The sequence below is a fragment of the Haemophilus sp. HMSC066D02 genome, from assembly GCF_001810545.1.
In the GTDB taxonomy this organism is placed as follows: Bacteria; Pseudomonadota; Gammaproteobacteria; order Enterobacterales; family Pasteurellaceae; genus Haemophilus_D.
Genome location: NZ_KV801808.1, coordinates 413 through 58,083, shown reverse-complemented (window position 1 = coordinate 58,083; position 57,671 = coordinate 413). Strand labels below are relative to the sequence as shown.

The following is a 57,671-nucleotide window of genomic DNA, read 5'->3' as shown; positions in this document are numbered from 1 at the left end:
ATCTTTACTCTTAAAATAAAGATAAATCGTACCTGCTGCAATGCCTGCTTCCTTGGCTAACTTATGCATAGAAAGATGATGTAATCCTTCTTTTGCCATAAGCCGATCTGTTGCATCAAAGATCTGCTCACTGACATCAAGCTTCGTTTTAGAGGCTTTTACTTGTCGCATAATAAAAAATTAAATTCTTAGGGTTATATATAAGAAAGGTCATTTAAGATGAATATCAAAAATGAATGAACGTTCATTTTATTGATTTTTCGTTTTTTGGCAAGGGGTAAATATAAAAAAAGTGCGGTTATTTTTAACCGCACTTTTAAATTCTGAATTACATTCCAATCACAACGCAACTCGCCACTGATTTTGCTTTATCTTGTGCTGCTGTTGCGGCATCTCGACTACCAAATGGTCCCACGCGTACACGGTTCCATTCTTCACTAGTTGCAATTTGAGCATTCACACCAGCCATCGCAAGACGACCTTGTAAGCTTTCTGCTTGTGCGCGATTTTTAAATGCACCACATTGTAAACCAAATTTTTTACCACCAGCCTGTACTTGTTGTTCAGCTAGTTTTGGTTCTGCTTTTTTTGGTTGCTCGGTTTTAGCCGGCTCTGTTTTTACAGGTTCTGCTTTCACCACTTCTGCTTTTTTCGGTGGTTCAGGCTTTTTAACTGGCTCAGGCTTTTTCGCTTCTGGTTTTGCTGTTTGCTGAGCTGGCTGGGTTTGAGCTGTCTGTGCTGGTTGAGTTTGCTGTGCTTGAGCCGCGACTTTTTCTGCATTCGCTGCTTCTTGCTCTTTACGTTGAGCTTCTAATTTTTTCGCTTCTTCTGCTGCCTTTTGATCTTTTTCCATTTGAATAAGCACTTGACGCTGTTCTTCCGTCAAACGCATATTTTTTTCAACAGAAGAAGGATTATTATCCACCGGCACCGTACGAGTTTCTAATTCTTTAATATAGTGCCACACTTCTTCTGGGCGATTTGGTAGTACACTTTTTGGTTGCGGTTTTTCCGGTTGAACCGTTGTTGTCACGACAGGTTCAGGCGTTTTACTTTTTAAGAAGTAAAGCCCTAAACCAAAACCTAATACCGCCACCAACGCAAGACCAATTAAGGTATTACGATTAAAACGTTTCTTTGCTTTCTTTTTATTATTTTTTGAGCCGCTTCGACCGGCAAAATCTCGATGAGCCACGATAAAATCCTAAAATATTCGATAAATTAAACTTAGAGTATAAAAAACGCTTAATTCTACTGAAAAACTGTGCATTTTTCTAGGGAATTTTTGCTAACTCAAATCCAATGGATCCACGTCTAAAATTAACCGCACTTGAGAAGACTTTATCAGCTCTGGCGAATATCGACTTAATGCCGCCTGTAATTGTTTCCGAGAAGCGTGCTGTAATAGCAACTGCCAACGATATTGCCCCGCTTTTTTGCTGAACGGTGCAGGAATCGGCCCCAACACTTGCAACCCTTCTATTTTTTGTTCATAGAAGAAAGAGGCTAATTGCGACAATGCATTTTCCGCCTCTTCAGAATGACGACATTGTGCTTTAAACAACGCTTGGAAACTAAACGGAGGCAAGCCCATATTATGGCGTAGCTTCAAGGTTTCTTCTGCAAAGGCTTGATAGCCCTTTTCAAGCAAGGTAGTTAATAAAGGATGATCCGGATAATGTGTCTGCAAAACCACTTCACCCTGTTTTTCGGCTCTGCCTGAGCGCCCTGCAACTTGTACATAAAGCTGCGCTAAACGTTCTTCGGCTCTGAAATCAAGGGAAAATAAGGCATTATCTACATTCACTAAAGCAACCAAAGTGACATTAGGAAAATGGTGTCCTTTGGCTAACATTTGGGTGCCAATTAAAATCTGACTTTTACCTTGCTGAATATCCTCTAAATAACCTTCAAGCTTGCCTTTTCGTGCTGTGCTATCACGATCGATTCGAGCAATATTATATTGCGGGAAACGTGCTTTTAGGGTTTCCTCCAGTTGTTCAGTGCCTAACCCCGTTGTGACTAAATGCGTTGAACCACAATGACCACATTGCATCGGCACTGTTTTTTGTGCGCCACAATGATGGCAGCGTAAAACACACTGATGTTGGTGATAAGTATAAGGTTTTTCGCAATGATGACATTCATCAATCCAGCCACATTCATGACATAACAACACAGGCGCAAATCCACGTCGATTAAGGAATAACAATACTTGGTTGCCTTTTTCTAAGTGTTCTTGCATACGTTTCAATAGCGGCTCGGATAAGCCGTTTTGAATTCGTTGATGTTTTAAATCAATCACAAACTGGCGAAGTGCGGTCGCATTTCCAGCCCTTTTTGATAGCACCAAATGATGATATTTACCATTTTGTACGTTATTTACACTTTCTAAACTTGGTGTGGCAGAACCTAATAAGATAGGAATATTGAGTTTTTGCGCTAAAACAATACCTAAATCTCTCGCATGATAACGCCAACCATCTTGCTGTTTAAACGAGCCGTCATGTTCCTCATCTAAAATGATTAAGCCAAGATCTGAAAACTGGGTGAAAAGCGCCGATCTCGTGCCAATTACGATTGCACTCTGTCCTGTTCTTGCTCGCTCCCAAACATTTAAGCGCTGTGTATCATTCAAGTTGGAATGCAATACATCAATTTCTACATTGAAGCGAGCTTCGAACCGTCTCACGGTCTGAGGGGTAAGCCCAATTTCAGGAACAAGCACTAAAACCTGTTTGCCTTTCTTTAAGACTTCTTCAATGTATTGTAGGTAAATTTCAGTTTTACCTGAACCAGTCACGCCCTCTAACAACCACACATTAAAGCCTTCTTGGAAAAGCAACTGGCTAAATGCAAGGGCTTGTTGCTTGTTTAAGGTCAATCGATTATCAAGATTAACTAAAGAATTATCCCCTAAAGCTTGCTGCCAACTTTTTTGTTCAGTAGGCACAATAATCTCTTCCACATAATCTTTGCCTTTAAGGGCTGACCAAATTGCGGAACTGATCTCATTATTACCTTTTTCTAGATCTTGCGTTAGCAATAAATTTAAGGCTTCAATTTGTTTTTTGGCACGTTTTAATTCGCCTGATTCAAACGCTTGTTTTCCAAGCTCTGTTATATGCCAAAAAGTGCGGTCATTTTTAACCGCACTTTCTCCATTACGAAGTTTTACTGGCAACGCTTGAAACAACACATCGCCTAATGCTGCACGATAATAATTAGCCGACCAAGCTAACCAATCCCAAGTTGTGGAATTAAAAAGTGATTCAGCATCAAGCACATCAATAATCGGTTTTAACTTTTCTTTTGCTACATCCGAAGAAGCGGGCAAATCCACCACGATCCCTACTCGTTTTTGCGAACCAAAAGGTACCAACACTCGTCCACCAACGATTGGTGTCAAGTCAGGTGAATAGAGATAATCAAAAAATCGGGGGAGCGGTACGGCTAATGAAACTCGGACAATATTCATAACAAAAAACAATTAAAAATTTTCGCTATTATACGGGAATTAGGTGGAAAAATCCCACAACCTTGCCTTTTAGTGTATAATCGCCGCCAATTTTAATTGAGCGAATAAAAACCATGACAGAAGAGCAAAAAACCTTTGCTGATCAAAAACGTAAAACCGTTGAAACGGCTGAATTTACAGAAGATGGTCGTTATAAACGTAAAGTTCGTAGCTTTGTGTTGCGAACAGGTCGCTTAAGTGATTTTCAAAAAAATATGATGAACGATCACTGGGCTGATCTTGGATTAGATTATCAAAACGCCCCTTTTGATTTTACCGCGATTTATGGCAATACGAATCCCATTATATTAGAAATTGGCTTCGGGATGGGGAAATCTTTAGTGGATATGGCTAAAGCGAATCCTGATAAAAATTATCTCGGTATTGAAGTGCACACACCTGGTGTGGGTGCCTGTATTGCTTATGCGGTAGAAAAAGGCGTGAAAAACCTTCGCGTGATTTGTCATGATGCCACTGAAATTTTACGTGATTGTGTGAAAGACGGTGAATTGGGCGGTTTACAGCTTTTCTTCCCAGACCCTTGGCACAAAGCGAAACATCATAAACGCCGCATTGTTCAACCGCACTTTGTGGAGCAAGTCGTCAAAAAATTACAACCCAATGGCTTTATTCATATGGCAACGGACTGGGAAAACTATGCGGAACAAATGCTCGAAGTGCTTTCAGCCAATGAAAATTTAGTCAATACTGCCGAACAAGATTATATTCCACGTCCTGATTTCCGCCCTCTTACAAAATTTGAGGCGCGCGGTCATCGCTTAGGTCACGGCGTGTGGGATTTATACTTTAAGAAAAAATAATCATCGAGATGATGACTATACCCATTACCTTAACATAGGAGAACATTGAAAATGAAAACTCGTAATCAACGTCAACGTAAAAAACTTCACTTAGCTGAATTCCAAGAATTAGGCTTTTTAGTGAATTGGCAATTTGCTGAAGGAACCAGCATCGAAACTATCGATGAAACCGTTGATCGTTTTATTGCTGAAGTGATTCAACCAAACGGCTTAGCTTATGAAGGTAGCGGCTATTTACATTGGGAAGGCTTAGTTTGCTTAGAAAAAATTGGCAAATGTGATGAAAGCCATCGCCAATTAGTACAAAAATGGTTAGAAGAGAATAAATTGCAACAAATCGAAATCAGTGAATTATTCGATATTTGGTGGGATTACCCAACAAAAAACGCATAATATTTTAAGCATACTTCAGGGCGGATTATCCGCCCTATTTAATAATCATTTTCACTTATATTTTAACAATTTATTTACATCCCTAATTTCCTTTCAAAATATCCTTGATCTACCTCAAGAAAAGTGTATATTTCTTAAAAATTACTCCTTTTAGGTAGTTACTATTTTGTTATCGGAGCTAGATAATGCTCCCCTTGAAAATACCGAACTTTAAAGAAAAATATGGCGATTGAGAACCCTTCTCGCAGACAGTTATTACGTGGGCAGTTTTTGCAATCGTTACATTCTGAAAGCGCTAAAATTCAAGGTATTAATGCTATACGTCCACCTTGGTCAATTAACGAAGCAGACTTTACGGATAAATGTACCCGCTGTGGTGATTGCATACTGGTATGTGAAACCCAAATTATTGTAAAAGGTGATGGTGGCTTTCCTGAAATACAATTTGACAAGGGCGAATGCACGTTCTGCCAAAAATGTGTTTTAGTCTGTGAACAACCGATTTTTCGTTCATTAGAAGAAGAACCTTGGACACATAAAGTTGAGATTACAACGCAATGTCTAACAGAAAATCGGGTGGAATGTCGAAGTTGCCAAGACAGTTGTCCGATGAACGCCATCCGTTTTCGATTACAACTTGGTGGTGTAGCAAAACCAATGTTAGATTTAGCAAGCTGTAATGGGTGTGGCGCTTGTTTAAGTGTTTGCCCGACAAAAGCAATAAAAATTATTAATTTTGAAACAAATACAGATGAATCAATTTAGCGAAAATGAAAACTGGTATGTATGCAGTATTGTTGTGCAAGCCAGACCAGAAAAACTTAACCAAGTCAAAGAAGCCATTTTAGCGATTCCAACGGCTGAAATTCATGGCGAGAAGTCTGATGAAGGCAAATTGGTGGTCACTCTTGAAAGTAATCGTCAATTAGCGTTAGCAGATCTTATGGATGAAATTAAAGATATCCCAGGAGTAATTGTCGTTTCTTTAATTTCGAATTACTTAGATGAAAAATAAATAATTTAGGTATACATGCCATTTTGTATATTCTAAAAAATTCAACAACGAGTGGGGAAAACTATGGAACTTAATCGTAGAGATTTTATGAAAGCCAATGCTGCGCTTGCAGCAGCAGCGGCTGCCGGTATGACCATCCCTGTTAAACAGGTTGATGCGGCAGAAGATATGGGCATCAAATGGGATAAAGCGCCATGTCGTTTCTGTGGTACAGGATGTAGCGTATTGGTAGGAACCAAAGATGGTCGAGTTGTCGCAACTCAAGGTGACCCAGATGCAGAGGTAAACCGTGGTTTAAACTGTATCAAAGGTTACTTCCTTTCTAAAATCATGTACGGTGCAGACCGTGTACAAACTCCGTTATTACGTATGAAAGATGGTAAATTCCATAAAGAAGGTGACTTTACACCTGTTTCTTGGGATCAAGCTTTCACTATCATGGCGGAAAAAATCAAAGACATCTTGAAGAAAAAAGAACCAAATGCTGTTGGGATGTTCTCTTCCGGTCAAACAACCATCTACGAAGGTTACGCAAAAGTAAAACTTTGGAAAGCTGGTTTCCGTTCTAATACTATCGACCCGAATGCTCGTCACTGTATGGCGTCTGCAGCGGTTGCGTTTATGCGTACATTCGGTATGGATGAACCAATGGGTTGCTATAACGATATCGAGAAAACCGATGCATTTGTGCTTTGGGGTTCAAACATGGCGGAAATGCACCCAATTTTATGGTCTCGTATTTCTGACCGTCGTCTTTCTTCTGATAATGTGAAAGTGGTGGTTATGTCAACATTCGAACACCGTTCGTTTGAATTAGCTGATGTGCCTATCGTGTTTAATCCACATTCAGACCTTGCAATCCTTAACTACATCGCAAACTACATTATCCAAAACGATAAAGTAAACTGGGACTTCGTTAATAAACACACTAAATTCAAACGTGGTGAAACCGATATTGGTTATGGTTTACGCCCAGAACACCCACTTGAAGTTGCAGCGAAAAACCGTAAAACCGCAGGTAAAATGCACGATTCTGACTTCGAAGAATTCAAGAAAATCGTTGCACCTTATACATTAGATGAAGCACACCGTATTTCTGGTGTACCAAAAGATCAGCTTGAAACCCTCGCGAAAATGTACGCGGATCCAGAACAGAACTTAGTTTCTTACTGGACAATGGGCTCTAACCAACACACTCGTGGTGTATGGGTTAACCACATGACCTATAACGTACACTTATTAACCGGTAAAATTTCTAAACCAGGTTGTGGTCCGTTCTCATTAACTGGTCAACCTTCAGCTTGTGGTACCGCACGTGAAGTAGGTACTTTCGTTCACCGTTTACCAGCAGACATGGTGGTAACCAATCCGAAACACGTTGAAATTACAGAGAAAAAATGGAAATTACCAAAAGGTACCATTCCAACTGTACCTGGATACGCAGCTGTACAACAAAGCCGTGCATTAAAAGATGGTAAATTAAACTTCTTATGGCAACTTTGTACCAACAACATGCAAGGTGGTCCAAACATTAACGACGAAATTTTCCCTGGTTGGCGTAACCCTGAAAACTTCATCGTTGTTTCAGACCCTTACCCATCCGTTTCTGCAGTTGCAGCAGACCTAATTCTCCCTACTTGTATGTGGGTAGAAAAAGAAGGGGGCTATGGTAACGCAGAACGTCGTACCCAATTATGGCGTCAACAAGTGAAAGGTCCTGGTGAGTCTCGTTCTGACTTATGGCAAATTGTGGAATTCTCTAAATACTTCAAAACAGATGAAGTATGGGGCGAAGAATTATTAGCTCAAATGCCAGAATATCGTGGTAAGACTTTATATGAAGTACTTTACGAGAATGGTGAAGTAAACAAATATAAAGTACCAACGGATGTTCCAGGATACATCAATGATGAAGCAGATCACTTTGGTTACTACCTACAAAAAGGCTTATTCGAAGAATACGCAAGCTTTGGTCGTGGTCATGGCCATGACTTAGCACCATTTGATACTTACCACCAAGTACGTGGTTTACGTTGGCCGGTTGTTGACGGTAAAGAAACCTTATGGCGTTACCGTGAAGGCTTTGACCCGTACGTTAAAGCAGGCGAAGATGTTGCGTTCTACGGTTATCCGGATAAAAAAGCAATTATCTTAGGTGTGCCTTATGAAGACCCGGCAGAATCACCAGATGAAGAATATCCATTATGGTTATGTACTGGTCGTGTACTTGAACACTGGCATACCGGTACCATGACTCGTCGTGTACCTGAACTACACCGTGCGTTCCCGAATAACTTAGTTTGGATGCACCCAGCGGATGCGAAAAAATATGGCTTACGTCATGGGGATAAAGTGAAATTAATTACACGTCGTGGTGAAATGGTTTCTTACTTAGATACCCGTGGTCGTAACAAATGTCCTCAGGGCTTAATTTACACCACCTTCTTTGATGCTGGTCAGCTTGCTAACAAATTAACATTGGATGCAACCGATCCAATTTCAGGCGAAACCGACTTCAAAAAATGTGCGGTTAAAGTGGAAAAAGCGTAGGATTTTCCTTTCGTTTCTAGTCGCTCCTCTCTTTAATGAGAAGGGAATTTAAAATAAGAGCGGTCAAATTTTGCAGCATTTTTACAAAATCGGGCCGCTTATAAAAGGAAACGCAGATGAGACTTGATCCTAACCGTCGTCAGTTTTTAAAAAATGTGACAAGAACGGCTGCCGGAGTATGTGGGGTTGGTATTATTCTTGGCTTACAGCAACAACAAGCTAAAGCTAAAGAAGGAATCGCCTTGCGTCCACCTGGCGCTTTACCGGAAAAGGATTTCTTGGCAGCTTGTACCCGTTGCGGACAATGCGTCCAAGCCTGTCCATATGATATGTTGCATTTAGCTTCGCTGATTTCACCAATGGAGGCTGGCACACCTTATTTTATCGCTCGGGATAAACCTTGCGAAATGTGTCCGGATATTCCATGCATGAATGCTTGTCCAAGTGGTGCATTAAGTAAAGAACTCAAAGATATCAATGATGCGAGAATGGGGTTAGCAGTATTGCTAGACCATGAAACTTGTCTTAACTGGCAGGGGTTGCGTTGTGATGTGTGTTACCGCGTTTGTCCATTAGTAGATAAAGCGATTACACTTGAACGTATCCACAATGATCGTACGGGAATTCATGCAAAGCTTATTCCAACTGTTCACTCTGATGCTTGCACCGGATGCGGTAAATGCGAACAAGCTTGTGTATTAGAAGAAGCGGCAATTAAAGTCTTGCCGATGGATATCGCCAAAGGACTACTCGGTCGCCACTATCGCTTAGGCTGGAAAGAAAAACAAAACGCCGGAAAATCCTTAATTGAGGAGCAACATCCAGATGGCTTACGTCCAGCAATGGATGCTCGTATGCCGGAAGGCTCACATGAGCCGGTTTATCAGCCAATGCAAGTTCAACCGAACCAAAAAGTTGCAACACCAAACCGTGCAACAATGGATTATGTACCAAATCCAACAACAGTTCCGGAAGCAGAGCAATTCCCAAATCTGGACTTAAACATTAAGGGGGTTAAATAATGGCTGAAAAATATACCCCGAATAAGCCTAAAGATGCAGGCTTAGAAGCTCGCCAAAAACTCGGTTGGTGGCATGCTTATCGCTTTTTAATTCTACGTCGAATCAGTCAATTAAGTATTATTTTAATGTTCTTAAGCGGTCCGATTTGGCAAGTTTGGATTCTAAAAGGCAATTACAGCTCAAGCATGCTTTTGGATACTGTGCCATTGACAGATCCATTGATTACCGCTGAAAGTTTAGCGACAGGTTATTTACCTGAAATTACAACGATTATTGGCGCCTTGGTTATTGTTATATTCTACGCTATCGTTGCGAGTAAAGCCTTTTGTAGTTGGGTTTGTCCAATGAACATTGTGACTGATGCAGCTGCTTGGTTACGTAGAAAATTAGGTATTCGACAATCATTAAAAATTTCACGTCAACTTCGCTATGTGATTTTAGCCGTGATTTTAGTTGGTAGTGCAATAACGGGGACGCTTTTATGGGAGTGGATAAACCCTGTTGCGGCACTTGGACGTATCTTTGTCTTTGGAACAGGTGCAACCCTTTGGTTGGTCACAGTCATCTTTTTATTTGACTTACTTGTTGCTGAGCATGGCTGGTGTGGTCACCTTTGTCCAATTGGTGCGATATATGGAGTCATTGGTGCTAAAAGCCTGATTAAAATTAATGTAGTCGATCGCGATCGCTGTGACCGTTGTATGGACTGTTATAATGTTTGCCCAGAACCGCAAGTATTAAGACTTCCTTTACACGGTGGACCGGAAGATAGCCAAATTATATTGGCAAAAGATTGTATTACTTGTGGACGCTGTATTGATGTCTGCGCAGAAAATGTATTTACATTTGGCTCTCGCTTTGAGAAACAAATAAAAATTAAAAATATTTAATTATTTAATGGAGTGGATTTCATGAAAAAATCATTTATTTTCATGCTAGCTTTATGTAGTGGATTGGCATTTGCCGATGCGCCGCAAGTTGCAAACAGCATTGATAAAACAGCAGAAAGTGTTGCACCAGCATTTACGAATCCTTATAAAGATGTTGGTAATATTCCTGTAACTTTCCCTAACCAACCACCACTTGTTCCACACAGCATTCGTGGTTTACAAGTGACGAAAAATGTTAACCAATGTTTAGGCTGTCACTCTCCAGAGGTTGCCCCAACAACGGGTGCACCTCGCGTACCTGAAAGCCATTTCTTAACACGTGACGGACAAAAAACAGAAGGCACTTCGCCACGTCGTTATTTCTGTTTACAATGCCACGTTCAACAAACTGACGTGAATCCAATTATTCAAAATAAATTTGAAACCATTCGTCAAATGCAAGGTAAATAAGGAGCTAAACCATGATTAAATCAAGCATTCAGAAAGTTTGCCGTTGGTTACGCTCTCCGAGCAAAATGGCAATTGGTGGAGTTATTTTATTAACTATCATTGGTACTATCGTTGGAACTAACCTGTTTAACGCAGGAATGGCGACAACCAATACAGAGCAATTCTGTTCAGACTGTCACACTAATGACGTTGTACCTGAGTACCAAGATTCAGTTCACTTTAGCAACCGTTCAGGTGTGAAAGCAATTTGTTCAGACTGTCACGTTCCACATGAATTCATTCCAAAAATGGTTCGTAAAATGCAGGCATCGACTGAAGTTTATGCATACTTTACAGGTAAAGTAGATACTAAAGAAAAATTCGAAAAACATCGTTTAGAAATGGCAGAACGCGAATGGGCGCGTATGAAAGCGAATAACTCACAAGAGTGCCGTAACTGCCATAACTTCAATGATATGGACTTTACTCAACAAAAAACTGTGGCACAACAAATGCACGCACTTGCACAGGAACAAAACAAAACCTGTATCGATTGTCACAAAGGTATTGCGCATAACCTTCCACACATGGAAAAAGTACAACAAAGCTTTATTCCAGCGGATATGTTAAAAGCAAATGAAAAACCAGCTGATAACAAAGATGCTAAATAATTTTGCAGCGAAATAATAAATCGGCACTCATTTTGAGTGCCGATTTTGTTTTTATTTCTTAAGGAAATCTTTATCAGATAATACCCTTAACGGTTGCATATCGCTATTTCCCATAATGACCAAACTCGGGTCTGAGCGTAAGCAGCTACCACCATAATGCCCCCCTACAGTGAAAGTACAGACCTGAACATATTGGTCTTCTACTTTTGGTAAACACCAAAGCTGCTGATAAATACTTTCCTGCTTATCAAAACGACCATCTGTGCTATCGAGTACAGATTTACACTCACCAATGAGCTTCACATTATCACCTCGACGGCCTGCAATTGGTTTTTGTGCATAACCATTTTTAACCAACTCTGGTGTCAGTTCAAATCCTGCTTCAAGTAAATACCGATGATTCGGGAATAATGACCATAATACAGGTAAGATCGCTTTATTACTTGGAATAGCAGTCCAAAGTGGCTCGTAAACTAAGACTTCCGGACGAAGTAACACGTCAATTAACCGCACTTTATCTTCTGGGTAGCCTGTACGAATTGGTGGTGCCACTTCCATGCCTGTCGCATCTTCACGAAGCTGCTCCAACATGGTTTCCCAGGCCCACGTTTTCCATACGGTTTTTACTTGGTTATCTTCATCATCAATTAAACGACCACGACTATCCCAATGTAATCCCTCTGTGCCATGAATGATTTTGGCTTTAAATCCGGCTTGGACCAATGCGTTACGCATAAACAATGAGTGGTAATCTTCTTCATCGTCATGATCTTGCATAATATGAACAAGCGGCGTCGCTTCACTATGTTTCCAGCAATCTGCTAACGCATTACGTAAGCCATCAGCAGGATTTTCACCAATATTCAATCCGCCTTGAATCGCCCATCGATTCATAAACTCACCGGCTTCCGCATGACAAGAGGCTGAATCTGCGTTGTATTCATACACTTTCAATCCACGACTATCCATACAGAAATCTAAACGCCCTGTAATGGTTTGATAACGGCGATTTTGCCAAGATAAACGTAAGCGAGGCCATAATAATTTTGGAATATTAAAATATTCTAATAACTTATCGTCTTTTAAGACTTTATCTGTGGCATGCAAATACATTAAATGCAATTCATTGGTTGCACGAATTAACTCATGTTGTGCTGTTTCAGATATCGTAAAATAGCGATATTGATCCGAATGGCTGACTTTATGCCCACCCATTGCTTTCACATATGCCGCTTCAAATTCGTTTTGCTCATTCAGCCATTTATGCTCAAACTGACCATTGTTTTCTATATGTTCAGCATGAATCTCAAGTTTCTCTTTTTCTGGTGTTGGCCGCGGCAGACTGTATTCGGTATCTTCTGTTTGGATCATCCAACCTAAAATTTCTGTATCATCAAAGGTATCATGCAGAAAATAACCACTTTCGGAAACCGTCATCGGTAATTCACGCGTCCATTGCTGCCCACTTGGTAAGCGAGAGTGAATCACGTTTTGCTCGGCAATGCGAATTTTATCTTCTAATACCTCGGTAATGATCGCCACATGCCCCGTATGCTTAAATTCACCGCCCTCCTGCCAAATTAACAATGCACCTGCTTCAGGCTTACGTTTACAACCATTTGCAAAGGCTTGTAAAGGTAATAAGGCATCATTCACCACTTGACGTAAAAATCGTAAAGAAAAGATCTCGTAAGCCATTCCTACATCAGTAAATACCATGCCATGGTTGAGATAGAGATAGCGACGTGCAAACTCCACACACTGCCATTTGTAGCCCATGTACTCTCTTCCTAAATAACTGCGAAAGGCAGCATCATCCGGATACTCTTTCTCATCGGCTGTATGATAATCTGATGAATAAATCGCAATCCCACCCGGTGCATAACCTAATAAACTTCCGAAAGGATCATGTGTACTAATATTGGCTGAACGTTCAGGCATAAAAACTCCCTGTTAAATAACTACTCGGAATAGTATAGATCTTTTGTCCAACTTTCCCCAAAAACTTTATGAAAGAAAGATGAAAAATTGAGTAAGTCATCATTAAAAAAGAAAAAGGCTGACATCTGCCAGCCTTAAAAATAAGTGTAAAAATGACCGCACTTTAGGTTATTTCACATACCAATGTGCTAGTAAAATCCCAGTATTTACCGCAATATTTAATCCTGCTTTTAATGGATTACTTAAAGAAAGACGCACATTCACATCTTGTTTATCACGAATATCATCCGTACTACCTTCACTCAATACTAACGCAACTTTCTCTGCAAACTTGAGTTGTTCCAACGCAATCCCTTGTTTATTGGTTGATACATGAATAATCTGATAGCCAGCCTTGCGTAAAGCCTCTAACGCAATTTCCGTACTTTCTGTTTCTAAAATACGAATATGTTCCATCCCGCCTTCAGCTACACGCATCGCAGCAGGCGCATAAAGCTGTTCAACTTGATTTGTCACCACATTTTTAATACCGTAGAAGGCGCAAGTACGCACAACGCCACCTAGGTTTTGCGCATTATTGACTTGATCTAGCACCACTAAGCAGTCTTCTTGACGCGGTACATCTAAATAACCTTGCAAAGAAAAAGTACGTTGTTTCTTCACTAACATACAAATGCCACCATGATGCTCGGTACCACTGACTAAACTTAGCTCATCGTTGTCCACCACGTGATACACTTTTTTATTTGCGGCTAAATAACTGAAAATCTCACCAATTCGATGCGCCATTTGCACCGTTGCCCATACGCGAATAATGCTCTCTGGACGTTCAGCAAACAATTCTAAGCACGCATTTTCACCATACACTTTCATTTCTTCAGCACGGTTCTTTTTAATTTTCTCCGGTGCTCGTGGTGATAATGCGCCTGTTTTCTTTTCTTTCGGTTTATAACTCACGCCCGTACTTTTCACCATTACTTTTACCGAGCCACTTTCACCATTGGCTTTATTTAATGAAAGTTCAGCAATTTTTGGTTCTCTCACTTCTTGCTGTTGGAAGTCTCGAGAAGGTTTACGATCATCCTTTTTTTTATCAAAGTGCGGTCGATTTCCCTCACGTTTTTCATTATTACGACGATCATCAAAGCGACGTTCTTTTTCATTAAATGCACGTTTTGGGCTACGCTCTTGAAAAGATTTGGTGGAATTTGTTTGGAATGATGGTTTGCGTGAATTGCTCATAATTTACTTCTCGAAGGAAAAATTGGATAATAATTCGCCAAAAAATGCGAAAATTTGTGAGCATTATAACGAAAAAAAACCTTTTTTCTATCAATCCACAAAGGAAATATTGTAAACTAGAGCATTAATTTTTAGTGTAGAGATCGATTATGTTAATCAATAAAGCTAAACGAGCAGAACAAAATTTAAAAAATTTGCCTTTTCTTCCTTTACAGGCTGAACAGGTTGAGTTTCTGTTTAGTCCGCTTGAATTCAAAGCACAAATTATAGAATTAATTCGCCAAGCTAAAAAACGTATTTACGTGACCGCACTTTATTGGCAAAAAGATGAAGCGGGACAAGAAATTCTCAATGAAATTTATCGCGTAAAACAAGATCATCCAGAATTGGATGTGAAAATTTTAGTGGATTGGCATCGTGGACAACGCAATTTACTCGGTGCAGAAAAATCTGCTACTAACGCTGATTGGTATTGTGAACAACGCCAAACCTATCAACTTCCCGATGAACCGAATATGTTCTTCGGTGTGCCCATTAATACCCGTGAAGTCTTCGGCGTGTTGCATATTAAAGGCTTTGTCTTTGACGATACCGTGCTTTATAGCGGCGCAAGCATCAATAACGTGTATTTACAACAACAAGATAAATACCGTTACGACCGCTATCAAAAAATCCATAATGCTGCATTGGCAGACTCTATGGTTAATTTCATCAATGATTATTTATTGGATTTCAGTGCGGTACATCCATTAGATGTGGCTAATCGCCCGCGCACCAAAGAAATTCGCAGTGCAATAAAAGCTTATCGTAAAAACTTATCTGCCCATGCGGAATATCAATTGGAAAGTGCGGTTGGTTTTTCAGATGTTTTAAGCATTTCACCACTTTTTGGTTTAGGTGCATCGGGCAATGAATTAAATCAAGTTATCGAAGATTTATTCTTGCAAGTGCAGGAAAAACTGGTGATTTGTACGCCTTATTTCAACTTCCCTCGCACGTTAAGAAGTAAGCTAGCACGCTTATTAGAACAAGGAAAACGTGTCGAAATTATTGTGGGTGATAAAGTCGCGAACGATTTCTATATTTCACCAGAGCAGCCATTTAAAATGGCAGGTGCATTGCCTTATTTATATGAAAGCAATCTTCGTCGTTTCTGCGAAAAATTTGATACTTACATTAAAAACGGCCATTTAACGGTGCGTTTATGGAAAGATGGCGATAACACTTATCACCTCAAAGGTGTTTGGGTGGACAACCAGTATATTCTTTTAACGGGGAACAACTTAAACCCGCGCGCATGGCGTTTAGATGCGGAAAATGGATTATTAATCCACGATCCAAAACAAGAACTTCTGTCTCAAGTGGAACAAGAATTGTCGCACATCCGCCAACATACCAAAGTATTGCAAGATTATTCTGAATTAGAAGAATTGACGCAATATCCTGAACCGGTGCAAAAACTGTTGAAGAAATTTGCTCGGATTCAAGCAGACAAATTAGTCAAAATGATTTTATAAACATAAAAAGAAGCCGACAAATGTCGGCTTCTTGCTTTGATCTTACGCAAAAACATCGGCTAACATTGCACAAGTGAAATAAGTTGTTATAATCGCCCAACTTTTTAATCTTATCGGAGAAATCAATGAACCCAATTTCTTATTGGCAACGCCTAAAAGTTGCATTTCAATATGTGATGCCACAAATCTATATGACACAAGCAGCAGGTTGGTTAGCTAAACAAAAATGGGGCGCAGTGACACATTTTGTGATTAAAGCGTTTGCAAAAAAATACAACATTGATATGAGCATTGCTGAAAAAGAAAAATTCAGTGATTACGCCAGTTTTAATGAATTCTTTATCCGTCCATTAAAAGAAAATGCACGACCAATTAACCAAAATCTAACCGCACTTTGTTGCCCTGCGGATGGCCGTGTAAGTGAATGTGGACACATTGATGATGATCGCCTATTACAAGCAAAAGGTCACTTCTTCAGCTTAAACGATTTATTAGCGGAAGATAAAGATTTAACCGAGACCTTTAAAAATGGGGAATTCGTCACCACTTATTTATCACCACGTGATTATCACCGTGTGCATATGCCATGTGATGGTACACTTCGCAAAATGATTTACGTACCGGGTGATTTATTCTCCGTCAATCCATTTTTAGCGAAACATGTGCCGAATCTCTTCGCACGTAATGAGCGTGTGATTTGTGTCTTCGATACTGAATTCGGTAGCATGGTACAAATCTTAGTAGGTGCAACAATCACTGCGAGTATCGGTACCGTTTGGGCTGGTGTCATTAACCCACCACGTCATAACGAAGTAAAAGTCTGGACTTATGAAGGTGAAAGTGCGGTTAAATTAAGCAAAGGTCAAGAAATGGGTTGGTTCCAACTTGGTTCTACCGTAATTAATTTATTCCAAGCTGGTCAAGTACAAATTGCCGATCATTTAAGTGTTGATGAACCTGTTCGCATGGGTGAAATCTTGGCATTGAAAAAATAGTTTTACAACAAAGGAAAAAACAATGACAGCTCAAATTTTTGAACAAGTAAAATTAGAAAGTATTTCTGAAAAAGGCAGCTACGGTATCGGTTTACAAATCGGTCAACAATTAGCAGATAGCCAAATGGATATTTCTGTTGAAGCGGTAGCAAAAGGCATTTTCGATGCATTAAACCGCAATCAACCCGCATTAGAAATTAATGATTTAATGCACTCTGTTCAAGCGCTTCAACAACAAGCGACTGAAGCACAACAAGCGCAATTTAAAGCGATTGAAGAAGAAGGTAAAAAATTCTTAGAAGAAAACGCGAAAAAAGCGGGCGTAAAAGTTACTAACAGCGGTTTACAATACGAAATTTTAACTGAAGGTAACGGTAACAAACCAGCTGCGACGGACAAGGTACGAGTTCACTACACGGGTACATTACCAGATGGTACCGTATTCGACAGCTCTGTTGCACGCGGTACGCCAGCTGAATTCCCTGTAAATGGCGTAATTCGTGGTTGGGTTGAAGCATTACAAATGATGCCTGTTGGTTCTAAATGGAAACTCACTATTCCACACGAATTGGCTTATGGTGAGCGCGGTGCAGGCGCATCTATCCCTCCATTCTCACCCTTAGTGTTTGAAGTCGAATTACTCGATATCCTTTAAAACAAAAAGTGCGGTTAAAACTAACCGCACTTTTTTATTCTTCGTCGTCTTCGCTATAACGATCATCATCGTCATAATCATAGGTTAAGATCGCATCCTCATCGTACCCCTCTATATCAACCTGAACGCCGTTTGAGCCAGCATCAAATCCATTAAACCATGCGGTTCTCAGCTCTTCAGGTACGCGTCGGCCACAAAAGTTAATTCGTTTATTCAGTTGAGATTGACTTTGTGCTTGGAAATCTTTCCCGACACGATAACCATCTAAATACCAGTCATCTTTATCGTGACAAGCCGTCGTATTTAAACGTTTTACGTGCTTACTCACTGAAATGGGGCTACGATGCTTTACATAATAGCCCTGCGTACAAGCACTTAATAGCCCAACAGCTAAAACGGTTGCTATTAATCTCATGTTGTCTCCTTTTACTACTTAATATCGGGCTATTGCCCTTTTTATGGTTTTATAGACCGACAAAATAAAAGGAAGGTTCAGAAAATATGAGAGATCCGATTTCTATTGCAGGCTATAGCACAATCATATCATCACGATGTAGCGCAACTGCACCGTACTCATAACCAAGAATTTGCTCAATATCTTGAGATTTTTTCCCTTTGATTAATTCTAAGGCATCGCTGTTATAACGAGGCATACCGAGTGCAATCACTTTACCTGAGGTATTCTTAATTTTGACGACTTCACCGCGTGAAAAACGCCCTTCCACAGCCGTAATCCCTGCAGGCAGCAACGATTTATTCTGTACTAACATAGCATTTTCAGCACCTTCATCAATCGTCAGCATTCCTGCTGATGGTGCGGCAAATAACCACTGCTTACGGCTTTCTAGACGATCTGAATGATGCGCAATAAATTTGGTGCCAATTGGTTTATCGTAGGCTAAATCCACAATCACATCAGGTCGGCTACCTGGCGCAATAATTGTTTCTATACCTGAACGCGTTGCCACATCTGCCGCAATTATTTTTGTACTCATCCCGCCAGTACCAAGATTTGTACCGCTACCGCCTGCAATCGAACGAATATGATCGGTAATTTGCTCAACCACAGGAATTAATTTCGCATCTGGATTTTTACGAGGATCGCTTTCGTATAAACCTTGTTGATCTGTTAATAAATAAAGTTGTTCCGCTTGCACTAAAATCGCGACTAGCGCCGATAAATTATCGTTATCCCCTACTTTAATCTCAGCCGTTGCCACCGCATCATTCTCGTTAATCACTGGAATAATGTGATTGTCCAACAGCGCATGTAATGTATCGCGCGCATTTAAAAAACGTTCACGATCTTCAATATCGGCACGAGTTAATAAAATTTGTCCAATATGAATATCATAAATTGCAAATAATTTTTCCCAGGCTTGAATCAGTTGACTCTGCCCTACTGCAGCTAAAAGCTGCTTTGACGCAATGGTTGGAGGAAGTTGAGGATGATTTAAATAATGTCGTCCAGCAGCAATCGCCCCTGATGTCACAATCACGACACGAAAACCCGCTTGATGAAGTTGTGCAATCTGGCGAACAATATCGACCATGTGAGGAGCATTCAATTTTGGGGAACCATGTGTTAATGTGCTAGTACCAAATTTTACGACGATTGTTTTGCGATTTGCCGACATAGTTTATCCTCAGTGAAAAAATAGAAAAGTGCGGTTAAATTAGCACTAAAATTAATAAAAATCACGAAAAATCCAACCTCATATACAGATTTTGTGAATAGCTATGATATAATGCAAAAAAATAAAAATAGGATAGAAAATATGATATTAAGTTTGATCGTTGCGACAACAAAAAATAACGTCATCGGAAAAGATAATCAAATGCCTTGGCACTTACCTGCCGATTTAGCCTGGTTTCGTAAAAATACCACGGGCAAACCGGTAATTATGGGACGTAAAACCTTTGAAAGCATTGGTCGCCCACTGCCGAAACGTACCAATATTGTCCTTTCACGTACCCCTTACGAACATGAAGGTGTCATCTGGAAAGAGAATTTTGAAAGTGCGGTCGATTTTGTCAAAAAATTTGATGAAATTATGTTAATTGGCGGCGAGTTATATAAACAATATTTACCTAAAGCAGATAAACTATACCTCACGCAAATTCAAGCTGACATTGATGGCGATACGTTCTTTCCTGAAATTAATTGGGCAGAATGGAACATCGAGTTTGAAGAATATCGTCAAGCAGATGCAGATAATCCTTATGATTGTCGTTTTTTAATTTTGCAACGTAAGAAAAATAAACTAAAAGCCTAATCTAAGCATATAAAAATCGGGCTAAAACAATGATTGTTTTAGCCCGATTTCTTTTGTTTTAAATAACCTTTAAAAGATTATTCTAAGCGTTTAGCCATTTCTAACCAATCTGCTTTAAATTCACGACGCATATTGTTGATTGCATCAATAATATCATGGTGAACTAATTTTTCATTTTGAATACCCACACAGTAGCCACCTTTACCCTGTAGCAATATATCTACCGCATATACGCCCATACGTGAGCCTAAAATACGGTCGAAGGCACAAGGTGAACCACCACGTTGAATATGGCCTAATACGGTTGCACGGGTTTCATGACCTACACGAGCTTCAATTTCACGAGCGAGAGAATGCACGTCAGTGATTAACTCTGTAATCGCAATAATCGCATGACGTTTTCCGCGAATAATACTACGCTCAATTTGGCGGATTAATTCTTCACGATTAAATTCCATTTCAGATGCCACAATATATTCACAACCACCGGCAATACCTGCAGAAATAGTCAAGTCACTACAGTGACGACCCATGATTTCCACGATAGAAATACGTTGGTGAGAACTTGAAGTGTCACGCAAACGGTCAATCGCATCCACCGCTGTTTGTAGTGCGGTTTCATAACCGATTGTGTAATCTGTTCCAGCCACATCGTTATCAATTGTGCCAGGGATACCTACGCAAGGGAAACCATGTTCTTCAGTAAGCAATTTTGCCCCCATGTAAGAACCGTCACCACCGATAACAACTAAAGCATCGATACCGTGAGAACGTAAAATTTCTGCACATTTTTCACGTACTGCAGGATCTTTAAATTCAGGGAAACGCGCTGAGCCTAAGAATGTACCGCCACGGTTAATAATATCGGACACACTATAACGGTTTAACTGTTTGATTTTATTGTTATATAGACCTTGATAACCGTCATAAATTCCAAATACTTCAAGCCCTTCTGCAAGAGCTGCACGAACAACGCCACGGATGGCAGCATTCATACCTGGTGCATCACCACCACTGGTTAATACAGCAATTTTTTTAATCATATTTACCTACTTTGAACTCTAAGAATAATTGGCGTCAAGATTACACCATCCATTATTTCTGCTCTAGAAAAATTTTTAAAATTTACGTGGAATTTGATCTAGTATAAGTTTTAGTGATGGAAAGCACTTTCACATTTCCAAGAAAGATCGGCTTTTTGTAATGTTTTGCTTTCCTTCGCCACCAAATACTTTTGTAAGTTTTTCACAATCTTTACTGTGTTTAAACGCTGAAATTTCTTACCTTGTTCCACTTTTTGGGAATATTGATATTGCACAAAACCACAACGTGGCACATTTTTGCCCTTAGCAATATCCACTTGCCAAGATGGATTTTGTTCTGTCGGAGCATAAATGACATAACCATTTAACTCAGTAGCGGGCTTTTTTGGATTCGTTGAATTCGCAAGAATTTTGAAATCTGTCACGCCTAAATTACGATATACCTTCTCACGCAATGCCACACGTTGCTCAATAGAACGGGATAAATCACGATCAAGCAACACTTCAATTTGAGATTGCCAATTTTCTAAGGTATCTGGCTCGGCAAGATAAACATAGCGCGCAATCGTATCCAAATCTTGGCTTGCAGTAAGTTTATAAGTTTTGCCGTTGTACTCAATTTTTTCAGGAGTTTGAAGCTGACTCACTTTTGCCGCACAACCTGAGAGTAAAAGTGCGGTCAATATAACCAGGATTTTATTCATTGATATCTCGCTTAAATACAAATTCTTTTTCAGTTGAGGATGTCGCATCAAACCAATAACCACCAAGGTCAAACTCTTTCAGTTGTTCAACACGTTCCAAACGATTTTGAATGATAAAACGACACATTAAACCACGGGCTTTTTTCGCATAAAAGCTGACCACTTTGTATTTACCATTCTTATTATCTAAGAAAACAGGCTTCACAATCTGTGCCTCTAATTGGCTTTCTTTCACTGATTTATAGTATTCATCGGAGGCTAAATTGATCAAAATACGATCACCTTGCTCATCAAGCGCTTGTTGCACGGATTGAGTGATGATGTTGCCCCAAAAAGCATAAAGATCTTTCCCTTTGGGATTCGCTAATTTCGTACCCATTTCTAAGCGGTAAGGTTGCATTAAATCAAGAGGTTTTAATAAGCCATATAAACCAGAAAGCATACGTAAATGGCGTTGAGCGAATAGCACATCTTCATCAGATAAGCTATCCGCATCCAAACCGGTGTAAACATCACCTTTGAATGCCCAAATGGCTGCGCGTGAATTTTTTTCGTTGTGAGATTTTGTCCATTCTGCAAAACGAGCCACATTTAAACCTGCAAGCTTGTCGCTGATAGACATTAAGGAAGAAAGATCTTGGGGAGATAATTGACGACAGATTTCAATCAGTTGCTCACTATAATCCGTCAAGTGCGGTTGAGAAACAGGAAGATTTCTGACCGCACTTTCAAAATCTAAGGTTTTTGCCGGGGAAATAATGGCTAACATAGGTTCTCCTTTCTAAAACTGAACCGTATCTTAGCACAGGATAGCCTCCTTACTCTACCCCGTTTATGCTATCCGCTTATAGAGTCCATTCTCATTGACGATTAAGTCTTGTAACTCCAAATCTAATAACTGTACTAAAAGGAAATCCACCGGTAAATTCAATGCAACCGATAAATCATCAAGACTTATGGGTGTATAACTGATATGCTGATAAAGTTCAGGATGACTTGGTTCCACGGCTAGTGTTTTTGCTGTGAGTGGTTGAGCTATCGGCTTATTAATTTGCGTATTATGTACTGGAGGCTGAAAAACAACGCTGTGATTGAGGCTATCTAAAATATCTTTGACATTTTCCACCAACATCGCCCCTTGCTTAATCAGTTTATGGCAGCCTTGACTGTATTCACTTTGAATATTCCCTGGTAAGGCAAAAATATCGCGATTTTGTTCTAAAGCATAGCGTGCTGTAATCAATGAACCGCTTTTCTCTGTGGCTTCAATGACTAATGTTCCTAATGAAAGCCCGCTAATAATGCGATTACGACGAGGAAAATTTTCAGCAATCGGTGCTTGCGTAGGGATAAATTCAGAAACTAATGCCCCGTTATTTTCGATAATTTGCTCGGCTAATCGGCGATGTTTAGCGGGGTAAATGTGATCTAATCCGCTGCCCAATACGGCAATGGTCTGCCCTTGAATATCCACCACCGCCTGATGGCTAAATCCATCGATACCTACAGCCAACCCACTCGTCACCGTTAATCCTGCGAGAGAAAGCTCTGTCGCAAAATATTTTGCCCAATATTCCCCATAAGCGGAGCAATAACGACTTCCAACCATGGCGATTTGCTGTGCTGAAAGTGCGATCAGATTACCTTTCACAAATAATAAGGGCGGAAAGCCACTAATTTGTTTGAGTAAAAAAGGATAGTCATCTGAAAAACAGTGTATTAAATGATGGCCTTCTTTTTCTGCCCAGCTCAAAGCAGGTTCAATAAATTTCATTTCTGGCTGAAACCAACGACGAATCTGCAAAGCCTCCCAACCCATTTGTTGAAATGCCACTTCATCATAATTTAACAATTCTTCTATATTCACATGGGCTAGAATTTGTTGAATTCGCACACTGCCTAATTTGGGTATTTGTGACAACCGCAATAAAATCGACGCAAAATCGCTCATTTATTCTCTCCTTTAAAAAGAGAATTATGACGAGATTAGTGTCAAAAAATGAAAATTTTGTCTTAATTCTGCGATTCAGATCGCAAAAAGCGAAAAAATTTTAGAAAAAATCTGCATACCAGAAACAAGGAATAAAACAGAACAAAAATGGCTTCTTAAAAGCCATTTTTAGAGATAAATTTCGAACAATGGTTTATATTTAGAGAAATAAACTTTTAAGATTATGGTGAGATATTCATTTTAGATATAAATCACTGATAAATGATTTGACAGCAAAATTTTTATCCGTAATATGGTCAGCGTTTTACAGAATTTTTTACAGGATTATCTTTTTATGTACCAAGCTGTGTCTTTATCTCTCAATCTCCTGCTCTCACATTCTTTGTGCGGCTAAGTTGTGGATAAAAAACACCTTTATGTAAAAAATCTATTATCAACCCGCACTTTTAAAATTGCGGGTTTTTTCGTTTTAAAATCACGGTAAAAATGACCGCACTTTGAGTGATAAAAGAAGGAAAATACTATGACAGATCGCGTTATTATTTTTGATACCACCTTGCGTGATGGCGAACAAGCGTTAAAAGCAAGCTTAACCGTTAAAGAGAAATTACAGATTGCTTTAGCCCTTGAACGTCTAGGCGTGGATGTGATGGAAGTCGGTTTCCCGGTTTCCTCTCAAGGTGATTTTGAATCCGTTCAAACCATTGCACGCCATATCAAAAATAGTCGTGTTGCGGCACTTTCCCGTGCGGTAATTAAAGATATTGATGCGGCAGCTGAAGCCTTAAAAGTGGCAGAAGCGTTTCGTATCCATACATTTATTGCAGTTTCAGCATTACACGTTGAAGCCAAATTAAAACGTACCTTTGACGATGTCGTTGAAATGGCTGTGGCAGCAGTAAAACATGCACGTAACTATACTGACGATGTAGAATTTTCTTGCGAAGATGCAGGACGTACCGGTATCGACAATATTTGTCGTATTGTTGAAGCGGCAATTAATGCAGGTGCAACAACTGTGAATATTCCTGACACTGTTGGTTTCTGCTTACCTAATCAATTCGGCAATATTATTGCTGAAGTACGTAACCGCGTACCAAATATCGATAAAGCTGTGATTTCCGTACATTGCCACAATGACTTGGGTATGGCAACGGCTAACTCCTTAACCGCTGTACAAAATGGTGCACGCCAAATTGAATGTACTATCAACGGCATTGGTGAACGTGCGGGTAACACTTCACTTGAAGAAGTGGTGATGGCAATGAAAGTGCGTCAAGAATTCATGGGCGTGGATACACGTATCAACACACAAGAAATCCACCGTGTTAGCCAAATGGTGAGTCAACTTTGTAATATGCCAATCCAACCGAATAAAGCGATTGTAGGTTCAAATGCTTTCGCACATTCATCCGGTATTCACCAAGATGGTATGTTAAAAAACCAAAATACCTACGAAATCATGTCACCAGAAACTATCGGCTTGAAGAAAGAGAAATTAAACTTAACCGCACGTTCTGGTCGCGCAGCAGTAAAAGGCCACATGGCAGATATGGGCTACACCGAACAAGATTACGATTTAGATAAATTGTATGAAGCTTTCTTAAAATTGGCAGACAAAAAAGGCCAAGTGTTCGATTATGACTTGGAAGCGTTAGCGTTTATCGACATGCAACAAGGTGATGAAGATCGTTTAGTATTAGATAAACTTTCTGCACACTCCACTAAAGAATATCCAGCAACTGCATTTGTTCAAGTGGAATTGGATGGCAATAAATTAAGTACCTCTTCTATCGGTGGTAATGGTCCGGTTGATGCGGTTTACAATGCTATCTTGAATTTAACCGGCTTAGATATCAAAATGTCCCACTATAACTTAACCGCAAAAGGCGAAGGTGCTGAAGCGTTAGGTCAGGTGGATATCGTGGTTGAACACGAAGGTCGTAAATTCCATGGTGTTGGTTTAGCAACAGACATCGTTGAGTCTTCTGCACTTGCTTTAGTTCATGCAATTAATGCCATTTATCGTGCGCATAAAGTTGCCGATATTAAAAGCCACAAACATCATTAATCTATCCAATCTCCCTTTTACTTAAAAGGGGAGAAAATGTGAAAAAAATTAACCGCACTTTGGTGTGACTGAAATAGGAAAAACAATATGCAATCATATAACATCGCTGTTCTACCGGGAGACGGTATTGGTCCAGAAGTGATGGCTGAAGCCATTAAAGTATTAAACAAAGTCCAAGAAAAATTCGGGTTCAAACTTAACTTCAATGAATTTTATGTGGGTGGTGCCGCAATTGATAATTGTGGTTGCCCATTACCAGCCGAAACCTTAAAAGGTTGTGATGAGGCTGATGCGATTTTGTTTGGCTCTGTAGGTGGCCCAAAATGGACAAATTTACCACCGGATCAACAACCTGAACGCGGTGCATTATTACCATTGCGTAAACATTTCAAATTATTCTGTAATCTTCGCCCTGCTACCCTTTATAAAGGACTCGAAAAATTCTGTCCATTACGTGCTGATATTGCAGCAAAAGGGTTTGATATGGTGGTTGTACGTGAATTAACTGGCGGGATTTATTTCGGTCAGCCTAAAGGCCGTGAAGGTGAAGGTGCACAAACCAAAGCATTCGATACTGAAGTTTATTACAAATATGAAATCGAACGCATTGCACGTGCGGCTTTTGATGCGGCAATGAAACGTCGTAAACATGTGACTTCTGTGGATAAAGCGAACGTATTACAAGCTTCAATCTTATGGCGTGAAACTGTGACTGAAGTGGCGAAAGATTACCCTGAAGTCACCTTAGATCATATTTATATCGACAATGCGACCATGCAGTTAATCAAAGCGCCTGAATCTTTCGATGTACTCCTCTGCTCTAACATTTTCGGTGATATTATTTCTGATGAAGCCGCGATGATCACCGGCTCTATGGGCATGTTACCATCTGCTAGCTTAAATGAAGAAGGTTTCGGCTTATATGAACCAGCAGGTGGTTCTGCACCAGATATCGCAGGCAAAGGCATTGCTAACCCAATCGCACAAATTCTTTCTGCCGCGATGATGTTGCGTTACAGCTTCAACTTAAATGATGCTGCAGATGCCATTGAAAATGCCGTGCAAAAAGTCTTAGCAAGTGGTCACCGTACGGGTGATTTAGCCGATGACTCTGCCCCTGTTTCAACGGCGGAAATGGGTACATTAATCGCTAACGCAATCTAATAAAAAACAATTAAAGTGCGGTTTAAAAACACCCTAAAATTTGACCGCACTTGCTACTCTAACGAATTGAGAAAAATTATGGCAAAAACTCTTTACGAAAAATTATTCGATGCCCACGTGGTATACGAAGCTGAAGGCGAAACGCCGATTTTGTATATTAACCGTCATTTAATCCATGAAGTGACCAGTCCACAAGCCTTTGATGGTCTACGTGTGGCAGGCCGCCAAGTGCGTCAAGTCAGTAAAACTTTCGGCACTATGGATCACAGTATTTCTACTCAAGTACGCGACGTGAACAAACTTGAAGGCCAAGCGAAAATTCAAGTATTGGAACTTGAAAAAAACACGAAAGCGACTGGTATTCAATTATTCGACATGACCACCAAAGAACAAGGTATCGTGCATGTCATGGGACCTGAACAAGGCTTAACCTTACCGGGCATGACTATCGTTTGTGGTGACTCCCATACCGCCACTCATGGTGCATTCGGTGCTTTGGCATTTGGTATTGGTACATCCGAAGTAGAACACGTATTAGCCACCCAAACCTTAAAGCAAGCCCGCGCAAAAAATATGAAAATTGAAGTGCGTGGCAAAGTAGCGCCAGGCATTACCGCAAAAGACATTATTCTTGCCATCATCGGTAAAACAACCATGGCTGGCGGTACAGGCCATGTGGTGGAATTTTGCGGCGAAGCGATTCGTGATCTTTCTATGGAAGGCCGTATGACCGTTTGTAATATGGCGATTGAAATGGGCGCGAAAGCCGGCTTAATCGCACCAGATGAAACCACTTTCGAATACTTAAAAGGTCGTCCACATGCACCAAAAGGTAAAGATTGGGATGATGCCGTTGCTTATTGGAAAACCTTAAAATCCGATGATGATGCAAAATTTGACACAGTCATCACGTTAGAAGCCAAAGACATTGCACCACAGGTAACTTGGGGAACAAACCCAGGCCAAGTAATCGGTATCGATCAGCCAGTGCCAAATCCAGCAGAAATGACCGATCCCGTAACTCGTGCTTCAGCAGAAAAAGCGTTGAATTATATCGGTTTAGAACCGAATACTGATTTAAAAGATATCCCTGTAGATCAAGTGTTTATCGGTTCTTGTACTAATGCTCGTATCGAAGATTTACGTGCCGCAGCAGCTGTCATGAAAGGCCGTAAAAAAGCCAACAATGTAAAACGTATTTTAGTGGTACCAGGTTCTGGTTTAGTGAAAGAACAAGCAGAAAAAGAAGGCTTGGATAAAATCTTTATCGAAGCGGGCGCTGAATGGCGTAATCCAGGCTGTTCAATGTGTTTAGGGATGAACGATGACCGTTTAGGTGAATGGGAACGCTGTGCTTCTACATCAAACCGTAACTTTGAAGGTCGCCAAGGCCGTAATGGGCGTACCCATTTAGTAAGTCCTGCGATGGCAGCGGCAGCGGGAATGTTCGGTAAATTCGTTGATATTCGTGATGTCACATTAAACTAAGGAGCAGAAAATGGCAGGATTTAAACAACTTTCAGGCTTAGTAGTGCCATTGGATGCAGCAAACGTGGATACGGATGCGATTATTCCAAAACAATTTTTACAAGCCATTACCCGCGTAGGTTTCGGCAAACACTTATTCCATGAATGGCGTTATTTGGATGTAGAAGGCACCAAGCCAAATCCAGATTTCGTATTGAATTATCCACAATATCAAGGTGCGACCATTTTATTAGCACGTAAAAACCTTGGTTGCGGTTCTTCTCGTGAACACGCGCCTTGGGCATTAGCCGATTACGGTTTCAAAGTGATGATCGCACCAAGTTTTGCGGATATTTTCTACAACAACAGCTTAAATAACCACATGTTACCGATTCGTTTAAGCGAAGAAGAAGTGGAAGAAATTTTCCAATGGGTGTGGGCAAATGAAGGCAAACAAATCCATGTGGATTTGGAAGCGATGACGGTCACTGTAGGTGACAAAGTCTATCACTTTGAACTGGATGAATTCCGCCGTCATTGTTTGTTAAACGGCTTGGATAACATCGGTTTGACGTTACAACATGAAGATGCCATCAGTGAATACGAAAAAAATATTCCGGCATTTTTACGTTAATCTGTTTTTTTACTCGGACAGCAAATATTGCTAACCATTCGGCGGACAAATTGTCCGCCTTTCTTTTTGAAAACATTCCATTTTTTTACCGCACTTTCTCCCCTTTTATTTGACAGTATCCATGCTTATCCCTATTATTCCGACCAATATTGATTGATTTTAAAAAGAGCTGTCTATGTCACATAATCAAACCGAATTACTGAAAAAATCCCTCGCTGAACGCATCCTTATTTTAGATGGTGCAATGGGGACGATGATCCAAAAATATAAACTCACCGAGGCTGATTTTAGAGGCGAGCGTTTTAAAGAAAGTGCGGTGGATTTACGTGGCAATAATGACTTGCTCACCTTAACCCAACCGCTGCTAATTTCTGCGATTCATGAGAAATACTTACAAGCGGGCGCCGATATTATTGAAACCAATACTTTCAGTTCTACCACCATTGCGCAAGCGGATTATGATTTACAGTCTATTGCCTACGAACTGAATTTTGCAGGCGCAAAGCTAGCGCGTTTGGCCGCTGATAAATACAGCACGCCAGAAAAACCTCGCTTTGTCGCGGGTGTGTTGGGGCCAACCAACCGTACAGCCTCTATTTCTCCAGATGTAAATGACCCGGGGTTCCGTAATGTCACTTTTATGGAACTGGTCGATGCCTATGCTGAAGCAACCAAAGGCTTAATTGAAGGTGGCGCTGATTTAATCATGATCGAAACCATTTTCGACACGTTAAACGCAAAAGCCGCCATTTTTGCGATTGAAACGGTATTTGAAGAATTAAGCGTGGAATTGCCGATTATGATTTCCGGCACCATTACCGATGCGTCTGGCCGTACCCTTTCAGGGCAAACCACCGAAGCGTTCTACAACTCGCTTCGTCACGCTAAACCACTAACGTTCGGTTTGAACTGTGCGCTAGGCCCGAAAGAACTTCGCCAGTATGTTGAACAACTATCTAAAATCAGCGAAACCTATGTTTCCGTCCACCCAAATGCAGGCTTACCAAATGCCTTTGGTGGCTATGATCTAGGTGCTGAAGAGATGGCTGCACACCTTAAAGAATGGGCTGAAAGTGGCTTTTTGAACATTGTCGGTGGTTGTTGTGGTACGACGCCAGAGCATATCAAAGCCTTTGCCGATGCAATGCAAGGTATTGCACCACGTAAATTGCCTGAAATTAAAACCGCAATGCGTTTATCCGGCTTAGAGCCACTCAATATTGATGATGAAAGCCTATTCGTGAACGTGGGTGAACGTAATAACGTGACAGGTTCGGCGAAATTCAAACGCTTAATTAAAGAAGACAAATTTGCTGAAGCCATTGAAATTGCTATTGACCAAGTGGAAAACGGGGCACAAGTGATCGATGTGAACATGGACGAAGCCTTGCTCGACGGCAAAAAATGCATGACCCGTTTCCTCAATATTATGGCGACCGAACCAGATGCAGCCAAAGTGCCAGTCATGATCGACTCATCTAAATGGGAAGTAATTGAGGCAGGTTTGCAGTCGGTACAAGGTAAACCGATTGTGAACTCTATTTCGTTGAAAGAAGGCGAAGAAATCTTTGTCGAACACGCTAAACTGGTGCGTAAATACGGCGCAGCCGTAGTGGTTATGGCATTCGATGAAGTGGGACAAGCCGATACCGAAGATCGCAAAGTAGAAATCTGTACCCGTGCCTATAACATTTTAGTCAATCAACTTGGTTTCCCACCAGAAGATATTATTTTCGACCCGAACATTTTCGCCATTGGTACGGGGATTGAAGAACACAACAACTACGGCGTGGATTTCATCAATGCCACTGGTCGCATTAAACGCGCCCTACCACACGCAAAAATCTCGGGCGGGGTGTCGAATGTCTCCTTCTCATTCCGGGGTAATAACGTGATGCGTGAAGCCATTCACGCCGTCTTCCTCTATCATGCCATCAAGCAAGGCATGGATATGGGGATTGTGAATGCGGGGCAACTTGCGATTTATGACGATCTCGATCCTGAATTACGTGAAATTGTGGAAGATGCAGTATTAAACCGCAGCCCAGATGCGACTGAAAAACTACTCGATATTGCAGAAAAATATCGCAATCAAGGCAACGATGAAAGTGCGGTCGATTCTGTCGCAGAATGGCGCACTTGGTCTGTGGAAGAACGTTTAAAACACGCACTTGTGAAAGGGATTACCACTTACATTGTGGAAGATACGGAAGAAGCCCGCCAAACCTTACCAAGCCCATTAGATGTGATTGAAGGCCCGTTGATGGCAGGCATGGACGTAGTCGGCGATTTATTCGGTGACGGTAAAATGTTCCTGCCACAAGTGGTGAAATCTGCACGCGTGATGAAACAATCCGTGGCGTATTTAGAGCCGTTTATCAACGCCACCAAACAAAAAGGTTCAAGCAACGGTAAAGTGGTGATTGCGACTGTAAAAGGCGACGTGCACGATATCGGTAAAAACATCGTAAGCGTAGTGATGCAATGTAATAACTTTGAAGTGATTGACTTGGGCGTGATGGTGCCGGCGGACAAAATTATTCAAACCGCTATTGATGAAAAAGCAGACATCATCGCGTTAAGTGGTTTAATTACCCCTTCTCTAGATGAGATGGAATATTTCTTGGGTGAAATGACTCGCTTGGGCTTAAATCTGCCTGTGATGATTGGCGGTGCGACCACCTCTAAAGAACATACAGCAATTAAACTTTATCCAAAATATAAAGAACACGGTGTATTTTATACTTCTAACGCCTCCCGTGCGGTGACGGTGTGTGCGACATTAATGAATCCTGAAAGCCGTGCGGCATTGTGGGAACAATTCAAGAAAGATTATGAGAAAATTCAGCAATCTTTCTCTAACCGTAAACCACTGCGTAAACAGCTCAGCATTGAAGAGGCTCGCGCAAACCGTTTTGATGGCTTTAGTGGTGAATGGGCAGATTACGCGCCGCCAACACCAAACCAAACTGGCATTGTGGAATTTAAAAACGTACCGATTGCCACATTACGTAAATTTATCGACTGGTCACCATTCTTCCGCATTTGGGGTTTAATGGGTGGTTACCCTGATGCCTTTGATTACCCAGAAGGTGGCGAAGAAGCACGCAAAGTATGGAATGATGCACAAGTAGTTTTAGATGAATTAGAGCAAAACCACAAGCTCAACCCAAGCGGTATTTTAGGTATTTTCCCTGCGGAACGTGTGGGCGATGATGTCGTGATTTTCGCTGATGAAGAACGTACACAACAAATTGGCACGGCCTATGGATTACGTCAACAAACCGAACGTGGTAAAAACAGTAAAAGCCCGTTTAACTTTGCTTTAAGTGACTTTATTGCTGATCGCGAAAGTGGCAAAAAAGACTGGATGGGTATGTTCGCCGTCTGTGCGGGTATTGAAGAAATGGAATTAGTGGAAGGCTATAAAGCGGCAGGCGATGACTACAACGCGATCTTGCTACAAGCGGTGGGCGACCGCTTAGCGGAAGCCATGGCAGAATACCTGCACTTTGAGCTTCGCACCCGCATTTGGGGCTACACGCAAGAAGAATTTGATAATCAAGGTTTAATCAATGAAAACTATGTCGGCATCCGCCCTGCACCGGGTTATCCAAGCTGCCCTGAGCATACAGAAAAAGCCTTGATTTGGGATTTATTGGAAGTCGAACAACGCATCGGCATGAAACTCACCGAAAGCTACGCCATGTGGCCGGCAGCTTCCGTCTGCGGTTGGTACTTCACCCACCCTGCAAGTAACTATTTCACTTTAGGTCGCATTGATGAAGACCAAGCTCAAGATTATGCCAAACGTAAAGGTTGGGATGAGAGAGAGATGATGAAATGGTTGGGTGTGGCGATGAAGTAAAATTCTATTATAGTTCCCTATTTTCTGTATGGGTATTTATTCTATCGTTAGCTAATAAGAGATTCATATGTTTAAATTATTTAAGAGCAAATCGAAAGAAATAACAATATTAAAAAACGATGAGGAACAAAACTCCAAATTACTTAACTATAATTTTGATGCTGATAAATATATTGAAGCGTATTATTCAAAATTCGAGAAATTTGGTTTAAACAAGGAAAAAGAAAGAGTTAAATTAAAGTCACTACATTACTCTATTTTTAACTTAGATGAAAAACCTCTGTTAAGTTTTCTGTCTATATCTCTACTTCCAGAAAAAGTAAGAGAATGTTTCTTATCTGAATTTATAGAAACTTGCATTCAAAAAGTTACTGATATAGATGATCTAGATGAAGTTTGTAAAAGATTGCATTTATCCAAATCATTATCTCAAAAATATCTAAACTATTATTTTAATCGTTCTATCCAAGAATTATTTGAAAGTGGAAATATTGAATGCATAGATGAATCCAATTTTTTACTACAAAAAAATGAATTTATTGCTATTGAATTTTCTTGTAATAGCGTTACTAAAAAAACAAAAACAGAATATACATCAGGAAGGGCAGGAGCAAATGTTAGAGTAGCAAAAGGCCTATGGATAAATATAGGTAAAACAAAAGGATACTCAGAAAAAATAGAATATCTAGAACATAAATCTGAAGGCATGCTTTCATTTACAAATAAAAGAATTGTATTTTCAGGATCTAATGATGCATTCAGTATAAAAACTAAAGATATTATTAATGTTGATGTAAATAATAAAATGATTTATTTTTATACTAATAGAAAAAATCCTTATATTGTAGTTCCTGAGATTGAATTAACTAATGAAACACTAAGAGCTATAATTAATTGGAGCTTAAAACAAAATTAATTTGCCATATCTCTACAATGGCTCACTTATCCCAAAGTGAGCCAAATTTCTATAAAAACTTCCTCAAAATCAGCAGCACTTTGACTCCCCCTTGCACAATCCCCAATTTTCGCTATCATATTCCCTTTCTCATTCACTCTACTCTCGGAACTTTATCGATGAATAAATTCAAAATAGCATTACTCACGGCTGCATTCGTAGGGTTGTTTGCTTGTACCACAACACAACAACCAAAGAAAACCGTTAAAACTCGATACCTTAAAAATAACATTAGCCAAGCGGAATTAAATAATCCGAAAGATTACAAGCGTTATTACTATTCTTGCCGTAATTCAGAAACGGGTTCAAATTCTTATTTAACCACTTACTTCCCGCTTTCAAGAGAAAGCCGCATGAAAGATAACTTTGGAATTTATTTCCAATTAGATGGTGGAAAAGCGGTGCCGTTTGATCATGTGGAAAATCGTACCTTAAATGCACGTGGAAATCGCTTTGAAGTGATTTATCGCTCTTATGAGCCGATTGATGGAAGCCATGTGGATCTGATTGCGCGCGAGCATAATTCGGTGTATTACAAAAACAATCAAGGCATGAGAACAGCTTGGTTAAATTGTCGAGAAGGCTAATTCTCACTGAAAGTGCGGTCATTTTTAGACGCATTTTTCGAAACAAAAAAGCACGAGGTTAAACTCGTGCTTTTTCTTTTTTATTTCAATTATGCTTTTGCTTGTGCGCGTTTCACGAAAATGACTGAAAGCGTGAATGCCACCACAAATGAAATCACCATACCAATGCTGTACATCGCAAGGCTATCTGGTTTGATCGATGGGATACCTAAGAAGCCTGCTGCGCCTAATGCAATGGCTTTTACATTAAAGAATGCGATAAAGGCACTTGCAAGGCCTGAACCAATCATCGCCGCAAAGAAAGCCTGACGATAGCGTAAGTTCACTCCGAACATCGCCGGTTCAGTAATCCCTAATAATGCAGAGATACCCGATGGCACCGCTAAACCACGTACTTTTGGATCTTTTAATGCCACTGCCACACCTAAACAGGCCGCACCTTGTGCGATGTTTGACATTGCGGCGATTGGGAAAATAAAGGTACCACCTGTATTTGCCATTTCAGCCAATAATTGTGTTTCAACTGCAATGAAGGTTTGGTGCATACCCGTAATAACAATTGGTGCATAGAATGCCCCGAAGATCGCACCGCCCACGAAACCTAAGGTGTCATATAACCAAGTTAAACCTGATGCAATTAATGAACCCGCTTCACGACCGATTGGACCAATGACGGTAAACGCTAAGAAGCCTGCAATAAAGAGCGAGAATAATGGGGTAATCAGGTTATCTAAGTAAGAAGGGACAAATTTACGGAAGGTTTTTTCTAAGGTTGCTAATACCCAAGCAGAAACTAATGTTGGGATAACCGTGCCTTGATAGCCGACTTTTTCAATTTCAAGACCGAATACATTCCAGTATTGGATTTTGCCTTGAGCAAGGGTTAATGCGTAGTTCCAACCGTCTGCTAATGCAGGGTGAACCAACAACATCCCAAGCGCTGCCCCTAAGAATGGGTTACCGCCGAATTTACGGGTCGCAGAGAAACCAAGTAATACCGGTAAGAACACAAACGGTGCGTTCGCGATGGTATTAATGAAGTCCACCAAATCCGCAAGACCTGGGTGCATATCAATCACGCTTAATTCATCAACGAAGAAACCTTTCGCTGTAAGCATGGAGTGAATACCCATTAACAAACCGCCTGCGACGATTGCCGGAATGATTGGCACGAAAATATCCGCTAAGCCTTTCACCAAACGTTGCAATAAGTTTTGATTGTCTGACGCCGCTTCTGCCACTTCGGCTTTGCTCACATCGCCGATACCAAGCAATTTGGTAAGTTCAGCATGGACTTTATTCACTGTGCCAGAACCGAAGATAATTTGATATTGACCCGCGACAGCAAACTGCCCTTTCACGCCTTCAATGTTATCAATACCTTCTTTGTCCACTTTGCTTTCATCGTTTAACACAATACGTAAACGCGTTGCGCAATGTGCTGCTGTGGCGATGTTGTCTTTACCGCCAAGTTTATCAATCACTTGTTGGGCGATTTGAGGGAAGTTCATAGTGCTCTCCTAATGGGTTTCTAAAAAAAGAAATTGACCGATTGTAACTAAAACGGGGGATAATAACTAGCGGTCTAAACAAATTTTAGGCGAAAAAAAACCGACTTGATTAAGTCGGTTTATAGTTGGTGCTCTGAGCGAGACTTGAACTCGCACGACCTGCGGCCACTACCCCCTCAAGATAGCGTGTCTACCAATTCCACCACCAGAGCGTTTATTCTGTTTTTATTCCTTATTGCGGAATATCATTATTTTTGTTTTCAACCGCTGGAGCAACTTGTTGTTGCTGTTGTTGAACTTGTTCAGCAGTTTGAGATAAATCGTCAAACGAACCTTTTTGTACGTTGCCACGGTGGGAGTTAATGTTACCTAACACTAAAGCAATCACAAAAAAGCCAGTTGCTAAGATTGCACTGGTACGAGTTAAAAAGTTACCTGCACCGGCAGAACCAAACATAGTACCTGATGCACCGCCGCCAAATGACGCACCTGCGTTCGCACCTTTACCTTGTTGAACAAGGATAAAGCCTATTAAGGCGATACAAATTAATACATAAACAAATAATAAAATATTGTACATTATTCTTTCTTCTCTAAATTGCGATTTCGCAAGAAAACTGGGAGCAAATATTATATAAAATTCACGCTTTTCGCAAGCGCTTTCCCATTTTTTTTACTTAATTGTATTAAGTTTAATCAATTTTCAGCGTTTAAATCTTCCGATTTTTTGACCGCTCTTTTTCGTTTTGTTGCTGGTGTGCTTAAACCTTTTGAAATCTGACTTAAACGACGTAATGCAGTGAAATCAACAAAACGCACTAAATCCGGCAACATTTGATTAAGCGTAAACATAAATTGCTGATAACTCGCCTGTTTTTGACTAATATCCGTTAATTGCGCTTCCCAATGTGCCGTCATATCAGGTTGCGTAGCAATATCCGGCAAAGCTGAAATGAGGATCCGACCCGTTTCTGTGCTGTGAATATTGCGTCCTTTTTTGGTCAAAAAGCCTCGTTTAAACAGTAATTCAATAATGCCTGCACGGGTAGCTTCTGTGCCAAGTCCATCCGTTTCTCGCAGAATTTTTTTCAATTCTTTATCTTGCACAAAACGCGCAATCCCTGTCATCGCTGAAAGCAACGTTGCATCGGTAAATGGTTTCGGCGGTTGCGTTTTTTTGCTCACCACTTCACCTCGTTCGCAATACAGGATCTGCCCTTTCTTCACGATCGGCAATAGCGGCTCTTGATTTTCATCTTCGTCTTCTTTACCAAGCAATTCTTTCCAACCCGCGGTTTGCAAGTTGCGCGCTTGTGCCACAAAAGTACCGCCTGCAATACTTAAGGTAATTTTACTTTTTCGATATTCCGCATCTGGACAGAATTGCAATAAATACTGGCGTGCAATCAATTCATAAATACGTTGTTCATCAATACTTAAATTGATCGAACGTGTGTTAGCTGTTGGAATAATTGCATGGTGTGCTTCCACTTTTTTATCATTCCAACAACGATTACGTTGCTCACTATCCACCACTGATGGCAAGGTTTGATAAGTCTGACAATGCTGTGAAATCGCATTCATCACTTTATGTCGTTCAGCAAAATGCTCTTCCGGCAAATAGCGACAATCAGAACGTGGATAGGTAATCAAACGATGGGTTTCATATAACCGCTGACAGGTATCTAACACGCTTTGTGCTGACATGCCAAACCGTTTTGCCGCATCAATCTGCAATGCTGATAAGGAATAAGGCAAAGGGGCGGTTTCTTTCTCGCGCTTATCCACATATTCGGTCACTTCGGCAGGTTGTTCCGTAATGCGTTTTACTACATTTTCGGCCAACCCTAAAGAGAGTACACGACCATCTTCATCCTGATAGTCCTCACAAGCCTTACTCGGTTGCCAAAGTGCAGAAAAAAGTGCGGTTGGATTTTCAGACGTTTTTTCGTCTTTCACCCATGCCAACACTTCATAGAAATCTTTTGGTTGGAAATGTTCAATTTCCAAATCACGGCGAACAATCAAACCTAATACAGGAGTTTGTACTCGCCCAACGGAAAGCACGCCATCATAACCGGCTTGGCGACCCCGAATGGTATAAGCACGAGTCATATTAATGCCATAAAGCCAGTCCGCACGTGCACGCGCCAGTGCAGAGGTGGCCAATGGAATAAAGTGACGATTCGGTTGGAGTTTTTGTACCGCTTTTTCGACCGCACTTGGGTTAAGATCGCTAATCAAACAACGCAAAATACCATCACGTTTTTCCGCTGATAAATTGGCATAACTGAACACTTCATCAACCAGCAACTGCCCTTCTCTATCTGGATCGCCTGCGTTAACTAAAACATCGGCTTGATGAATCAGTTTTTCCACCACAGAAAGTTGTTTTTTGACTTCTTTTCGCGGTAACAAAATCCATTTTTCAGGAATGATGGGTAAATGTTCTAAACGCCATTGTTTGAATTTCGGATCGTAGGCATCCGGCTCTGCCTGTTCGAGCAAATGCCCCACGCACCAAGTCACAACATCATCATTGCCGCATTTAATAAAACCATCACCTCGTTGATGAGGTTTTGGCAATACATCGGCAATAGCTCGCCCAAGACTGGGTTTCTCGGCAATAAACAGGCGCATAAGATTAGTCGATCTGACGACGACCTAAGAAAGAATGGGTTAAAGTGGTGCCATCCACGGTCTCTAATTCCCCACCAACAGGGATCCCATGAGCAATACGGCTCACTTTAATATTATGTTGATGGCAAATTTCAGCAATATAATTAGCAGTGGCATCGCCTTCCACCGTTGGATTGGTCGCTAAAATCACTTCGTGGAAAGATTCTTCAACCAGACGTTTTTGCAATAAATCTAAACCAATTTCTTTTGGACCAATACCATCTAAAGGCGATAAGTGCCCCATTAAGACAAAATAACGCCCAGAAAATTGGCCTGTTTGCTCAATGGCCTGAATGTCTGCCGGCATTTCCACCACGCACAGCAAACCTGAATTTTGACGACGAGGATTATTACAAATATTGCATGTATCCTCTTCGGTAAAATCGCGACACTGTGAACAATACCCAATTTTAGACATCGCTTCCGTTAATGCTCGCGCTAAGTTCATCCCACCGCTACGATTACGCTGTAAAAGATGATAAGCCATACGCTGTGCTGATTTCGGACCAACACCTGGCAAGCAACGAAGGTTTTCAATAAGATGTTCTAAAAGTGGACTGCTTTGCATAGTATTTATGATGGGAGAAAATGGATGGTGTGTGAATCGATAAACTCACACACCCGATGAATTAAAATGGAAGTTTCATTCCTGGCGGTAATGGCATGCCTGCAGTTACAGAAGCCATTTTTTCTTTTTGCAATTCTTCTGCACGACGGACGGCATCGTTGAATGCTGCAGCGATTAAATCTTCCAACATTTCTTTATCATCTTCCATTAAAGAAGGATCGATCTCAATACGACGACAGTTGTGCGCACCATTAATCGTGATTTTTACTAAACCTGCACCGCTTTCGCCTGTTACTTCTAATTGGGCAATTTCTTCCTGCATTTTTTGCATTTTTTCTTGCATTTGTTGGGCTTGTTTCATCAAGCCGCCTAAACCGCCTTTTCCAAACATTGGATTTTCCTTCTTAAATTAACTAAAACGAGCCGCATTTTAGCGAAAAAATTTGCCTTTGGGAACAGAGAAATTTATTATTCCACTCTTCAAAACTTGGTCAAAAACGACCGCACTTTTATTTAGGAATCGCTAATGGAAACTCGTTATTACTTTATATTTACGGCAGCTATTATTTTGTTACAACTGCTGATTTATATTTTTAATAAAACACTGATTTGGTGGCTGAACAAACCACTCTCCCAAAAGGCAAGACGAACTATCACTTTTACCAGTTTTTTGCTTCCTAATGTCTTAGTTATTTGCCATTTTTTAAAGCTTTTTACGGCATTTCGACTTATTGCTTTAGTGCTCGCGCTGCTTCTTTTTTCAGCCTTTGCGAGCATTGCCGTGGGATGTATTCATTTTCTTTTCCGAAAATCTAAATTCATCACCAAAATTGACCGCACTTTGCGCATTGCTTACCCCGTTTTATTTATTGGTATCACAGCCTTAAGTGTGTATAACGCCTATGTTACCCGTGTTATTCATTATGAAATTACGCTAGATAAACCGATTAAACCATTGCGAATTGGCATGGCAAGCGATCTCCATTTAGGCAAATTATTTGGCGGAAAAGAATTGGATAAACTGGCTGATATTATGCAGCAGGAAAAGGTGGATATCATTTTACTGCCTGGCGATATTATGGACGATAACGTCAATGCCTATTTAGCGGAAAAAATGCAACCTCATCTGGCAAAACTCAAGGCTCCAATGGGTGTTTATGCCACACTAGGCAATCACGATTTATTTGGAGACCAAGATCGAATTGATCAAGAAATTCGCAAAGCAGGTATCACCGTGTTAAGAGATGAAACATTAACGTTAAATAATGAATTGGTACTGATTGGACGAAATGACAATCTTGCTCACGATAGACCAAATACTGAGGCGTTATTAAAACAAGTGAATACTGACTTACCAATTATTCTATTGGATCACCGTCCAACAGATATCGAAAAACATGCTTCACTCCCGCTTGATATTCAAGTGTCAGGGCATGCACATAAAGGGCAAGTATTCCCGGCGAGTTTAATCACGAAAATGATGTATCGTCTGGATTATGGCCATGAAAAGATTGGCAATCCACATGTTTTTGTCACTTCAGGTTACGGCTTCTGGGGCATTCCAATGCGCTTAGGATCGCAGTCGGAAGTGATCATTATCGATGTAAAAGGAAAATAAAAAAGAGCGGTCAAAAATGACCGCTCTTTTATTATCAATGAAATCTTAAGAGCACACTACTTTCACCGCTAAGCCACCTTTCGATGTTTCACGGTATTTAGCATTCATGTCTTTACCTGTTTCATACATGGTTTCGATCACCTTATCTAAGGTTACGCGAGGATTTGTGGTTCGGCGTAATGCCATACGGCTAGCGTTAATCGCTTTTACTGAAGCAATGGCATTACGTTCGATACAAGGTACTTGCACTTGACCACCAACAGGGTCGCAAGTTAAGCCCAGATTATGTTCCATCGCAATTTCAGCAGCAATGCACACTTGTACTGGCGTACCGCCTAGGATTTCAGTTAAACCCGCTGCAGCCATTGAGCATGCTACACCCACTTCACCTTGGCAACCAACTTCAGCACCAGAAATAGAGGCGTTCATCTTATAAAGCGAACCAATCATACTCGCTGTTAATAAATAACGCTCAATCACATCTTGTGTTAAAGGGCCTACGAATTTTTCGTAATAAGAAAGCACAGCCGGCACAATACCACAAGCACCATTTGTTGGTGCGGTCACAACTCGTCCACCTGCCGCATTTTCTTCGTTTACGGCAAGGGCAAACATATTCACCCAGTCGATTACATGCATTGGATCATTTGCAAGACGATTACTATTGGCTTGCAAGAGACGATAAAGTGACGGTGCACGACGTACCACTTTTAATGGGCCAGGTAACACGCCTTCTGTATTGACACCATGCTCAATACAAGCCTTCATAGTTTTCCAAACATTATGTAAATGCGCTTCAACTGATTTTTTATCGCGTAATGCTAACTCATTTCTCATCATCACCGTAGAAAGCATTAAGCCATTTTCCTGACAATGTTTCAAAATATCTTCAGCATATTGATAAGGATACGGCACAGTCACCGGATTTTCTTCCTCTTGACCAAAATGCGCTTCATCTACAATAAATCCACCACCAATAGAATAATAAGTTTGGCGGTAAAGCACGTTACGATCAGCATCTAATGCAGTAATGGTCATACCGTTTTCATGCAATGATAAAAAGGAATTATGGAATACCATATTGGCATCCCAATCGAAATTAACCATTTTTTTACCCTGTGCAATCGACAGTTTTTTAGTTTGTTTAACCTGTTCGATAAAGGTTGGGATTAGATCAATATCCACATCATGCGGTAAATAACCGGCTAATCCCATAATGATCGCAATATCGGTATTATGGCCATGTCCTGTCATAGAAAGGGAGCCATATACATCCACATGCAAGGTCGCGACCGAATCAAATTTACCTTGTTCGATTAAATCGTCAATAAACTGCTTGCCTGCTTTCATGGGGCCGACAGTGTGGGAGCTGGATGGCCCAACCCCCACTTTAAACATATCAAATACACTAATCATATTATTTCAATCCTAAGCTAAACTAAAAAGTCGCTTATAATAATCCATATACGACCGCAGAGATAGCAATTAATCCCATTACTGTTACAAATACATTACTAAAACGACCTTGATAGCGTTTCATTGCTGGAACATTGCGAATTGCATACATAGGCATAATAAAAAGGATCATCGCAATAATTGGGCCGCCAAGGGATTCAATCAAACCTAAAATACTTGGGTTAATGATCGCCACACCCCATAAAGTCAATAAGAAGAAAACTGCAGTACCGTAATTTAATTTTTTACGATTCACACTTTCGCCTTTCATTTTGAGGTATAAACCTTCTAAACCTTCACGCGCGCCTAAATAATGGCCAAAGAATGAGCTTGTAATCGCGAAGAAAGCCACTAATGGTGCGAAATAAGAAATGTATGGGTTATCAAATTTGTTAGCAAGATAAGACAAGATACTAATATTTTGTGCTTTTGCTTCTAATAACTCTGCTGGTGTTAAGGTTAATACACAGCTAAATACAAAGAACATCACGAAGAACAGTAATACGGTTGAAGTTCCTTTTTCTGTACGGCCGATGTGATATTCCGTTGTATTAAAATCTTTATATTCACGTTGTTGAGAAAGCGTGAAAGAGGAAATTGCCGGAGAATGGTTAAAAGAGAAAACCAATACTGGGATGGTTAACCACAATGTCGTGATGAAGCCACCAGCAGTAGGAAGCTCATAAAGCATTGAAGCATTCCATTGCGGAATAAGATAAATTGATAACGCAAAGAGAATCAATACCAATGGATAAACCAGTAATTCGGTGATTTTTAACATTACTTTTTCACTGAATAACATTACCGAAATCAAGATCGCAATTAATACAAAAGAAAGAATCACACGGTTTGGTGAAGCCATGCCTAATTGGTTGACGATAAAAGAATCAACCGTATTAGTGATCCCGTTTCCATAAATCAATAAAATTGGGAAGATCGCAAAGAAATATAATAAGGTAATTAATTTCCCTGCGGTCGGGCCGAAATGTTCTTCAACTACTTCGGTAATATCACTGCCTGGCTTAGAAGAAGACAAGACGAAATAAGCCAAGCCACGATGTGCAAAATATGTCATCGGTCCGACTAAAATCGCCATCACAACCAAAGGCCAAAAACCGCCCATCCCTGCATTGATTGGTAAAAATAATACCCCTGCGCCCACCGCAGTTCCAAATAAGTTTAATACCCAAGCTGTATCAAATTTATTCCATTTTTTATTAGTTGTAGTGTCCATACATCACCTTCTAAAGTTAAAATTATAAAATCGTTTATTTAATGACTATTCATTCATTAAATTAGTGGCTGCATTATGATGAGATTAGGGATTGATTGCAAAGTGCAAAATAATAAAGTGTGATCTCGCTAACAATTTTATGTAACTTTTTTACATAAATATTTATCTAGATCAAAAAACTGCGGTGAGAAATTTGAGCAAATTTTAAAGAGAGGAAAACAACAGAATAATTCTGAATTCTAAAAAGCAAAAAGCCGCTAAATTACTTTAGCGGCTTCTTAGAATTTGGCTCCTCCTGCGGGACTCGAACCTGCGACATATGGATTAACAGTCCACCGTTCTACCGACTGAACTAAGGAGGAAATGGTGCCTCGAGGCGGAATCGAACCACCGACACGGGGATTTTCAATCCCCTGCTCTACCGACTGAGCTATCGAGGCGTTATCGTTATTGGCTACTGCCTGACAACGGAGCGTATTAAACTATTTTTTCGGGTATCGGTCAACAATTAAATTCAAAAAAAGTGAAAAATTTAGTGTATTTGAATGGTTAATAACCAAAACGTCTATAAAAAGAACGTATTTTGAAAAACTCAACTAAAAATAACCGCACTTTATAGAAAAAATAATGCCCGAGAGAAAAGTCTTTCGGGCATGGTATTTAATTTCTGAAATTATCGTCTTACACGGAATTTCTTCTGAGCTGCATCCACTTTCAACAAGTAGTTTCTTGCTTGTGACGATGGATGTGCTGTAGTTAAGATGCGATATACTTGTTCAGGATACATCTGATTGATCTTATAGATCGCCTCATCTTTATCCTCATCGAATACACGTAATACTGCACCTGCACCACTGTTGTAGGCAGAAATCATTGCAAAACGTTTAGAGGTAGGGTTTGTAATACCATCTAAATATTGATTTTGCAGAATCCATAAGTAAGAAACCCCCGCATCAATGTTATTTGCAGGATCATAAAGGTAACGCGCAGATGGTTGTCCACCTTTACCTTTCATCGCAAATACATCACGACCTGCTGTGCTTGGTACCACTTGCATTAAGCCGATTGCATTCGCATAACTTATCGCATACGGGTTGAAGCTAGATTCTGTTTGCATAATACCTAAAATCAAGCTCTCATCAATGCCATAGCGCTCTGCGGCTTTACGGACTAATGGAATATATTTTTGTGCACGCACTTCAACGTGGTTTGCAATCATTGAGATCACCACAAATTGCACGGTGTTACCATTTTGTAAACGGCGAGTTTGTAATTTATTTTGGATTAAATAAGTCGCAAAGTTACTTGCAATCACTTGGTTAGCAATTTGCTGACCATTATTATCCACAACCTGACCTAATAAGAAAGGACGCGTACTAATCGGTACATCACCAGAAGCGAATAAGTCGATACCTTTCGCATCTGAGCCCATCAATAAAGTATGAACAATCGCGTTGTGTAAGCGATTAAGATCTTGTTGAGTTTCAACAATAATCGTACCTTCATCAAAGCTTACGTGGCTACGCGTATAGAAAGAGTCTGTGTATTTTACGTAGTCTTTACGGCTCGCGACTAAGAGCTCATTTACCCCCCAAATACGATCGATATTATGGGAGAATTGCCCCGTTAAAATATCTAACCCTTGTGTGTCTTTCGAAAACACTTCGTCATAATTAATGCCACGTCGATGGGTTGGCGAGTCGCTACACGCATATAAAAGCGGAAGTAGCGCCAATAATAAATACTTTTTCATAATCTTTTGTTATTTAGATGGGGGAACGTAACCTTCAATATGCACATCTTTGCCTTCAAATAAGAAATTCACCATTTCTTCTTCTAATAATTTACGATGTTCGGCATTCATCATATTAAGTTTTTTCTCGTTCACTAACATGGTTTGTTTTTTGATCCATTCTCCCCATGCTTGTTTACTAATTGAATTAAAAATACGTTTACCTAATTCACCGGGATACAGTTGAAAATCCAACCCTTCCGCATCTTGTTTCAAATATTCGCAAAAAACGGTTCTAGCCATAATAATTCCTTACAAATTGCGTTAATAAATTTTTCACAGGCTGAGCTAACCCGATCTGTTCAGGTGACGTTGGATCATACCAATATTTGACCGCACTTAATAGACCAGATTGAGATTCTTTTCCTTTTTCTGACAATTTTTTCCAATCTGAACGATCGCCCTCTTCAGATTTTCGATCAACTTCAACATAAATAGGATAAATGTCTAAGTTAAAATGGCTAAATGTATGACGAAAAGTTACCCATTCTTGATACTCGGCAATCCCTAGTTCTTTCAGATAACTCAGCAATGTTTGTTTATCATCAAACTGAGGAAAACAATACAACCCGCCCCATAAGCCTTTGCTTTCACGCTGTTCCAACCAGACTTTTCCTTGATAAGATAAAATCAAAAAATAACTCTGCTTTTCTGGCAACGATTTTTTGGGTTTCTTTCCAGGAAATTCCGTCCACTTTTCAAGTTTATTGGCTAAACAATCGTTACTTAAAGGACAAAGATCGCATTTAGGTTTTGTGCGAGTACAAATAGCCGAACCGATATCCATCATCGCTTGATTAAATTCTGCGACTCTCGTTGTTGGTGTAACCTGTTCGCTCAACTGCCATAATTGATTTTCAACTTTCTTCTCGCCAGGCCAACCTTCAACAGCAAAATAACGAGAAAGCACACGTTTCACATTACCGTCTAAAATCGGATAAGGTTGATTTTGTACAGAAGATAGTATTGCGCCAGCCGTGGATCGGCCCACGCCTGTTAATGCCCAAACTTGCTCAAATTGTGTAGGAAATTCACCTTGATATTCATCTCTAATGGTTTGAGCGGCTTGATGTAAATTTCTTGCACGTGCGTAATAACCTAGTCCCGTCCACAGATGTAACACTTCATCTTGTGATGCATTAGCAAGTGCGGTCACATTGGGAAAGGTTTTAATAAAACGTTCAAAATAAGGAATGACCGTGGAAACTTGAGTCTGTTGTAACATCACTTCAGAAAGCCAAACACCATAAAGGGTTTTATTTTGCTGCCAAGGTAAATTTTTCCGCCCAAACTTTTCATACCATTGTAAAACAGAATGGGCAAAAGGGGCATCAACAGAGGATTGGGCTAACATAACTTTCCTAAAGTGCGGTCAAACTAAGCAAAAATTTTGCGATGATTCTATCACTAAAGCACACCTCTTGATCAATTTGATTTTTTCAGTATAATTCGCAGTCTATTTGGTGCCGGATTATCGGCGATTATTAACTCACGCGGTGTAAGTGGAAAGCATTTATAGCGGCGTGGCTTCAATTTGAGGTTTTCTATGAAACAAGGTATTCATCCAGAATATAAAGAGATCACTGCAACTTGTTCTTGCGGTAACGTGATCAAAACTCGTTCAACTTTAGGCAAAGACATCAACCTTGATGTGTGCGGTAGCTGCCACCCATTCTACACTGGTAAACAACGTGTTGTTGATACTGGTGGTCGTGTTGAACGCTTTAACAGCCGTTTCAAAATCCCAGGTACAAAATAATTTGAATCTGAGTGAAGAGAACCCTGCCTATGCAGGGTTTTTTATTATCTGAAATTCACCATTTTTCAAATTCAATCAATAAAAAAGTGCGGTCAAAATTGACAGCACTTTTTCTATCAGTTCTAAATGCTCAATTAAAATGAATATTTTACTGTTGCATAATACGCACGACCAGGTTCGTTATAAGTATGAGCATTGTAATTTGTACTGCTTGATGAACGATAAATGCGTTTATCAAATAAGTTACTTACGCCAACACGAATACTGATTGTATCTTTCCAATTATAACCCGCACTTAATCCCCAAACTGCATAGCCACCAATATCTTCTGAGCCAGCAAGTTGATTAACGTGTGTATTGTTACCATTTTCCATACGGTTTTCCGGATTTTTACGGGATTTTTGTTTACCGTATTGCGTATAAGTTAACATTGCATCCAAACTATCGGTAATTTTATAATTTAAGCTTGAATTCAAGGTATATTTCGGCACGATAGAAAGCGGGTTACCTGTATCTTTATTTTTGGTTTTATGCATATAAGTGAAGTTATTCACCCAGTTTAATTTATCTTGGATTAGTGGTAATGTCAGATTACCTTCAAAACCTTCAATCACTGCGCGGTTTGCATTACCCCATTTATACACATAGTTACCCAAGTTGGTTAAACCGATAAATTCACCATCAGATACGATTTTATTACGATAATCATTACGGAAATAAGCTACAGAAGCAAGAACTCCGTCTTTATCATATTCAATTCCGATTTCTTTATTCCAGCTGGTTTCTGGTTTAATGTCGCTATTACCTTGGAAATAACAAGTTTTATTATTTGGTACATTCGTTGGACAACCTTGACCTAAAGTAAATAGCAAGTAATTTGGGTTAGTTTGATAAAGGTTCGGTGCTTTATAAGCTCTTGCAATCCCACCTTTAATTCTCCAATCATCGTTGAGGCTTTGTAAGAAGTTTAATCCACCGCTTACATTAGAACCAGAATAACTGTTGTAATCATAACGTAAAGATGGCGTTAGGATAGTAGATTGGGTTGCTGAAATATTATCTTCAATAAATACAGCCCATTCAGTTTGACTACTATGACCTCCTCGTACATTTGAGATGCCGGTTGGTAGGCGTTCTTTCAAATCATAAAGCACCTTCCCTGTTTTTTTATCTCGTCGTCCACCAAGTAACTGTGTCATAGAAGCGTCATCATCTAAACTGCTATGTGCACCTTCAAAACCAACTGTCAGCATATGATCTACGCCCAAGGTAAATGGGATATAGAATTCAGAACTAAAGCGTGTATTTTTAAGAATGGAATCGCTAAAAGCTGATGTACTCGAATAACTGCCCTCTGGACCACCTGCTAAGTATTCTGGTAAACGGCTGTTTTTGGTTTTATCAAAAGTAATATAGGTTTTATTGTCGAAATGATCGAATTTACCTTCATAGGTTAAAGCATAGTTTTGACGATATAAACGAGCAGTTTCAGCTTTGCTTCCTGCCAAGGTTTTAGTTTCAGGATAATTTTTATTATTGTAAAGCCCTGCTGAGCTATTTTGTGTATCACCGTTATAAATATTACCTTGACGGCTAAAACCAGAATCCAAGGTTAATTTATTTTTCTCATTGATATTCCACACTAAACGGCCATTAATATCTTTATTACGTACACCTTCACGACCGGCAATAGCAGGATCGCCATTAATACCGACTTCATCCGCTTGCGTTTTGTTCCAGTTACCATATAAACGGAATTGCAATACGTCTTTAATTAACGCACCGCTTAGATTAAAACCAACACGGTTCGTTGCGCCTTCATCGCTATCTTCTGGTTGGTTGGTGTAATAACTTAAGCTCCCGTGTAAATCATTGGTAACAGGTTTAGTGATAATATTCACCACCCCACCCATTGCACCTGAGCCATAACGTGCAGCTGAAGGACCACGTAATACTTCAATTTTTTCAATCGCTTCAACTGGTACCCAGTTGCTGTCGCCACGAGAGTTACGTTCACCACGTACACCATAACGTTCTGCATTACGAGAGGTGACCGGTTTACCATCCACTAAAATCAATGTATTTTCTGGTCCCATACCACGAATATCAATTTGACGTTTATTTCCGCGTTGTCCTGTAGATGAGTTACCCGTCAAATTCACACCTGGCATGGTACGTAATACTTCAGAAATATCATTTGTCGCTGGGCGTTTTTCTAAATCTTTTGCTGTCACAAGAGAAGAGCCAAGTGATTGTTTTACCTGATCTTCCGCAGTAACTTTAATTTCCTCAAGTTTCTCTTCTGCATAAGAATAGTTTGAAAAAAGCGCGATGGTTAACGCACTTAATGCGAAGAATGATGTTGTTTTTAAATGATTGGATTTATACATTGAAATGCTCTCCTGGCATATGTGGAATAAATAATGTCCGAGAATTCTAGTACAATATAATTTGGGTGTAAATAACAATTCTTATCATTTTTATTGAATTTAAATAAAATACCTAATTTTTTAACCGCACTTTCTTGCAATCCCAATAAATTCTAGTATTATTCACGGCTCGCCAATTTGGCGGATTTATTTCTCATGTCGGGTTCCCTACCCCCGATTAACCAACTAAAAAGGTCTTAAAATGAAAATTAATACTCTGATCTTCAATGATCAACAAAAACGTTTTGCTTTAATTTTATTAAGCTTATTTCATATCTTTATCATCACAGCCAGTAATTATTTCGTTCAAATTCCCTTTGAAATCAATTTAAAATTGACCGCACTTGGCTTTGCTGATGATTTTTCCTTCCACAGCACATGGGGCACACTCACTTTCCCATTCATTTTCTTAGCCACTGATTTAACGGTTCGTGTATTTGGGGCAAAAGAAGCGCGCTGGATCATATTTATTGTGATGATCCCCGCACTTATCGTGAGTTACATTGTTTCTGTTGTTTTTTCTAATGGTCAATATCAAGGCTTGGGTGCATTAAGTGAATTCAATATGTTTGTTTTCCGTATTGCGTTCGCCAGCTTCTGTGCTTATGTTTTCGGTCAATTATTAGATGTGTTAGTATTCAACCGCTTACGTCAATTAAAAACGTGGTGGATTGCCCCGAGCAGCTCAATGACATTTGGTTCCCTTGCCGATACCTTTATGTTCTTTTGTGTCGCGTTTTATAAAAGTAGTGATCCATTTATGGCAGAACATTGGTTTAGCCTTGGATTTGTCGATTATTTATTTAAATTATTTGTCGGCATCGTCTTGTTTGTTCCCGCTTATGGCGTGGTACTCAGCATGATTTTGCGTAAACTTCAATCTCTCGCAAGCTCTCGTCAGTTTGCTTAACTTAAGGAAATAAAATGACCGAAACGCTTTCTCTTAGAGCCAAAATAGAACAAAGCCCAATGGGGGCTTATCAATGGATGATTGTGGTGATGGCTGCCATCATGAATTTACTTGACGGCTTCGATGTATTAGCCCTAGCCTTCACCGCAACAGCCATTCGTGGCGAATTTGGCCTCACGGGAATTGAGTTAGGTTATTTATTAAGTGCCGGCTTGTTTGGTATGACTGCCGGATCACTTTTTCTTGCACCACTTGCGGATAAAATTGGTCGCCGTCCATTGTTATTAATAGCAGTATCACTCTCCGCTATCGGGATGTTAGGTTCGGCGTTTATCTCACAATATCAATGGCTCGGTTTCTGGCGAGTTATTACTGGTCTTGGTGTCGGCGGTATTTTAGTGGGAACAAACGTGATCACCAGTGAATATTCCTCTCGTAAATGGCGTAGCTTTGCGATCAGTGTCTATGCAGCAGGATTTGGTGTCGGTGCGGTATTAGGCGGTATGTTTGCCGTGATGCTACAAGGTGAATATGGCTGGCGTTCCGTGTTTTTAGCGGGTGCTATCTTAACCGGTTTACTTTTAGTCATTTTATTTATTTGGTTACCGGAATCCATTGATTTTCTCACTTCCAAACAACCTAAAAATGCAGAGGTGCGGTTAAATTTAATCGCAAAAAAAATTGGTTTAGCCGGTGATTGGAAACTTCCAGAAAAAATGGAAAAAGTTAAGACTAAATTACCTATTAGCCAATTATTCAGCGAAAAATACTTACACTCCACTCTGTTAATTTGGACGGCTTTCTTTGCGATCATGTTCAGTTTCTATTTTATAAGTTCATGGACGCCAGCCTTATTAAAAGAAGCAGGCATGACGACAGAGCAAAGTGTAAGCGTAGGGATGATGATCTCATTAGGGGGCACTTGCGGCGCCCTAATCTATGGCTTACTGGCTAGCCGTTGGACGGCACGCGGCGTGTTGATTTTATTCACCGTATTATCTTCCGCTGCAATCATTACCTTTATCTTATCCTCGTCCGTTTTATGGATTGCGATGGTATTAGGTATTTTAGTTGGTGCGCTCATGAATGGCTGTATCAGCGGTCTTTATACCTTAAATCCACTTACTTATGATGCCGATATTCGTAGCACCGGTGTGGGTTGGTCAATTGGTATTGGTCGTATTGGTGCAATTCTTGCCCCAACGATTGCCGGTCAATTATTAGATATGGGGTGGGATAAACAGAGTTTATATGTTGGCGTTGGCTTCGTTATGCTGATCTCAACAGTTGCACTCTTTTTCTTAAAAAGCCGCTCAGAAATTAAAGCATAATCTTAAAAAAATATAGCAAAAGGCGTGATAAACACGCCTTTTTTATTGACTTAATAAAGTGCTCATCCCTAGTCTTCAGATCAGAAAGATTCTCAAGTTATTTTATGTAACATTTTCTTCTAAAAATCCTTTGTTATCCATCTTGAATTTCAACGCATTATGGTGTTAAATCAGCACACATTATAAGGTTATAAAAATATAAAAATAAGTTGTAGGAATTTATGTGCCAATTACTCGGAATGAACTGCAATACGCCGACGGATATTGTCTTTTCTTTTGAAGGTTTCCGTCGTCGTGCTGGTCTTACTGATTGCCATTCAGATGGCTTCGGTATTGCTTTTTTTGAAGGTCGTGGAGTGCGTATTTTTCGCGATAACCACGCAGCATCACAATCCCCTATTGCAGACTGTGTAAAACAATACAAAATTAAATCACTCAATGTGATTGCTCACATTCGTAAAGCAACGCAAGGCGGTGTGACCATTGAAAACACCCATCCCTTTATTCGTGAAATTTGGGGACAAAACTGGGTGTTTGCTCACAACGGTAATTTAAAAGAATTACCGGATATGTCTGAGAGTTTCTGTCAGCCGATTGGCTCAACCGATTCAGAAGCGGCATTTTGTTATATGGCGGAATATTTGAAAAATCGCTTCCGTCGTAAACCGTCTGAAATGGAAATTTTTGAAGCCATTCAAGATATTACTAAAGAGCTCTCGCAAAAAGGCACCTTTAACTTCATTCTTTCAAACGGAGAATGGATGATTGCCCACTGCTCAACCAATTTGCATTACTTAACACGTAAAGCCCCTTTTGGTAAAGCGCACCGCATTGATGATGATGGTGTCATCGATTTTAATGATTACGCAAAAGATGGTGACAAAGTCACGATCATTACGACTTTCCCGCTCACCAAAGATGAACCTTGGGTCAAAATGGAACATGGTGGTTTCGTTTTCTTCAAAGAAGGAGACAAAATTGCTGAGGTCGTTGGTGTGGCTAAAGAAATGGAAGATGATGGTACATTAGGCAATCGCGCAGCAGCCTAATAACAAATCACAATAAAAAGTGCGGTCAAAAACATCAGAGATTTTGACCGCACTTTTTTATCTGCAATTAACGCATTGTCACAAATTCTTCAGAACCTGTTGGGTGAATTGCCACCGTATTATCAAAGTCTGCTTTAGTTGCCCCCATTTTGATTGCTACAGCAAAACCTTGAATCATTTCATCTACACCGAAACCAATGCCGTGTAAGCCCACGATTTTCTCTTCTTTGCCGACACACACTAATTTCATCCGGCAAGGTTGACGATGTTCAGTGACAGCGGTGTACATTGCTGTGAAAGAGGATTTATATACTTTCACATTTTCTTCACCATATTGCTCAATCGCTTGCGGTTCAGTTAAACCCACTGTACCAATTGGCGGATGGCTGAACACAACCGTTGGCACAAGATTGTAATCCAAATGCTCATTTGGTTTGTTATTGAATAAACGCTCAGACAAACGACGACCTGCTGCCACGGCAACTGGTGTTAATTCAATACCACCTTCGATAATATCACCCACTGCATAAATGCCAGGTACGTTCGTATTTTGGTATTTATCAACAATAATTTGTCCACGTGAATTTGTTTTCACCCCTGTTACTTCAAGATTAATCACATCCGTTGCCGGTTCGCGACCAATCGCCCAAATTAACGTATCCACTGTGGTTTCACGACCATCTTGTAATTTCAAGGTAAGCGAACCATCGGCATTTTTCACGACTTCTTCAGGCAACGCTTTAGTATGTAATTGGATACCATCTTGTTCTAACACTTCAACTAAGGTTTCGACAATCAATGGATCTTGATTACGCAATGGGGCATGTTGGCGTACAAATAAATGTGTTTCGCTGCCTAAGCTATTTAAAACACCCGCTAATTCAACCGCAATATAACCTGCGCCTACTACTGCAACACGTTTTGGTAATTCATTTAAAGCAAATACACCATTTGAATCAATTCCGTATTCAGCACCTTTTACCGCTGGAATACTTGGACGGCCACCTGTAGCAATTAAGATATGATCTGCAGTCACTAATTCTGTTGAACCATCTGCATAGCTCACTTCAATCGTTTTTGCATCTTTAAAACGCGCAAAACCATTTAGAACGTCCACATTATTTTTCGCTAACACATTATTGTAAGAGGTATGAATACGACCGATGTAAGCTTGACGACTTTCGACCAATTTCGCGTAATCAAACTTTTTCACTTCTACATCAAAACCATAAGCGGGTGCATAGCTATTAATGGCTTCTGCAATTTGTGCGCCATAGAACATCACTTTTTTCGGTACACAGCCTACGTTCACACAAGTGCCACCGAGATGTTTCGCTTCAATAATCGCACATTTTTTACCATAGCTTGCCGCACGGTTAATTGAAGCAATCCCGCCTGAACCACCACCGATAGCAATATAATCATAATGTTTAGTCATTTTCATTATCCTTTTTTACTCATTAAAATTTTTTCCCTATTTTGCGCCAAATTAAAGAAGAAAGCTATAAATTGATGTAATTGGAATTGTCTATGCGAGGAAAAAGTGCGGTTATTTTTCGCATAATTTTCAGCAAAAAAAATGTATTTTCGTTATAATATCTCCCTAATCTAAAGAGGGATAAGCTTGAATTAATATTAAAACATAAGAGATAGAAAAATGCCTAAAAGAACCGATAAAAAGACGATTTGCTGGAATGCTATCGTAAAAAATGAGTCTGCTATCATCGAACGCTGTATGAGTTCTATGGTTGGTCAAATTGATTATTGGGTTGTGGTGGACACTGGTTCAACTGATGGTACCCAACAAATCATCAAAGATTTTATGGCAAAACATAAAATCCCTGGTGAATTATTTGAACGACCTTGGGTTAATTTTTCCCACAACCGTAGCGAAGCATTAGAATTGGCAGAAAACAAAGCCGATTATATTTTCTTATGTGATGCCGATATGACATTAGAAGTGCTCGATCCTGAATGGAAATCGCAATTACAAGGCGATCCTGCGTACTCCGTCATTCAAAAAAATAGCACCTTAAGATATTCCAATATTCGTCTAGTGAATGGTCGATTAACCGGCCGTCAGCGTTACCGTTATTGGGGAGCAACTCATGAATACTGTGATTCCATTGAAGGAAGTAACAATCCTACTTTATTAACCGGTATTGAACTTCCAGATTTTACTGATGGTGGTTCAAAAGGCGATAAATACGAACGTGATGCTAAACTGTTAATGGCCGAAATCAAAAAATTAAAAGCCCTCGAAAAAGCAAGTGATGCAAAAAAACAAAAAGCGATGGAAGAAGGTCTATGGGATCGTAAAGAAGAATTAATCCGACGTTGTACATTCTATTTAGCACAAACATGGCGAGACTCTGATCAACCTAAAAAAGCATTAGATACCTACAAAAAACGTATTGCTCTTGGTGGCTGGGTTGAAGAAGTTTACTATTCACTACTACAAGTTGCAAAACTAAAAGAACAATTAAATTATCCATTAGATGAAGTACAACAGGCGTTTCTTGCTGCTTATGAGTATCGACCGCAGCGTGCTGAAAGTTTATATTTCTTAGCGCGCTATTTACGCCTTAATAATCGTATAAAATTGGCCTATATATATGCAATGGCAGCTATAAGTATTCCGCTTAGTACTGATAAACTGTTTGTGAACTACCCTATTTACGAATGGAAAGCTAAAGATGAGTTGGCAGTAAGCGCCTATTGGGTTAAAAATTATCGTATCTGTTATGCGCTCTGTGTTGAATTATTAGAAAATCCAACAATTCCAGAACAAGATAAACAACGTATTCAAAAAAATCTAGCATTTGCAAAAGAACATCTCTAGAAAACATCATATAAAATATTGTTAATTAGAAAAATTCACGCACATATAATGTTATATGTGCGTGAATTTTTCTATTTATATATGTCTATTTTTAAATATAAAAAACCCAGCCGAAGCTGGGTTTTTATCTATCTTAATGGAAAGCTAAATTACCATTGGTAACCTACACCCACAGAGCCACCTACGTCGCCTTGGGTATTGGCGTTACCTTGAAGTTTAAAGATAACTTTACCATTGTCGCTTGAGCGTGAGTAACCTACTGCTACAGCGCTTTCACCTTTGAAAGTACCTGCAGAAGCGGCAACCATTGATTTACCTGGAATATAAACTTGTGGTAAACCTGCTGCTGCGTTAGCACCTGCGATACCGCCGCGAGCTTCTTTGCCCACTTTATTGATACGTTTATGTACATCACCAATTGATTGTTTCAATTGAGATACGTTAACCGCATCAGTATCTTTAGTACCCGCTTTCACGTTGTGAATTTGGTTACCACCCATATCAATGTTACCACCTTTGTTAACTGTTAAGTCATTTGTGGTTACGCTGTTGTGATCTACATCTTGAGTTGTTGAAACAAGGATGTCGCCACCATTTTGCTCAATCGCGATGTTTTTACCTGCAGTATAAGTAATTGTCTTACCAGCAGTAATTTTCGTTGTTGAGCTTCCGCCTTTCTTAGCAACTTGGTTACCACCATCTTTAGTTGCAACATTAAAGTTGGTTGCACCGCTTGCAACTAACTTACCTTGATTGTTCACAGTAATTGTATCGTTATCTACGTCAACAGTGACTTTGTAGTTAGTTGTACCATTTGCATTAACGGTTGGTGTAACAGTGATACCTTTGTTTGGATCAGTGCTTACGCTTGCTTGCGTATTGTTTGCGCTGATGGTGTAAACACCTTTATCATCTTTATTAACCACTACATTATCGCCTTGTTTAATATCAGTTACATTCGCAACTAATTTATTATTATTGTCGATATGTAAACCGTCACCTGCATTCACATCGTAACTAACTTTGGTTAAACCATTTGCATCAACGGTAACATTAGAGCTTGTCGCATTACCATTCACGAAGTTCACTTGGCTACCCGCAGTGACATTGTGTTTTACTGCGCCTGCATTATCACCTACTTTCCAGTAAGCAGCATTGATTGCATTAGCTACATCAATTGCAGTCACTAAACCGTTATTACCTGCGGTATTAGCATCTGGAACTGTAATCTTACCAGTGTTAGTTGCAGGAGATAACGTTGTAGTGTTTACATTAACTGTGTAATCAGTACCACCGGTGGTCGCATTAAGTGATGTAGTAACATTAGTTTGGTTACCTGGTTTCACAACAGTTTTAGTTGCATTCAATTGGCTCAAGTTCACAGCATCAGTTGGATTAGTACCGTTAGCTACGTTATGAACTTGGTTACCACCCATATCAACATTACCGTTAGGGTTAACAGTAAAGTTTGTTGTAGTGGTATTAGCTGCAGTTACATTGTTGTGATTTACATCGTTAGTACTTGAGATAACGAAGGTTGGGTTACCTTTATCATCAACATCTTGTTTAACTGCTACATTTTTACCAGAAGTAATGGTTACAGTTGAACCCGGTTTCACTTGAGCAACTTTTCCACCATTGGTATCTTCTACAACGTTATCAACATGGTTGCCAGTAGTAATATTGAATGAAGCATTGTTGATTGCATTCACAACAGTGGTTGCGTTAACTAAGCTATCGCCATTACCGTTAGGATCAACACTTACAGTACCATTGTTGTTTACTGTCGTTGTAATACCAGTTGTATTAGCTGACACAACGAAACGATCACGACCATCTTTACTTGCGTTAGGTTTCACGTCAACTTTAGTTGTATTCTCGTTACCAGAAACTACATCAACATGTTTGTCTGGACCAGCTGGACCAGTATCACCTTTTTCACCTTTTTTACCATCTTTAACGATAGTTGTAGTAATTGAGCCAGTACCTAAATCAGTAATGGTGATTGTATGAGTACCGTCTTTGTTATCTACAACCTCACCAGTGATGCTATCACCTTTCTCACCTTTGTCGCCAGTTGCGCCTGTAGCACCTGTAGCACCTGTGTCACCTTTAG

50 protein-coding genes and 3 tRNA genes (1 of these 53 cut by a window edge) are annotated in these 57,671 nt (G+C 40.0%); 26 read left to right on the top strand and 27 right to left on the bottom strand.

Features of this window, described 5'->3' with window-relative positions; translation table 11 throughout:
* From HMPREF2750_RS05700 to priA, 3 genes are all read right to left on the bottom strand, one after another.
* A protein-coding gene (locus tag HMPREF2750_RS05700; RefSeq protein WP_070583011.1) for a TetR/AcrR family transcriptional regulator crosses the window boundary here: on the bottom strand, nucleotides 1–171 show its beginning. 408 nt of this gene lie to the left of the window's left edge; only the first 171 of its 579 coding nucleotides appear in the window; it begins with the start codon at nucleotides 169–171; its stop codon lies beyond the left edge, outside the window.
* Between the two features lie 157 nt (nucleotides 172–328).
* A complete protein-coding gene (gene ftsN, locus HMPREF2750_RS05695) occupies nucleotides 329–1,195 on the bottom strand; it encodes a cell division protein FtsN (protein WP_070583010.1) in 867 nt (288 codons plus the stop codon).
* Between the two features lie 93 nt (nucleotides 1,196–1,288).
* Complete coding sequence (gene priA, locus HMPREF2750_RS05690) at nucleotides 1,289–3,478, bottom strand: primosomal protein N' (protein WP_070583009.1); 2,190 nt, start codon at nucleotides 3,476–3,478, stop codon at nucleotides 1,289–1,291.
* A gap of 113 nt (nucleotides 3,479–3,591) precedes the next feature.
* Here priA and trmB point away from each other — a divergent pair, with 113 nt between their 5' ends.
* The 9 genes from trmB (at nucleotide 3,592) to HMPREF2750_RS05645 (ending at nucleotide 11,308) form a co-directional block, all read left to right on the top strand.
* Nucleotides 3,592–4,338 carry a tRNA (guanosine(46)-N7)-methyltransferase TrmB gene (gene trmB, locus HMPREF2750_RS05685; protein ID WP_049384762.1) on the top strand — a complete coding sequence of 249 codons (747 nt, stop codon included), beginning with the start codon at nucleotides 3,592–3,594 and terminating at the stop codon, nucleotides 4,336–4,338.
* Nucleotides 4,339–4,389: 51 nt separating this feature from the next.
* On the top strand, nucleotides 4,390–4,731 hold the full coding sequence (locus HMPREF2750_RS05680; protein ID WP_005696799.1) for a YggL family protein: 342 nt from the start codon (nucleotides 4,390–4,392) through the stop codon (nucleotides 4,729–4,731).
* Nucleotides 4,732–4,953: 222 nt separating this feature from the next.
* On the top strand, nucleotides 4,954–5,496 hold the full coding sequence (gene napF / locus HMPREF2750_RS05675; protein ID WP_005696800.1) for a ferredoxin-type protein NapF: 543 nt from the start codon (nucleotides 4,954–4,956) through the stop codon (nucleotides 5,494–5,496).
* Nucleotides 5,483–5,746: a chaperone NapD gene (locus HMPREF2750_RS05670; RefSeq protein WP_005696801.1), complete on the top strand. Its 264-nt coding sequence runs from the start codon at nucleotides 5,483–5,485 to the stop codon at nucleotides 5,744–5,746. The genes napF and HMPREF2750_RS05670 overlap by 14 nt, the downstream gene beginning before the upstream one ends.
* A gap of 63 nt (nucleotides 5,747–5,809) precedes the next feature.
* Nucleotides 5,810–8,296, top strand: a complete 2,487-nt coding sequence (gene napA / locus HMPREF2750_RS05665) for a nitrate reductase catalytic subunit NapA (protein WP_070583008.1) — start codon at nucleotides 5,810–5,812, stop codon at nucleotides 8,294–8,296.
* 116 nt (nucleotides 8,297–8,412) lie between these two features.
* A complete protein-coding gene (napG, locus tag HMPREF2750_RS05660; protein WP_049384758.1) occupies nucleotides 8,413–9,318 on the top strand; it encodes a ferredoxin-type protein NapG in 906 nt (301 codons plus the stop codon).
* Entirely contained in the window at nucleotides 9,318–10,208 is an 891-nt protein-coding gene (gene napH, locus HMPREF2750_RS05655; protein WP_070583007.1) for a quinol dehydrogenase ferredoxin subunit NapH, read from the top strand. Before napG ends, napH begins: the two co-directional genes overlap by 1 nt.
* 21 nt (nucleotides 10,209–10,229) lie before the next feature.
* Complete coding sequence (locus HMPREF2750_RS05650) at nucleotides 10,230–10,658, top strand: nitrate reductase cytochrome c-type subunit (RefSeq protein WP_049367909.1); 429 nt, start codon at nucleotides 10,230–10,232, stop codon at nucleotides 10,656–10,658.
* An 11-nt stretch (nucleotides 10,659–10,669) separates the two neighbouring features.
* Nucleotides 10,670–11,308: a NapC/NirT family cytochrome c gene (locus HMPREF2750_RS05645; RefSeq protein WP_070583006.1), complete on the top strand. Its 639-nt coding sequence runs from the start codon at nucleotides 10,670–10,672 to the stop codon at nucleotides 11,306–11,308.
* Nucleotides 11,309–11,359: 51 nt separating this feature from the next.
* Here HMPREF2750_RS05645 and gss read toward each other — a convergent pair whose 3' ends face one another.
* Complete coding sequence (gene gss, locus HMPREF2750_RS05640; RefSeq protein WP_070583005.1) at nucleotides 11,360–13,249, bottom strand: bifunctional glutathionylspermidine amidase/synthase; 1,890 nt, start codon at nucleotides 13,247–13,249, stop codon at nucleotides 11,360–11,362.
* A 168-nt stretch (nucleotides 13,250–13,417) separates the two neighbouring features.
* A complete protein-coding gene (locus HMPREF2750_RS05635; RefSeq protein WP_070583004.1) occupies nucleotides 13,418–14,491 on the bottom strand; it encodes a tRNA/rRNA methyltransferase in 1,074 nt (357 codons plus the stop codon).
* Nucleotides 14,492–14,640: 149 nt separating this feature from the next.
* Between HMPREF2750_RS05635 and pssA the strand changes: the two genes are divergently transcribed.
* The 3 genes from pssA (at nucleotide 14,641) to HMPREF2750_RS05620 (ending at nucleotide 17,658) form a co-directional block, all read left to right on the top strand.
* Nucleotides 14,641–16,008, top strand: coding sequence for a CDP-diacylglycerol--serine O-phosphatidyltransferase (pssA, locus tag HMPREF2750_RS05630; protein WP_070583003.1), 1,368 nt, complete (start codon nucleotides 14,641–14,643; stop codon nucleotides 16,006–16,008).
* 125 nt (nucleotides 16,009–16,133) lie between these two features.
* Entirely contained in the window at nucleotides 16,134–17,003 is an 870-nt protein-coding gene (asd, locus tag HMPREF2750_RS05625; protein ID WP_070583002.1) for an archaetidylserine decarboxylase, read from the top strand.
* 22 nt (nucleotides 17,004–17,025) lie between these two features.
* Nucleotides 17,026–17,658, top strand: a complete 633-nt coding sequence (locus tag HMPREF2750_RS05620; protein WP_070583001.1) for a BamJ family beta-barrel-assembly machinery protein — start codon at nucleotides 17,026–17,028, stop codon at nucleotides 17,656–17,658.
* 34 nt (nucleotides 17,659–17,692) lie between these two features.
* Here HMPREF2750_RS05620 and HMPREF2750_RS05615 read toward each other — a convergent pair whose 3' ends face one another.
* Both HMPREF2750_RS05615 and proB read right to left on the bottom strand, forming a co-directional pair.
* Nucleotides 17,693–18,073, bottom strand: coding sequence for a hypothetical protein (locus HMPREF2750_RS05615; protein WP_049365632.1), 381 nt, complete (start codon nucleotides 18,071–18,073; stop codon nucleotides 17,693–17,695).
* Between the two features lie 112 nt (nucleotides 18,074–18,185).
* A complete protein-coding gene (gene proB, locus HMPREF2750_RS05610) occupies nucleotides 18,186–19,295 on the bottom strand; it encodes a glutamate 5-kinase (RefSeq protein WP_070583000.1) in 1,110 nt (369 codons plus the stop codon).
* Between the two features lie 141 nt (nucleotides 19,296–19,436).
* Between proB and folA the strand changes: the two genes are divergently transcribed.
* Nucleotides 19,437–19,934: a type 3 dihydrofolate reductase gene (gene folA, locus HMPREF2750_RS05605; RefSeq protein ID WP_070582999.1), complete on the top strand. Its 498-nt coding sequence runs from the start codon at nucleotides 19,437–19,439 to the stop codon at nucleotides 19,932–19,934.
* A 77-nt stretch (nucleotides 19,935–20,011) separates the two neighbouring features.
* Here the strand turns inward: folA and pfkA are convergent, their stop codons facing one another.
* The 4 genes from pfkA to dprA all read right to left on the bottom strand — a co-directional run bounded on the left by pfkA (nucleotide 20,012) and on the right by dprA (nucleotide 23,632).
* Nucleotides 20,012–20,977 carry a 6-phosphofructokinase gene (gene pfkA, locus HMPREF2750_RS05600; protein WP_070582998.1) on the bottom strand — a complete coding sequence of 322 codons (966 nt, stop codon included), beginning with the start codon at nucleotides 20,975–20,977 and terminating at the stop codon, nucleotides 20,012–20,014.
* Nucleotides 20,978–21,087: 110 nt separating this feature from the next.
* Nucleotides 21,088–21,681: a hypothetical protein gene (locus tag HMPREF2750_RS05595; RefSeq protein ID WP_070582997.1), complete on the bottom strand. Its 594-nt coding sequence runs from the start codon at nucleotides 21,679–21,681 to the stop codon at nucleotides 21,088–21,090.
* A complete protein-coding gene (yaaA, locus tag HMPREF2750_RS05590; RefSeq protein ID WP_070582996.1) occupies nucleotides 21,674–22,450 on the bottom strand; it encodes a peroxide stress protein YaaA in 777 nt (258 codons plus the stop codon). The genes HMPREF2750_RS05595 and yaaA overlap by 8 nt, the downstream gene beginning before the upstream one ends.
* 63 nt (nucleotides 22,451–22,513) lie before the next feature.
* Nucleotides 22,514–23,632: a DNA-processing protein DprA gene (dprA, locus tag HMPREF2750_RS05585; protein WP_070582995.1), complete on the bottom strand. Its 1,119-nt coding sequence runs from the start codon at nucleotides 23,630–23,632 to the stop codon at nucleotides 22,514–22,516.
* A 523-nt stretch (nucleotides 23,633–24,155) separates the two neighbouring features.
* Between dprA and leuA the strand changes: the two genes are divergently transcribed.
* The 7 genes from leuA to HMPREF2750_RS05550 all read left to right on the top strand — a co-directional run bounded on the left by leuA (nucleotide 24,156) and on the right by HMPREF2750_RS05550 (nucleotide 34,378).
* Entirely contained in the window at nucleotides 24,156–25,703 is a 1,548-nt protein-coding gene (gene leuA / locus HMPREF2750_RS05580; protein WP_070582994.1) for a 2-isopropylmalate synthase, read from the top strand.
* Nucleotides 25,704–25,790: 87 nt separating this feature from the next.
* A complete protein-coding gene (gene leuB, locus HMPREF2750_RS05575) occupies nucleotides 25,791–26,867 on the top strand; it encodes a 3-isopropylmalate dehydrogenase (RefSeq protein WP_070582993.1) in 1,077 nt (358 codons plus the stop codon).
* Nucleotides 26,868–26,945: 78 nt separating this feature from the next.
* Entirely contained in the window at nucleotides 26,946–28,355 is a 1,410-nt protein-coding gene (leuC, locus tag HMPREF2750_RS05570) for a 3-isopropylmalate dehydratase large subunit (RefSeq protein WP_070582992.1), read from the top strand.
* A gap of 10 nt (nucleotides 28,356–28,365) precedes the next feature.
* Nucleotides 28,366–28,968 carry a 3-isopropylmalate dehydratase small subunit gene (leuD, locus tag HMPREF2750_RS05565; protein WP_005696826.1) on the top strand — a complete coding sequence of 201 codons (603 nt, stop codon included), beginning with the start codon at nucleotides 28,366–28,368 and terminating at the stop codon, nucleotides 28,966–28,968.
* A gap of 175 nt (nucleotides 28,969–29,143) precedes the next feature.
* Nucleotides 29,144–32,836 carry a methionine synthase gene (gene metH, locus HMPREF2750_RS05560; RefSeq protein WP_070582991.1) on the top strand — a complete coding sequence of 1,231 codons (3,693 nt, stop codon included), beginning with the start codon at nucleotides 29,144–29,146 and terminating at the stop codon, nucleotides 32,834–32,836.
* Nucleotides 32,837–32,903: 67 nt separating this feature from the next.
* Complete coding sequence (locus tag HMPREF2750_RS05555) at nucleotides 32,904–33,752, top strand: hypothetical protein (RefSeq protein ID WP_070582990.1); 849 nt, start codon at nucleotides 32,904–32,906, stop codon at nucleotides 33,750–33,752.
* Nucleotides 33,753–33,910: 158 nt separating this feature from the next.
* Nucleotides 33,911–34,378, top strand: coding sequence for a hypothetical protein (locus HMPREF2750_RS05550; protein WP_049356256.1), 468 nt, complete (start codon nucleotides 33,911–33,913; stop codon nucleotides 34,376–34,378).
* An 89-nt stretch (nucleotides 34,379–34,467) separates the two neighbouring features.
* Here the strand turns inward: HMPREF2750_RS05550 and HMPREF2750_RS05545 are convergent, their stop codons facing one another.
* The 6 genes from HMPREF2750_RS05545 to HMPREF2750_RS05520 form a co-directional block, all read right to left on the bottom strand.
* The gene (locus HMPREF2750_RS05545) at nucleotides 34,468–35,889 is read right to left on the bottom strand and encodes a sucrose-specific PTS transporter subunit IIBC (protein ID WP_070582989.1); all 1,422 of its coding nucleotides are present in this window, start codon (nucleotides 35,887–35,889) and stop codon (nucleotides 34,468–34,470) included.
* Nucleotides 35,890–36,015: 126 nt separating this feature from the next.
* Nucleotides 36,016–36,101 (bottom strand) — tRNA-Leu (locus HMPREF2750_RS05540).
* Nucleotides 36,102–36,121: 20 nt separating this feature from the next.
* Nucleotides 36,122–36,469, bottom strand: coding sequence for a preprotein translocase subunit SecG (secG, locus tag HMPREF2750_RS05535; RefSeq protein ID WP_070582988.1), 348 nt, complete (start codon nucleotides 36,467–36,469; stop codon nucleotides 36,122–36,124).
* A 116-nt stretch (nucleotides 36,470–36,585) separates the two neighbouring features.
* Nucleotides 36,586–38,529, bottom strand: coding sequence for a DNA topoisomerase III (locus HMPREF2750_RS05530; RefSeq protein WP_070582987.1), 1,944 nt, complete (start codon nucleotides 38,527–38,529; stop codon nucleotides 36,586–36,588).
* A 4-nt stretch (nucleotides 38,530–38,533) separates the two neighbouring features.
* A complete protein-coding gene (gene recR, locus HMPREF2750_RS05525) occupies nucleotides 38,534–39,136 on the bottom strand; it encodes a recombination mediator RecR (protein ID WP_070582986.1) in 603 nt (200 codons plus the stop codon).
* 61 nt (nucleotides 39,137–39,197) lie between these two features.
* Nucleotides 39,198–39,527 carry a YbaB/EbfC family nucleoid-associated protein gene (locus tag HMPREF2750_RS05520; RefSeq protein ID WP_005696839.1) on the bottom strand — a complete coding sequence of 110 codons (330 nt, stop codon included), beginning with the start codon at nucleotides 39,525–39,527 and terminating at the stop codon, nucleotides 39,198–39,200.
* Nucleotides 39,528–39,662: 135 nt separating this feature from the next.
* Here HMPREF2750_RS05520 and HMPREF2750_RS05515 point away from each other — a divergent pair, with 135 nt between their 5' ends.
* Nucleotides 39,663–40,754: a metallophosphoesterase gene (locus HMPREF2750_RS05515; protein WP_070582985.1), complete on the top strand. Its 1,092-nt coding sequence runs from the start codon at nucleotides 39,663–39,665 to the stop codon at nucleotides 40,752–40,754.
* A 45-nt stretch (nucleotides 40,755–40,799) separates the two neighbouring features.
* On the opposite strand, the gene HMPREF2750_RS05510 is transcribed toward HMPREF2750_RS05515, so the two are convergent.
* The 7 genes from HMPREF2750_RS05510 to mutY all read right to left on the bottom strand — a co-directional run bounded on the left by HMPREF2750_RS05510 (nucleotide 40,800) and on the right by mutY (nucleotide 46,589).
* Complete coding sequence (locus HMPREF2750_RS05510; RefSeq protein ID WP_070582984.1) at nucleotides 40,800–42,170, bottom strand: L-serine ammonia-lyase; 1,371 nt, start codon at nucleotides 42,168–42,170, stop codon at nucleotides 40,800–40,802.
* 34 nt (nucleotides 42,171–42,204) lie between these two features.
* Nucleotides 42,205–43,443: an HAAAP family serine/threonine permease gene (locus HMPREF2750_RS05505; protein WP_070582983.1), complete on the bottom strand. Its 1,239-nt coding sequence runs from the start codon at nucleotides 43,441–43,443 to the stop codon at nucleotides 42,205–42,207.
* Between the two features lie 286 nt (nucleotides 43,444–43,729).
* A tRNA-Asn gene (locus tag HMPREF2750_RS05500) sits at nucleotides 43,730–43,805 on the bottom strand.
* A 2-nt stretch (nucleotides 43,806–43,807) separates the two neighbouring features.
* Nucleotides 43,808–43,883, bottom strand: a tRNA-Phe gene (locus HMPREF2750_RS05495).
* Nucleotides 43,884–44,116: 233 nt separating this feature from the next.
* Nucleotides 44,117–45,196, bottom strand: a complete 1,080-nt coding sequence (mltC, locus tag HMPREF2750_RS05490; RefSeq protein WP_005696844.1) for a membrane-bound lytic murein transglycosylase MltC — start codon at nucleotides 45,194–45,196, stop codon at nucleotides 44,117–44,119.
* Nucleotides 45,197–45,205: 9 nt separating this feature from the next.
* Entirely contained in the window at nucleotides 45,206–45,478 is a 273-nt protein-coding gene (locus HMPREF2750_RS05485) for an oxidative damage protection protein (RefSeq protein WP_049365232.1), read from the bottom strand.
* The gene (gene mutY / locus HMPREF2750_RS05480; RefSeq protein WP_070582982.1) at nucleotides 45,471–46,589 is read right to left on the bottom strand and encodes an A/G-specific adenine glycosylase; all 1,119 of its coding nucleotides are present in this window, start codon (nucleotides 46,587–46,589) and stop codon (nucleotides 45,471–45,473) included. Before mutY ends, HMPREF2750_RS05485 begins: the two co-directional genes overlap by 8 nt.
* A 192-nt stretch (nucleotides 46,590–46,781) precedes the next feature.
* Between mutY and rpmE the strand changes: the two genes are divergently transcribed.
* Nucleotides 46,782–46,994, top strand: coding sequence for a 50S ribosomal protein L31 (gene rpmE / locus HMPREF2750_RS05475; RefSeq protein ID WP_005696847.1), 213 nt, complete (start codon nucleotides 46,782–46,784; stop codon nucleotides 46,992–46,994).
* A gap of 134 nt (nucleotides 46,995–47,128) precedes the next feature.
* On the opposite strand, the gene HMPREF2750_RS05470 is transcribed toward rpmE, so the two are convergent.
* Nucleotides 47,129–49,384 (bottom strand): FepA family TonB-dependent siderophore receptor, encoded by a 2,256-nt coding sequence (locus HMPREF2750_RS05470; RefSeq protein WP_070582981.1) that lies wholly within the window; start codon nucleotides 49,382–49,384, stop codon nucleotides 47,129–47,131.
* 241 nt (nucleotides 49,385–49,625) lie between these two features.
* On the opposite strand from HMPREF2750_RS05470, the gene HMPREF2750_RS05465 reads away from it, so the two are divergent.
* The 3 genes from HMPREF2750_RS05465 to HMPREF2750_RS05455 all read left to right on the top strand — a co-directional run bounded on the left by HMPREF2750_RS05465 (nucleotide 49,626) and on the right by HMPREF2750_RS05455 (nucleotide 52,713).
* Nucleotides 49,626–50,333, top strand: coding sequence for a 7-cyano-7-deazaguanine/7-aminomethyl-7-deazaguanine transporter (locus HMPREF2750_RS05465; protein ID WP_070582980.1), 708 nt, complete (start codon nucleotides 49,626–49,628; stop codon nucleotides 50,331–50,333).
* 14 nt (nucleotides 50,334–50,347) lie between these two features.
* Nucleotides 50,348–51,664 (top strand): MFS transporter, encoded by a 1,317-nt coding sequence (locus HMPREF2750_RS05460; RefSeq protein ID WP_070582979.1) that lies wholly within the window; start codon nucleotides 50,348–50,350, stop codon nucleotides 51,662–51,664.
* A 221-nt stretch (nucleotides 51,665–51,885) separates the two neighbouring features.
* The gene (locus HMPREF2750_RS05455) at nucleotides 51,886–52,713 is read left to right on the top strand and encodes a class II glutamine amidotransferase (RefSeq protein ID WP_070582978.1); all 828 of its coding nucleotides are present in this window, start codon (nucleotides 51,886–51,888) and stop codon (nucleotides 52,711–52,713) included.
* 67 nt (nucleotides 52,714–52,780) lie between these two features.
* On the opposite strand, the gene gorA is transcribed toward HMPREF2750_RS05455, so the two are convergent.
* Nucleotides 52,781–54,151, bottom strand: a complete 1,371-nt coding sequence (gene gorA, locus HMPREF2750_RS05450) for a glutathione-disulfide reductase (protein ID WP_070582977.1) — start codon at nucleotides 54,149–54,151, stop codon at nucleotides 52,781–52,783.
* Between the two features lie 219 nt (nucleotides 54,152–54,370).
* Here gorA and HMPREF2750_RS05445 point away from each other — a divergent pair, with 219 nt between their 5' ends.
* Nucleotides 54,371–55,555, top strand: coding sequence for a glycosyltransferase (locus HMPREF2750_RS05445; protein WP_070582976.1), 1,185 nt, complete (start codon nucleotides 54,371–54,373; stop codon nucleotides 55,553–55,555).
* Between the two features lie 149 nt (nucleotides 55,556–55,704).
* Here HMPREF2750_RS05445 and HMPREF2750_RS05440 read toward each other — a convergent pair.
* Nucleotides 55,705–57,671: YadA family autotransporter adhesin (locus HMPREF2750_RS05440; RefSeq protein ID WP_186821575.1), on the bottom strand; the 1,967-nt coding region annotated here is incomplete at its 5' end.

Coding starts and splice junctions, on each gene's coding strand:
- priA (WP_070583009.1), bottom strand. CDS start 3,478: ATGAATATTGTCCGAGTTTCATTAGCCGTACCGCTCCCCCGATTTTTT.
- trmB (WP_049384762.1), top strand. CDS start 3,592: ATGACAGAAGAGCAAAAAACCTTTGCTGATCAAAAACGTAAAACCGTT.
- HMPREF2750_RS05680 (WP_005696799.1), top strand. CDS start 4,390: ATGAAAACTCGTAATCAACGTCAACGTAAAAAACTTCACTTAGCTGAA.
- napF (WP_005696800.1), top strand. CDS start 4,954: ATGGCGATTGAGAACCCTTCTCGCAGACAGTTATTACGTGGGCAGTTT.
- HMPREF2750_RS05670 (WP_005696801.1), top strand. CDS start 5,483: ATGAATCAATTTAGCGAAAATGAAAACTGGTATGTATGCAGTATTGTT.
- napA (WP_070583008.1), top strand. CDS start 5,810: ATGGAACTTAATCGTAGAGATTTTATGAAAGCCAATGCTGCGCTTGCA.
- napG (WP_049384758.1), top strand. CDS start 8,413: ATGAGACTTGATCCTAACCGTCGTCAGTTTTTAAAAAATGTGACAAGA.
- napH (WP_070583007.1), top strand. CDS start 9,318: ATGGCTGAAAAATATACCCCGAATAAGCCTAAAGATGCAGGCTTAGAA.
- HMPREF2750_RS05650 (WP_049367909.1), top strand. CDS start 10,230: ATGAAAAAATCATTTATTTTCATGCTAGCTTTATGTAGTGGATTGGCA.
- HMPREF2750_RS05645 (WP_070583006.1), top strand. CDS start 10,670: ATGATTAAATCAAGCATTCAGAAAGTTTGCCGTTGGTTACGCTCTCCG.
- gss (WP_070583005.1), bottom strand. CDS start 13,249: ATGCCTGAACGTTCAGCCAATATTAGTACACATGATCCTTTCGGAAGT.
- HMPREF2750_RS05635 (WP_070583004.1), bottom strand. CDS start 14,491: ATGAGCAATTCACGCAAACCATCATTCCAAACAAATTCCACCAAATCT.
- pssA (WP_070583003.1), top strand. CDS start 14,641: ATGTTAATCAATAAAGCTAAACGAGCAGAACAAAATTTAAAAAATTTG.
- asd (WP_070583002.1), top strand. CDS start 16,134: ATGAACCCAATTTCTTATTGGCAACGCCTAAAAGTTGCATTTCAATAT.
- HMPREF2750_RS05620 (WP_070583001.1), top strand. CDS start 17,026: ATGACAGCTCAAATTTTTGAACAAGTAAAATTAGAAAGTATTTCTGAA.
- HMPREF2750_RS05615 (WP_049365632.1), bottom strand. CDS start 18,073: ATGAGATTAATAGCAACCGTTTTAGCTGTTGGGCTATTAAGTGCTTGT.
- proB (WP_070583000.1), bottom strand. CDS start 19,295: ATGTCGGCAAATCGCAAAACAATCGTCGTAAAATTTGGTACTAGCACA.
- folA (WP_070582999.1), top strand. CDS start 19,437: ATGATATTAAGTTTGATCGTTGCGACAACAAAAAATAACGTCATCGGA.
- pfkA (WP_070582998.1), bottom strand. CDS start 20,977: ATGATTAAAAAAATTGCTGTATTAACCAGTGGTGGTGATGCACCAGGT.
- HMPREF2750_RS05595 (WP_070582997.1), bottom strand. CDS start 21,681: ATGAATAAAATCCTGGTTATATTGACCGCACTTTTACTCTCAGGTTGT.
- yaaA (WP_070582996.1), bottom strand. CDS start 22,450: ATGTTAGCCATTATTTCCCCGGCAAAAACCTTAGATTTTGAAAGTGCG.
- dprA (WP_070582995.1), bottom strand. CDS start 23,632: ATGAGCGATTTTGCGTCGATTTTATTGCGGTTGTCACAAATACCCAAA.
- leuA (WP_070582994.1), top strand. CDS start 24,156: ATGACAGATCGCGTTATTATTTTTGATACCACCTTGCGTGATGGCGAA.
- leuB (WP_070582993.1), top strand. CDS start 25,791: ATGCAATCATATAACATCGCTGTTCTACCGGGAGACGGTATTGGTCCA.
- leuC (WP_070582992.1), top strand. CDS start 26,946: ATGGCAAAAACTCTTTACGAAAAATTATTCGATGCCCACGTGGTATAC.
- leuD (WP_005696826.1), top strand. CDS start 28,366: ATGGCAGGATTTAAACAACTTTCAGGCTTAGTAGTGCCATTGGATGCA.
- metH (WP_070582991.1), top strand. CDS start 29,144: ATGTCACATAATCAAACCGAATTACTGAAAAAATCCCTCGCTGAACGC.
- HMPREF2750_RS05555 (WP_070582990.1), top strand. CDS start 32,904: ATGTTTAAATTATTTAAGAGCAAATCGAAAGAAATAACAATATTAAAA.
- HMPREF2750_RS05550 (WP_049356256.1), top strand. CDS start 33,911: ATGAATAAATTCAAAATAGCATTACTCACGGCTGCATTCGTAGGGTTG.
- HMPREF2750_RS05545 (WP_070582989.1), bottom strand. CDS start 35,889: ATGAACTTCCCTCAAATCGCCCAACAAGTGATTGATAAACTTGGCGGT.
- secG (WP_070582988.1), bottom strand. CDS start 36,469: ATGTACAATATTTTATTATTTGTTTATGTATTAATTTGTATCGCCTTA.
- HMPREF2750_RS05530 (WP_070582987.1), bottom strand. CDS start 38,529: ATGCGCCTGTTTATTGCCGAGAAACCCAGTCTTGGGCGAGCTATTGCC.
- recR (WP_070582986.1), bottom strand. CDS start 39,136: ATGCAAAGCAGTCCACTTTTAGAACATCTTATTGAAAACCTTCGTTGC.
- HMPREF2750_RS05520 (WP_005696839.1), bottom strand. CDS start 39,527: ATGTTTGGAAAAGGCGGTTTAGGCGGCTTGATGAAACAAGCCCAACAA.
- HMPREF2750_RS05515 (WP_070582985.1), top strand. CDS start 39,663: ATGGAAACTCGTTATTACTTTATATTTACGGCAGCTATTATTTTGTTA.
- HMPREF2750_RS05510 (WP_070582984.1), bottom strand. CDS start 42,170: ATGATTAGTGTATTTGATATGTTTAAAGTGGGGGTTGGGCCATCCAGC.
- HMPREF2750_RS05505 (WP_070582983.1), bottom strand. CDS start 43,443: ATGGACACTACAACTAATAAAAAATGGAATAAATTTGATACAGCTTGG.
- mltC (WP_005696844.1), bottom strand. CDS start 45,196: ATGAAAAAGTATTTATTATTGGCGCTACTTCCGCTTTTATATGCGTGT.
- HMPREF2750_RS05485 (WP_049365232.1), bottom strand. CDS start 45,478: ATGGCTAGAACCGTTTTTTGCGAATATTTGAAACAAGATGCGGAAGGG.
- mutY (WP_070582982.1), bottom strand. CDS start 46,589: ATGTTAGCCCAATCCTCTGTTGATGCCCCTTTTGCCCATTCTGTTTTA.
- rpmE (WP_005696847.1), top strand. CDS start 46,782: ATGAAACAAGGTATTCATCCAGAATATAAAGAGATCACTGCAACTTGT.
- HMPREF2750_RS05470 (WP_070582981.1), bottom strand. CDS start 49,384: ATGTATAAATCCAATCATTTAAAAACAACATCATTCTTCGCATTAAGT.
- HMPREF2750_RS05465 (WP_070582980.1), top strand. CDS start 49,626: ATGAAAATTAATACTCTGATCTTCAATGATCAACAAAAACGTTTTGCT.
- HMPREF2750_RS05460 (WP_070582979.1), top strand. CDS start 50,348: ATGACCGAAACGCTTTCTCTTAGAGCCAAAATAGAACAAAGCCCAATG.
- HMPREF2750_RS05455 (WP_070582978.1), top strand. CDS start 51,886: ATGTGCCAATTACTCGGAATGAACTGCAATACGCCGACGGATATTGTC.
- gorA (WP_070582977.1), bottom strand. CDS start 54,151: ATGACTAAACATTATGATTATATTGCTATCGGTGGTGGTTCAGGCGGG.
- HMPREF2750_RS05445 (WP_070582976.1), top strand. CDS start 54,371: ATGCCTAAAAGAACCGATAAAAAGACGATTTGCTGGAATGCTATCGTA.